Source organism: bacterium, assembly GCA_021372615.1.
In the GTDB taxonomy this organism is placed as follows: Bacteria; Armatimonadota; Zipacnadia; order Zipacnadales; family UBA11051; genus JAJFUB01.
The window spans coordinates 1-44,701 of the sequence record JAJFUB010000141.1; the positions used below are offsets into that span (position 1 = coordinate 1).

The 44,701-nt window shown below is 67.6% G+C and carries 41 protein-coding genes; 24 read left to right on the forward strand and 17 right to left on the reverse strand.

The genetic code is table 11. From position 1 onward, the window contains the following. The 5 genes from LLH23_20370 to LLH23_20390 form a co-directional block, all read left to right on the forward strand. A partial coding sequence (locus LLH23_20370) for a tetratricopeptide repeat protein (GenBank protein MCE5240825.1) occupies positions 1 to 748 on the forward strand: 748 nt, incomplete at its 5' end. A 23-nt stretch (positions 749 to 771) separates the two neighbouring features. Beyond that, positions 772 to 1,392 carry an MBL fold metallo-hydrolase gene (locus LLH23_20375; GenBank protein MCE5240826.1) on the forward strand — a complete coding sequence of 207 codons (621 nt, stop codon included), beginning with the start codon at positions 772 to 774 and terminating at the stop codon, positions 1,390 to 1,392. Positions 1,393 to 1,578: 186 nt separating this feature from the next. Then, a complete protein-coding gene (locus LLH23_20380) occupies positions 1,579 to 2,697 on the forward strand; it encodes a glycosyltransferase family 4 protein (GenBank protein MCE5240827.1) in 1,119 nt (372 codons plus the stop codon). 67 nt (positions 2,698 to 2,764) lie between these two features. After that, positions 2,765 to 4,096, forward strand: a complete 1,332-nt coding sequence (locus tag LLH23_20385; GenBank protein MCE5240828.1) for a PDZ domain-containing protein — start codon at positions 2,765 to 2,767, stop codon at positions 4,094 to 4,096. Between the two features lie 423 nt (positions 4,097 to 4,519). Then, positions 4,520 to 6,778 (forward strand): PDZ domain-containing protein, encoded by a 2,259-nt coding sequence (locus LLH23_20390; protein ID MCE5240829.1) that lies wholly within the window; start codon positions 4,520 to 4,522, stop codon positions 6,776 to 6,778. 98 nt (positions 6,779 to 6,876) lie between these two features. On the opposite strand, the gene LLH23_20395 is transcribed toward LLH23_20390, so the two are convergent. From LLH23_20395 to LLH23_20405, 3 genes are all read right to left on the reverse strand, one after another. Then, positions 6,877 to 7,914, reverse strand: a complete 1,038-nt coding sequence (locus LLH23_20395) for a tetratricopeptide repeat protein (GenBank protein MCE5240830.1) — start codon at positions 7,912 to 7,914, stop codon at positions 6,877 to 6,879. Positions 7,915 to 7,995: 81 nt separating this feature from the next. Continuing rightward, on the reverse strand, positions 7,996 to 8,805 hold the full coding sequence (locus tag LLH23_20400; protein ID MCE5240831.1) for an ABC transporter permease: 810 nt from the start codon (positions 8,803 to 8,805) through the stop codon (positions 7,996 to 7,998). Then, positions 8,805 to 9,656 carry an ABC transporter ATP-binding protein gene (locus tag LLH23_20405; protein MCE5240832.1) on the reverse strand — a complete coding sequence of 284 codons (852 nt, stop codon included), beginning with the start codon at positions 9,654 to 9,656 and terminating at the stop codon, positions 8,805 to 8,807. Before LLH23_20405 ends, LLH23_20400 begins: the two co-directional genes overlap by 1 nt. Before the next feature lie 410 nt (positions 9,657 to 10,066). Here LLH23_20405 and LLH23_20410 point away from each other — a divergent pair, with 410 nt between their 5' ends. The 11 genes from LLH23_20410 (at position 10,067) to ilvC (ending at position 19,175) form a co-directional block, all read left to right on the forward strand. Continuing rightward, the gene (locus LLH23_20410) at positions 10,067 to 10,636 is read left to right on the forward strand and encodes a 4Fe-4S dicluster domain-containing protein (GenBank protein ID MCE5240833.1); all 570 of its coding nucleotides are present in this window, start codon (positions 10,067 to 10,069) and stop codon (positions 10,634 to 10,636) included. Between the two features lie 85 nt (positions 10,637 to 10,721). Beyond that, positions 10,722 to 11,588 (forward strand): CoB--CoM heterodisulfide reductase iron-sulfur subunit B family protein, encoded by an 867-nt coding sequence (locus tag LLH23_20415; protein MCE5240834.1) that lies wholly within the window; start codon positions 10,722 to 10,724, stop codon positions 11,586 to 11,588. Between the two features lie 15 nt (positions 11,589 to 11,603). Next, on the forward strand, positions 11,604 to 11,894 hold the full coding sequence (locus LLH23_20420) for a nucleotidyltransferase family protein (protein ID MCE5240835.1): 291 nt from the start codon (positions 11,604 to 11,606) through the stop codon (positions 11,892 to 11,894). Beyond that, complete coding sequence (locus LLH23_20425) at positions 11,891 to 12,283, forward strand: DUF86 domain-containing protein (GenBank protein MCE5240836.1); 393 nt, start codon at positions 11,891 to 11,893, stop codon at positions 12,281 to 12,283. The genes LLH23_20420 and LLH23_20425 overlap by 4 nt, the downstream gene beginning before the upstream one ends. A gap of 3 nt (positions 12,284 to 12,286) precedes the next feature. Beyond that, a complete protein-coding gene (locus LLH23_20430; protein ID MCE5240837.1) occupies positions 12,287 to 14,263 on the forward strand; it encodes a CoB--CoM heterodisulfide reductase iron-sulfur subunit A family protein in 1,977 nt (658 codons plus the stop codon). A gap of 89 nt (positions 14,264 to 14,352) precedes the next feature. Further along, the gene (locus LLH23_20435; GenBank protein ID MCE5240838.1) at positions 14,353 to 14,883 is read left to right on the forward strand and encodes a hydrogenase iron-sulfur subunit; all 531 of its coding nucleotides are present in this window, start codon (positions 14,353 to 14,355) and stop codon (positions 14,881 to 14,883) included. Positions 14,884 to 14,961: 78 nt separating this feature from the next. Next, positions 14,962 to 15,924, forward strand: coding sequence for a 4Fe-4S dicluster domain-containing protein (locus tag LLH23_20440; GenBank protein MCE5240839.1), 963 nt, complete (start codon positions 14,962 to 14,964; stop codon positions 15,922 to 15,924). 69 nt (positions 15,925 to 15,993) lie between these two features. Beyond that, positions 15,994 to 16,608 carry a hypothetical protein gene (locus LLH23_20445; GenBank protein MCE5240840.1) on the forward strand — a complete coding sequence of 205 codons (615 nt, stop codon included), beginning with the start codon at positions 15,994 to 15,996 and terminating at the stop codon, positions 16,606 to 16,608. 36 nt (positions 16,609 to 16,644) lie between these two features. Continuing rightward, a complete protein-coding gene (locus LLH23_20450) occupies positions 16,645 to 17,688 on the forward strand; it encodes a 4Fe-4S dicluster domain-containing protein (protein ID MCE5240841.1) in 1,044 nt (347 codons plus the stop codon). A gap of 13 nt (positions 17,689 to 17,701) precedes the next feature. Then, positions 17,702 to 18,082 (forward strand): hypothetical protein, encoded by a 381-nt coding sequence (locus LLH23_20455; protein MCE5240842.1) that lies wholly within the window; start codon positions 17,702 to 17,704, stop codon positions 18,080 to 18,082. An 88-nt stretch (positions 18,083 to 18,170) separates the two neighbouring features. Continuing rightward, a complete protein-coding gene (ilvC, locus tag LLH23_20460; GenBank protein MCE5240843.1) occupies positions 18,171 to 19,175 on the forward strand; it encodes a ketol-acid reductoisomerase in 1,005 nt (334 codons plus the stop codon). A gap of 112 nt (positions 19,176 to 19,287) precedes the next feature. Here the strand turns inward: ilvC and LLH23_20465 are convergent, their stop codons facing one another. The 12 genes from LLH23_20465 to ilvD all read right to left on the reverse strand — a co-directional run bounded on the left by LLH23_20465 (position 19,288) and on the right by ilvD (position 30,808). Continuing rightward, positions 19,288 to 19,908, reverse strand: a complete 621-nt coding sequence (locus LLH23_20465; GenBank protein ID MCE5240844.1) for a prepilin-type N-terminal cleavage/methylation domain-containing protein — start codon at positions 19,906 to 19,908, stop codon at positions 19,288 to 19,290. 1 nt (position 19,909) lies between these two features. Then, entirely contained in the window at positions 19,910 to 20,941 is a 1,032-nt protein-coding gene (locus LLH23_20470) for a LacI family transcriptional regulator (GenBank protein ID MCE5240845.1), read from the reverse strand. A gap of 169 nt (positions 20,942 to 21,110) precedes the next feature. Then, a complete protein-coding gene (locus LLH23_20475; GenBank protein ID MCE5240846.1) occupies positions 21,111 to 21,755 on the reverse strand; it encodes a DUF1559 domain-containing protein in 645 nt (214 codons plus the stop codon). A gap of 133 nt (positions 21,756 to 21,888) precedes the next feature. Further along, positions 21,889 to 22,470 (reverse strand): signal peptidase I, encoded by a 582-nt coding sequence (gene lepB, locus LLH23_20480; protein MCE5240847.1) that lies wholly within the window; start codon positions 22,468 to 22,470, stop codon positions 21,889 to 21,891. Positions 22,471 to 22,485: 15 nt separating this feature from the next. Next, entirely contained in the window at positions 22,486 to 23,802 is a 1,317-nt protein-coding gene (locus tag LLH23_20485; protein ID MCE5240848.1) for a neutral/alkaline non-lysosomal ceramidase N-terminal domain-containing protein, read from the reverse strand. 33 nt (positions 23,803 to 23,835) lie between these two features. Then, entirely contained in the window at positions 23,836 to 24,426 is a 591-nt protein-coding gene (locus LLH23_20490; GenBank protein ID MCE5240849.1) for an HAD family hydrolase, read from the reverse strand. Positions 24,427 to 24,458: 32 nt separating this feature from the next. Further along, positions 24,459 to 25,316 (reverse strand): FAD/NAD(P)-binding protein, encoded by an 858-nt coding sequence (locus LLH23_20495; GenBank protein MCE5240850.1) that lies wholly within the window; start codon positions 25,314 to 25,316, stop codon positions 24,459 to 24,461. Between the two features lie 24 nt (positions 25,317 to 25,340). Beyond that, positions 25,341 to 26,000, reverse strand: coding sequence for a pentapeptide repeat-containing protein (locus LLH23_20500; protein MCE5240851.1), 660 nt, complete (start codon positions 25,998 to 26,000; stop codon positions 25,341 to 25,343). Between the two features lie 51 nt (positions 26,001 to 26,051). Continuing rightward, complete coding sequence (gene ilvN, locus LLH23_20505) at positions 26,052 to 26,537, reverse strand: acetolactate synthase small subunit (GenBank protein ID MCE5240852.1); 486 nt, start codon at positions 26,535 to 26,537, stop codon at positions 26,052 to 26,054. Between the two features lie 82 nt (positions 26,538 to 26,619). After that, complete coding sequence (locus tag LLH23_20510; GenBank protein ID MCE5240853.1) at positions 26,620 to 27,330, reverse strand: hypothetical protein; 711 nt, start codon at positions 27,328 to 27,330, stop codon at positions 26,620 to 26,622. A gap of 22 nt (positions 27,331 to 27,352) precedes the next feature. Then, entirely contained in the window at positions 27,353 to 29,050 is a 1,698-nt protein-coding gene (gene ilvB, locus LLH23_20515; GenBank protein MCE5240854.1) for a biosynthetic-type acetolactate synthase large subunit, read from the reverse strand. Positions 29,051 to 29,146: 96 nt separating this feature from the next. Beyond that, entirely contained in the window at positions 29,147 to 30,808 is a 1,662-nt protein-coding gene (gene ilvD / locus LLH23_20520; GenBank protein ID MCE5240855.1) for a dihydroxy-acid dehydratase, read from the reverse strand. Positions 30,809 to 31,421: 613 nt separating this feature from the next. Between ilvD and LLH23_20525 the strand changes: the two genes are divergently transcribed. The 8 genes from LLH23_20525 (at position 31,422) to LLH23_20560 (ending at position 42,442) form a co-directional block, all read left to right on the forward strand. Further along, on the forward strand, positions 31,422 to 32,564 hold the full coding sequence (locus LLH23_20525; protein ID MCE5240856.1) for a hypothetical protein: 1,143 nt from the start codon (positions 31,422 to 31,424) through the stop codon (positions 32,562 to 32,564). A 73-nt stretch (positions 32,565 to 32,637) separates the two neighbouring features. Beyond that, a complete protein-coding gene (locus LLH23_20530) occupies positions 32,638 to 34,128 on the forward strand; it encodes a hypothetical protein (GenBank protein MCE5240857.1) in 1,491 nt (496 codons plus the stop codon). 81 nt (positions 34,129 to 34,209) lie between these two features. Beyond that, positions 34,210 to 34,944 (forward strand): SDR family oxidoreductase, encoded by a 735-nt coding sequence (locus tag LLH23_20535; protein MCE5240858.1) that lies wholly within the window; start codon positions 34,210 to 34,212, stop codon positions 34,942 to 34,944. A 164-nt stretch (positions 34,945 to 35,108) separates the two neighbouring features. After that, positions 35,109 to 36,392, forward strand: coding sequence for an FAD-dependent oxidoreductase (locus LLH23_20540; protein MCE5240859.1), 1,284 nt, complete (start codon positions 35,109 to 35,111; stop codon positions 36,390 to 36,392). Positions 36,393 to 36,531: 139 nt separating this feature from the next. Further along, positions 36,532 to 37,959 (forward strand): Asp-tRNA(Asn)/Glu-tRNA(Gln) amidotransferase subunit GatB, encoded by a 1,428-nt coding sequence (gene gatB / locus LLH23_20545; GenBank protein ID MCE5240860.1) that lies wholly within the window; start codon positions 36,532 to 36,534, stop codon positions 37,957 to 37,959. 28 nt (positions 37,960 to 37,987) lie between these two features. Continuing rightward, the gene (locus LLH23_20550) at positions 37,988 to 38,773 is read left to right on the forward strand and encodes a tetratricopeptide repeat protein (GenBank protein MCE5240861.1); all 786 of its coding nucleotides are present in this window, start codon (positions 37,988 to 37,990) and stop codon (positions 38,771 to 38,773) included. A 159-nt stretch (positions 38,774 to 38,932) separates the two neighbouring features. Beyond that, positions 38,933 to 40,309: an FAD-dependent oxidoreductase gene (locus LLH23_20555; GenBank protein MCE5240862.1), complete on the forward strand. Its 1,377-nt coding sequence runs from the start codon at positions 38,933 to 38,935 to the stop codon at positions 40,307 to 40,309. A gap of 129 nt (positions 40,310 to 40,438) precedes the next feature. After that, on the forward strand, positions 40,439 to 42,442 hold the full coding sequence (locus LLH23_20560; GenBank protein MCE5240863.1) for a cation:proton antiporter: 2,004 nt from the start codon (positions 40,439 to 40,441) through the stop codon (positions 42,440 to 42,442). On the opposite strand, the gene LLH23_20565 is transcribed toward LLH23_20560, so the two are convergent. Beyond that, a complete protein-coding gene (locus LLH23_20565) occupies positions 42,432 to 43,151 on the reverse strand; it encodes an SDR family oxidoreductase (protein MCE5240864.1) in 720 nt (239 codons plus the stop codon). The genes LLH23_20560 and LLH23_20565 overlap by 11 nt on opposite strands. A 1-nt stretch (position 43,152) precedes the next feature. Continuing rightward, positions 43,153 to 44,634, reverse strand: a complete 1,482-nt coding sequence (locus LLH23_20570; protein MCE5240865.1) for a tagaturonate epimerase family protein — start codon at positions 44,632 to 44,634, stop codon at positions 43,153 to 43,155. Positions 44,635 to 44,701 lie beyond the last annotated feature (67 nt).

The window sequence follows — 44,701 nt, forward strand, 5'->3', positions numbered from 1 at the left end:
CCACAACCCCGATGCGCGCGTGAAGCTCGGCGATGCGTACTTCGAGGCCGAGATGCCGCGCAAGGCCTACCAGGCGTACCGCAAGGCCCTCAAGATCCACCCCCGCCACGCTGAAGCGCATTTCTGCCTGGGCGAGTTCTATTACACCATCGGTCGCGTCCGCGCTGCCGTGCAGGCCATGGAGAAGGCGCTGGCCTGTGACCCGTCGCGCCACTGGTATGCCTGCCGGCTGGGCGACGTGCACTGGCTGGTCGGCAATGTGGAGAAGGCCCGCGGCCACTACCAGCGGGCCGCCGACCTGGCCCCCAACGAGGGCTACTACCACTACAAGCTCGCCGAGTTCCACATGCGGACCCGTGACTTCGACGCCGCGGTGACCGAATACGAGCACGCGGTCCGGTGCGCGCCCGTGGATGACTTCTACTCTGCCCGTCTCGGGGCCGCCTACATCCGCAAGAACCGCCTCGACCGGGCCCAGGCGGGCCTGGTGCGCGCGACCATGCTGGCGCCGGATAACCCTGTCTACCGCTATGCACTCGCGGACATCATGCTGCTGCAACAGGACGATGAGGCCGCCGGGCGCATCGTGGACTCGACCGGCCCCCTGGACGAGTACTACAGCGACGGTCTGCGCCGCTGGCGGGGGCGGGCCGGTCTCGGGGCGCTCAGCGACATCGGGATGCTCCCGGCCTCGGAGCTAATGGAGCCGGACCCCGATGACGGCCACCACGAACTTGAACCCGAATAGCCCCACCCACCGAAGGATCGCGCATGCCCCTGGAACTACTCACCATCCCTGTCGGTCCGCTGCAAGCCAACTGCTATGTGCTCCACGATCCCGCCGGTCCGGCCGTCGTCATTGACCCGGGCGGTGAGCCGGAGCGGATCATCGCGCAGTGCGAGGGGATGCAGCCGCAACTCGTGCTGCTCACGCACGGCCACGCCGATCACGTCGCCGCCGCCCGCGTGCTGCAGGGCGAGCTGGCCATCCCCGTGCTCGCCCACCCCGAGGACTGGCACTTCGTCGCCACCCCCCACCCGTACTTCGTGCAGATGGTCGGTGGCATGGAGCCCTGCGCGCCGGATGAGGCGCTCGACGACGGTCAGCAGATCGAGGTCGGGGAGATCACCCTCCGCGTCCTGCACACACCGGGGCATTCGCTCGGCAGTGTCTGCTTCCTCGGGGACGGGGTCGTCTTCACAGGTGACACGCTGTTCGCCGGCAGTGTCGGCCGCACGGACCTGCCCGGCGGAGACTGGGGCACGCTGGAGGAGTCGCTGCGCAAGCTGATCGCCGCCACGACCCCGCAGACCGTCGCCTACCCCGGCCACGGCCCGGCGACGACCATCGGCGAGGAACTCCAGGAGAACCCCTTCCTGCAAGAGTTGTAGGCTCTCCGACCCCGGCGCGGGCACTGGCAGCGCCCCTGGCGGCGTTGAACAGCGATGGTGGCGTGAGTAGCGCCGTTGCCGTTGGAGCGCGGCTCTCCAGAGCCGCAGGCGTTGCCGTTGGAGCCCGGGCTTTCCAGCCCGCCACCGTTGGCGTGCACATCTGCGGCCCCGGAGACCGGCAATCCCATGCGCATCGCCATAGATACCCGCACCCTGGGCTCGCCCAAGACCGGCGACCGAACGGTCACGCTCGGGCTCGTGAAGGCCCTGGCCCCCCTGGCGGAGGGAGACGGCCACAGGCTGCTGCTCATCGGCCAGGAGCCGCCGCCGGAGGGGCTGCTGCCCGGGTCGCCTGCCTACGAGGTGCATGTCGCTCCCCGGCCGCGTGGCTACCGCTGGATGCTATCGGCCTTCCCGAAGGTGTGCCGTGAGGCCCGTGCGGATGTCGCCCTGATTCACTACATGGGCCCCTTCTCCTCGCCGTGCCCTTTCGCCACGATCATCCACGACACCGTCTGGCGGAGCCTCCCCGCCACCTTCCCGTGGCGCGACCGCCTGCTGCTGAACACCTTCATCCCCGGCACCATCCGACGCGCCGCGGCCGTCATCGCCGTCAGCGACTTCACGCGCAGTGAGATCGCGCGGCACTACCGGCAGGCGGCAGGCAAGCTGCACGTTGTGCCCAATGCCATTGACCCGGCCTACCGTCCTGTAACCGACGAGGCCGAGCGGCAGCGCGTGCGCGCACAGTACGACCTGCCCGAGGGCTACATCCTGTCGGTGGGGGTCCTGCAGCCACGCAAGAATGTGCAGGGCCTGCTGGAGGCGCACGGGCAGATGCGGCCGGACCTGCGGAGGCGACACCCGCTGGTCATCGCCGGCAAGCGTGGCTGGATGGTCGAGGCGCTGCTGGCCGCGGCACAGGGCATGGAGCAGTCGGTGCAGTTCATCGGCTATGTGGCCGATGCGGACCTGCCCGGCCTGTACTCGATGGCGTCGTGCTTCGTCTACCCGTCGCTCTACGAGGGATTCGGGCTGCCGCCGCTGGAGGCGATGGCCTGTGGCACACCGGCCATCACCTCGAACGTGGCATCTCTGCCGGAGGTGTGCGGGGAGGCAGCCCTGCTCGTGGACCCGAGCCGTGCCAGTGAGATCACGGCGGCAATGGAGCGGGTGCTTACCGATGAGACGCTGCGGGGGCAGATGATCGAGCGGGGGCGGCGGCAGGCCGCGCGCTTCGACTGGACGGACTCGGCGCGGCGGTTGCTGGAGGTGCTGGGGCAGGTTGCCTCTCCCAGCCGCTGATTGACACCGCCCCTGCGGACAGCTATCCTGCAGATGGTACGTTTCCATTGCGCGCAGGAGGCCCCCCATGCGCACTACCCTCCCCCTGACGGTGTTGCTGCTGCTTGCAGTCGTGCCTCCGGGAATGGCACAACCGGCCGCCGGCACCACTGAGGCCGCCGGCCTCGTCTTCCGCACCCTCAGCGCCGATGACCTCGATAGCATCCAGCGCGCCACCGGCTACCGCCTCGGCGTGGGGATTGCCGAGGTGAAGCCTGGAACGCCCGGGGCCGCGGCGGGCTACAAGGCGGGGGATGTCATCCTGGCAGTCGGCAAGACCGGGGTGGACAGCGCCGAGAAGGCGGTTGCTGCGATCCGGGCCGCCACCGGCGAAGTGGACTGCGCTTCCGTGATCAAGGCCGGCGACACGTTCGAGGCGCAGGTGGTGAAGCTGAGATTGGGCGGCCCGGCACCAGCCGCCCAGGCAGGGCTACCCCAGGGCGCCACCGCGGGTGAGCCGAACCCCAATGCCGACCCGATCGGTGCCTACTTCGACATGCTGGACTTCATCCGCAGCCAGGCGTGGGCGCGGTCCGTCGTGACCACGCCGGAGGAGCGTCAGCGGGTGTCGGCGCTGGTGCAGCAGACCTGGGGCACGATGGACGCCACGGCGCAGGCACAGATCATGGCCCTGCCGCAGGCCTGGGCGCAGTTGCAGGCCAACTGGAAGGCCGCGAGCGACGCGGACAAGCAGCGGCAGAAGACGCTGTGGGCGGACGCGCTGCTACTGCCCGGCAACCTCTATCCCCCGCCCGCCAACCCGCAGAAGTTCGCAGCGCCAGGCAACATCGCGTCCGTCGAGTACCCCGGTGACTGGACCGGCGGCATGACCGAGATCGAGGGCACGCCGTTCGCCTTCCTCGGCCCCAACGGCGCGCAGGCCAACTGGCAACAGGTCTTCGATACCCCCAACAGCCCTGCCGGGGCGCTCTTTGCCGTCGCCGAAGTGCCGGCCGGGATGCAGAACGCCACCTACGTAGACGGGGCGCGGGCGCTGGCGCAGATGCTCATCCCCAACGGCCTCGCCAACCTGCGCGAGATCCAGGCGCTGCCCATCGGCGAGATCGGGGCGATCATCACCGTGGTCGGCAAGTTCCCCGGGCAGAATGAGGAGAAGTTCTACTGGATCGGTGTGACACAGTTCGGGCAGGGGAAGATCTTCGCGGGCCGGATGGGCGGCAAGGTCGCTGAGGCCGACAAGCTGATCCCGGCCTTCGCGTACATGCTGGGAACGCTGCAGCTCAACCCGCCCGCACCGGCCGGCGGCGGGGGTGGCGGTGTCTCCGGAGCGTGGGAGGCGGCGTGGAGCCGGGTAGGGACGGCGGCGGTCGCCAATATCTGGGCACCGAGCGGCAACTAGCTCGGGCGCCAACCAGCAGCCCTCGTCGTCGGCGAACACACACAGGCCCGACAGTGATCTCGGGCCTGTGGCATCTTCCTCAAGGCGGCACCACGCGTTCCCCTGCCGCACTGCCGCTATCTGCACGTGTGGACTCGACTCTCGCCCGCGGTACGCGTACAATAGTCCGGAACTGGCGGAGACACCCCCGGAGGCACGCATCATGCGCAGACTTTCGGTTCTCCTGGTTCTGGCCCACATGCTGTTCGCCCCCCTGCGCTCTCTGTCTTGCGTCGCACAACCCGCTACCCCCTTGGATATGCCCAGATGGTTCACAGCGGCACAGTCACCCAGGGGGGTCAGTCAAGCCCCGGAGTGCCTGGGTCTGCCCTGGATTGAAAGGCGATGGGAACGATGAAGCGAAAGAGTGTTCTCTGCTTGACCATGATGCTCCTGGTTTGCGGGCATGCGTATGCGTACTGGCAGATGTACTATGACGAGGAAGCATGCAGGCAGTTCGACAGGGACATGGAAGCAGGCGGGCAGTTCGACAGGCCGGACTACGGCAGGCCTCAGGGGCACTGGGCGACGCGGGAAGAGGCTCTTGCGTACTTGAGGGGGGCGGGGCTGAACGCGTACTGTCTGCAGCATATCCGGTTGATTGAGCGAGTCGAAGCCAGTACCGCCGCCAGGGGCAGCGGCAGTTCCGGCGGAACCAGCAATCCCGGAGGTCAGCGCGGCGGTCGTGGTGGCGGGCAGTTGGTCTCGCTCGGCGCTGTCCTCGTCGAGACCCCGACCGACGCAACCACCAAAGGCCTCCTGGCGCAGCAGGTTGTTCCCGGAGGCCTAGCCGATGCCGTGGGGCTCAAGCCCGGCGACGTTATCGTGAAATGGGGCATGATGACGCTCGCCGAGTTGCCCAACGTCGCAAGGAAACGTGTGCTGCCGGTTCTCACGCGAGGCACGCTGCCAGCTGGACTGAGTGTGGATATCGTGGTCGCTCGAGATGGGCAGACCATTAACCTGACTATCAACACCAGCAATCCCGGTGCACAGCCGGCAGGTGGTGGCGACGGTTCTGGTGGACCAGGCGGCGCGGTAACCCCAGGCGTCGCCGCAACCCCGGCCGACTCCCCCACCGGCAGGCAGCGGTTCTCGCTCGGCGTGGGTGAAGCCCCGTCCGAGTCACCCACCGGCGGGCCGCATTTCTCGCTCGGCTTCGGCGGCGGCGGAACCCCGCCCGACTCACCGGCCAACGGTATCCTGGTGCAGCGGGTCGTGCCCGGGGGCATCGCCGATGCCGCGGGGATCATGCCCGGCGACGTTATCGTGAAGTGGGGCTCGGAGACGTTCAGTGCCTCGCCCGACAACATCGGGCGGGTTCTGCCCTTGTCTGCTGAGGAAGACGGACTGAGTGCAGATATCGTGGTCGTCCGGAATGGCCAGACCATCCCCCTGACCGTCAGGTGCGCCGATCCTGCTGCACAGTCCGCCAACTCAGTGGTCACCCCGAGCGCCGCCAGGCAGCTTGTCGTGAGTGCCGCTCTCGCCCAGCAAGCCGCGGACGCCGCCGTCGGAGGCAACCTGGAGGCGGCGCGCGATCTGGCGCAAAAGAGCGCTCGCGCGATGACGGGTGAGATTGATCTCACCCAGCTTCCTTCCCTCGGCGATCTGTCCAAGCCCGGCGATTCCACGCCGTCGGCGGCCCTGTCCACCGAGGCGCTCTCGGCCGTAGACGAGAACCTCAGACGGATGGACAGCGCCCGAGTCGCCCAGGAACGGGTGCCCACCCCATGCGCCTCGCCGGAGCAAGCCGCCCTCCGCATGCACGCCAGCCTCGAGGAGGCCCGGGCCGTGGCCAACCTGCTGAAGTTGAGCGAGGTGTTGGCCACGGCGCGCCGGGACCCGAGCACGACGAACGAGGCCGTGGTGGCGATCCGCAGTCTGGGCAAGGTGACCGCAGTGTCGGGGCCAGTCGCGACTCCCGGCGGCGCAGGCGGACTCGGCGGTCAGACGACGCCGGCCGGTCCGCAGCCCGCCGTCAAGGACGATATCACCCCGGAGCAGCGCCGGAAGTTGCTGGCGGAATTGACCTCGCTGCAGGGCGAACTAGAGGCGACCAAAGCGCAGCTCGGCAAGCTGACCGGGGCGATCCAGCAGGATCAGAGGCAGTTCGAGGACTGGGAGCTGGTCGCGCGTGCCGGCATGGACAAGTGCAGTGGCGTCCTGTACAACCTGCTGATGGATTGGACCGTGGCGCCGCTCTCGGAGCGCTGCGAGGTGATGCACGGTCTGGCCCAGAAGTTGCCCGACAAACCCCAGGGCTTGATTGACCGGCTGGGGCGCATCAGTGCCTGGTTCAAGGCGATGGGCGCCACTCAGACATTGAAGGACGTAGCGGACGTCGCCGGCAGGGAAGGCAAGACGCGTACGGAACTACTGGAGGAAGTCCGCGATGATCTGAGTATCATCGCCAGCCAGCCGGGATTCGACAAGTTCGTCGTGAGCGTGGCGTGGAAGCAGGGAATCAACATGGTGGACATGGCCTGGAGTTACGCGCAGTTCTCCGCCGCCTACGATGGCATCGAGCAGATGACCAAGAACAGCGAGGGCTACCGGCAGGCGGTGGCCGCCCTGACGACCCGCATGCAGGCGATCGTGAAGCGGACCCATGAGGTCAAGCAAGAGCTGAGCGGGGAGTAGCCCGGGCGGTGAGACGGCGGGGCGCATACGGCACAAACAGCAGGGCCCGGCTACTCTTCGCCGGGCCCGTTCCTTTGCCTTGGCCTGCCGTCGTGGCGTCACTCCTTGGGCATCTCGAACTTCATCTGACGGCGCGCCTGCTGCATGAAGAGGGCCTGCGCCACTGGCGGCACGGGCTTGCCCAGCTTCTGGGACAGCTCGACCACCTTGGTCTGTGCGTGGGCGTTCAGCGCGCTGCTGGCCGCAGCCAGCTTCCACACCTCAAGTGCCTCATCGGTGCGCTTGGCCTGCTCGAGGATGTGCGCCTTCATGTGCAGGCCGAGGGTGTTGTTGGGCTCCACGAGCAGCCACTTGTCAATGTGGGCGACAGCCGCGTCATACTTGCCCTCTTCCATCAGGCGCCAGGCGGGCAGGTAGCGCTCGCGGATCGTCATGGTGGCCCCGGCCGCCGTGCCATCGGTGGGGTTGCGCTTGAGGCAGTAGTCGTACCAGTCCAGGGCACGCGGCATGTCCGGCTGGCGCTCCAGCGCGTGGGCGATGAGGCGGTCAATGTACTCCGGATGCGGGAACTCGATGGAGGCCTGCAGCCACTTCACCGCGTTCTCATAGTCGCGGACCTTGTCGAAGTAGGTCCAGCCCAACTCGAAGTACAGGTCGTAGCGGTCCGGGTTCCACGAGACACCCTCTTTGAGGCTGTCCACACCCATCTGCAGGAACTTGGCCTTCTCCTCGGGCTTGTCGGTCTCGACGAACATGTTGTAGGCCAGGTGCCAGCCGGTAATGCGCCAGGGCTCCAGCCAGTGCGGATCGAGCAGCGTGGTCAGACGCATGGTCCACAGGGCCTGCACGTGCGTCCCCTCACCCTTGTCCCACAGCGCGTCGGTCTTCATCCACAGCATCGAGGCGGCCACTTCGCGGAAGCCGCCCAGAATGGCGCCGACGATCACGCCGGTGACGCCGGTGACGGCCAACTCAGGGTCCTGGCTGCTGCGGGCGAGGATGCGTGTCCAGGGCGTCGGGGGGTTGACGCCCAGGATCAGGCGATCCACCGCTACGCTGCGGCTAAGCGGCTGGAGGGCGATGATTCCGGCCACGACGATGGCCCAGCCGATGTACTTCCTGGTCTTTGAGGGCATGTCTGTCACCGTTAGGGTTGTACGGATGGGACTGCCACGGCGGGTCGCGGTCGGTGACCGCTCCGACACCGTGCGCTCCGCCTACACTTCGCGCTCATTGAACGTCAGGTACCCGATCAGAATGACGATCAGGATGTAGGCCAGGCCCTGGGCCACAATCTTGCCCATCACATCCCAGGGCATGAACTGGTCCTTCATGATGGCTTCGCGGATGTCGAAGATCTCAAAGTGCGGCAGCAGCTTGTAGATCACACCCAGGAAGGCCTTCGCGATGTACGGGATGTCGCGCTCGGGGTTAGCGAGCTGGTTGAAGAACTCGGACATCTGGCCCACGAAGTAGACGAAGAACGTGAAGATCGTCGCCACGATCCACGAGAAGACCGTGGAGGCGGTGACGGCGATGGCCATGACGACGGACACCTCGAAGAAGGACAGGATGATGGACTTGATGATGTTGCCGAAGATGAACTCCATGCCCATGGCGCCTTCGGCCAGGTTCTTGAACTGCGGGGCCTTGATGGCGAACACGATGACGAAGGCGGCGCCCATCAGCAGCACGTTGACGAGGATGGTTGCGATGCCGCCGAGGAACTTCCCGAAGAGGAACTGGGCGCGGCTGACCGGCTTGGTCAGGATCGTGTGGATGGTACGCTTCTCGATCTCATCAGGGATCAGGCGGGTGCCCATGAACACCGCGATGAGCATGCCGAAGAAGCGGATGGAGCCGAGCGACACGTCAATGATCATCTTGAGCTCGGCGCCGGGCTGCAGGTAGGCGAAGACCCACGAGCAGCCGATGATGAGGATGGCGAAGACCAGAATGGTATTCAGGAACTTGCGGCGCCAGGCCTCGTGGAAGGTTGCTTTGGCGACACGGAAGATCGGGCGCATTACCGGGTCTCCTCCCCGACTTTTTCGATGAACACTTCTTCGAGGCTGCGGCGCTGGGGGCCCAGGAAGGTGATGGTGCCGCCCGCGCTCCGCACGACTTCCCCGCCCTGCAGTGCCTTGGCCTGATCGGCGAAGTAGGCGGTGAGGGCCCGGCCCTCCAGGTGGGCGCGGTCGGTCAGGCTCTGGAGCTGCGCAGTGATGGTCGGAGGCACATCCTGAGCGGTGACCATGAACTGGTCGCCGCCGGCCAGCAGCTCACCCACATGCCCCATGGCCTTGAGCTGGCCGCGTGCCAGGATCGCCACGTTGTCACACAGCGGCTCCATCTCCTTGAGCAGGTGGGAGCACAGAAAGACGGTCTTGCCCTGCTCGCGGATCTTGATGATGACCTCGCGGATCTGCATGGCGCCGATGGGGTCGAGGCCGGAGGTGGGCTCATCCATGAACACCAGGTCGGGCTCGTTGATGAGTGCCTGGGCTACGCCGATGCGCTGGCGCATCCCGCGCGAGTAGTTGCGCACGCGGATGTACCGCCGGTCCCACATGCCCACCAGGTCCAGCAGCTCCTTGATGCGCTCTTCGAGGGGCGCCCCACCCATGCCGAACAGCCCGCCATAGAAGCGCAGCAGCTCGATGGCGTTGAGGTGATCGTAGTAGTAGGGCTCCTCGGGCAGGAAGCCGATGCGCTCGCGGCTCGCCGGGTCGCCGACCTTGAGGCCCAGGATCTCCCCGCTGCCGCTGTCGGGGAAGATCAGCCCGAGCAGGAGCTTGAGGGTCGTCGTCTTGCCCGAACCGTTCGGCCCCACAAGCCCGAAGATCTGGCCCTCCTCCACTTCCAGGGACAGGTCCAACAGCCCGACGTCCCGGCCTTCGGCATCGTGGCCGTAGACCTTGCGCAGATTGTCGGTGCGGATAGCAAAGGCGATGTTCTGAACACCTCCCGGCGGCGCCTGTCCTGTCCGGCGAACAGACACAGCCTGTGAGAATGCAATCGGTGAGGTCAGCACGAACGACCGGCCCGGCGCTGGCCGCTCCGGTTCTCTGTCCCAAACGCCCCGTCCTCGGGGAATGGTTCCCTATCGTAGGCGATTCTCAGTATCTAGCATGGAGACCTCCTGGCTGAACCGGGTGCCGGGGAGGCGAGCGGGAGAAGCCACGGCGTTACTAGAGCAGGGGGACGAGGGGCAGTGCGGGGCCGGAACTTGACCCATCTGCCATGGAAAGTGTAGACTCGCCGGGTATCTCTCCCCAAGGAACCCCGATGCGAATCGTTGGCGAAGACAAACCCCTGGAGGCCACGGAAGGCTTCTGTGACGCGATAGCGCAGGCCAGTGGCCAGGAGATCGAGGCCTGCTACCAGTGCGGCAAGTGCACCGCCGGCTGCCCCATGGCGCGGGCCATGGACCTGATGCCCAACCAGGTCATCCGCGCGGTGCAACTGGGGCTCAAAGACCTGGCTCTGGACGCGAACGCCATCTGGTATTGCGCCGGCTGCGAGACGTGCGCCAGCCGCTGCCCACGCGACATTGACATGGCGCGGGTGAACAAGGCGCTGGCGCGGGTATGCGTGCGCGAGCACCGCCGCCCCAAGGACCCCGGCGTCGCCGCCTTCCACCGGGCCTTCATGGAGTCCATGGGCCGTTGGGGGCGCGCACACGAGGTCGAGGTGATGAGCCTGACCAAGCTGCGCAACTCCGCCCAGCGCTTCCGCGACATTCTCCTGGGCGGCATGCTCTTTGGCAAGGGGCGCCTGGGGCTCCTGCCGCACTGGGTGGAGCGCAGCGCGCGCAAGGTGCGGGCCATCCTGAAGCGCGATGCCGAGGCAGCGTAGGGAGGGTCGCGGTCGGTGACCGCTCCCACAGACATACGACACACTCGGTGACCGTTCCCACAGACACACGACACACAAGGCGATCATGATACAGGTTAGTTACTATCCCGGATGCTCGCTGGCCTCGACCGGCAAGGAATACGCCGAGTCCATCGCGGCCATGTGCCGGCTGCTGGGTGTCGAGCTGGTGGAGTTGAAGGGCTGGACGTGCTGCGGGGCCAGCTCGGCGGGTGTCATGCTCGGCCACGAGGCGGCCACGGCGCTGTCAGCGCTGACACTGAAGCTGGCGGCGGAGTTCGACCGCCCGCTGTTCGCCCCGTGCGCGGCCTGCTACAACCGCGTCAAGGTGGCGCTGCGCGACCTCAAGCGCGAGCCGAAGCTGGCGGAGGAGTTGGGGATCGGCGAGCGCGAGCTGGCCGTGCGGGTCGTCAACACCGTGGAGCTGCTCCGCGATGTGGTGGGCCTGGACGCGCTGCGCGAGCAGGTGAAGCAGCCCCTCACCGGCCTGAAGCTCGCGGCGTATTACGGCTGCCTGCTGCTGCGCCCGGCGGACATGGACACGTTTGACGACCCGGAACAACCGACGTCCATGGAAGCGGTCATGGAGGCGATTGGCGCCGAGCCGGTCGAGTGGTACGGCAAGATGGACTGCTGCAGCGGGGGCCTGGCCGGGACCATGCAGCCGGTGGCCGAGACACTCGTGACCCGCATTGTGAAGATGGCGAAGCACGCCGGGGCGGAGGCCATTGTGACGGCGTGTCAGCTCTGCAGCATGAACCTGGAGAGCCGCCAGGGCGACACCTCGCCTGCGGCTCAGCCGCTGCCGGTGCTTTACATCAGCGACGTGGTGGGACTGGCGCTGGGAGCCTCGGCCGGCGAACTGGGGCTGGGGCGCCACCTGGTAGACGTGCGCCCGGCGCTGGCGGTGAAGGAGACGGCGGCGGAGCACTAGCCGGAGCGACAGCAGATGACAACCCGTGAGCTGTTGCACGAGAAGCGGGAGGAGATCCTGGCCCTGGCCGCCAAGCACAAGGCCCATAACGTGCGCGTGTTCGGGTCGGCGGTGCGAGGGGAGGACGGGCCGGAGAGCGATGTGGACTTCCTGGTGGAGTTTGAGCCGGGAGTGCGGCTCATGGAGCGACTGACCTTCATGGTCGAGCTCGAGGAGTTGCTGGGACGCCAGGTGGACGTCTGTTCAGACAGGAGTCTCGAGCCCCTGATACAGGAGCAGGTACGAAGGGAAGCTGCCGCCCTGTGAAGGATGAGCGCGTCTACCTGAGCCACATACTCAAGTGCATCGCCCGACTCGAAGAGGAAGTGGCGAGGGGCGAGGCGGAGTTCCGCGCCAGCGAGACCGTGCGAGACGCAGTGCTGATGAACCTCGCCACCATGGGCGAGGCAATCAAGCGCCTGTCTGCCGAGACGCGTGGTCTTGGGCCGGGATTGCCGTGGAGCCAGATCACCAAGCTCCGTGATGTGATCATCCATCGCTACGACCGTCTCGACCTGCACGAGATCTGGGACATCGCGCGGCTGGATGTGCCGCCCTTCAAGGCCCAGGTAGAGGAGTTGCTCCAGCAGATGTCGGCGCGCCCAATGCAGGCTGAAGGTCCCGAGACCGGCGGGCCGGGCAACACTGAAGGATAACCTATGCCACGCACCGGTGTTTTCATCTGCCACTGTGGCAGCAACATAGCCAAGACCGTGGACGTCGCCAGCGTCGCCGAGCAGATCAAGGCGATGCCTGGCGTCGTGCACGCCCAGGACTACCAGTACATGTGCTCCGCGCCCGGCCAGGAGCTGGTGCGCAAGGCCATCGAGGAGCACAAGCTGGATAGCATCGTCGTGGCCTCGTGCTCGCCTCGGCTGCATGAGCCGACCTTCCGCCGCTGTGTCGCCGAAGCCGGCCTGAACCCCTACCTGATGGAGATGGCCAACATTCGCGAGCATTGCTCGTGGGTGCACAAGGACATGGCGAAGGCCACGCCCAAGGCCCTCGACCTGGTCCGGGCGGCGGTCGTGAAGGTGCAGCGTAATGTGCCGCTGCACAGCACGGAGCTGCCGATCACGCGCCGGGCGCTGGTCATCGGCGCAGGCATCGCGGGCATCCAGGCCGCGCTCGACATCGCCGACGCCGGCTATGAGGTCATCCTGGTCGAGAAGTCGCCCTCGGTCGGTGGGCGCATGTCGCAGTTCGACAAGACCTTCCCCACCCTGGACTGCGCGGCGTGCATCCTCACCCCCAAGATGGTCGAGGTCGCCCAGCACCCGAACATCAAGCTGATGACGTGGTCCGAAGTGGAGAAGGTCGAGGGGTATGTCGGCAACTTCCAGGTGACCATCCGGCAGAAGGCGCGCTATGTGGACCTGGAGGCCTGCGTCGGCTGTGGGCAGTGCGTGGAGAAGTGCCCGGTCAAGAAGATCCCCAGCGACTTCCAGGCCCACCTGGGCAACCGCACCGCCATCTACACGCCCTTCCCGCAGGCCGTGCCCAACGTGCCGGTCATTGACAAAGACAACTGCATCATGCTGACCAAGGGCAAGTGCGGCAACTGCGCCAAGGTCTGCCCCAAGCAGTGCATCAACTACCAGGACGAGGACAAGCTGGTCACCGAGGAAGTCGGGGCCATCGTGGTCGCCACGGGCTTCGACGTCGAGCCGGGCAAGCTGTACGGTGAGTACATGTACGGCAACCATCCCGACATCGTCACCAGCCTGCAGTTCGAGCGGCTGCTGAATGTGTGCGGCCCGACCGGCGGGCACCTGGAGCGCCCCTCGGACGGCCAGGAACCCAGGACCATCGTCTTCATCCAGTGCGCGGGTTCGCGCGACGAGACGCGTGGCGTACCGTACTGCTCCAAGGTGTGCTGCATGTACACCGCCAAGCACGCGCTACTGCTCAAGGAGAAGTACCCGGACATCCAGGTGTACATCTCCTACATCGACATCCGGGCCACCGGGAAGGGCTACGAGGAGTTCATCGAGCGCACCCAGCAGGAGTTCAAGGCCGAGTACGTGCGGGGGCGCGTGTCGCGCATCTATCCGATGGATGGCCACCTCGTGGTGGCCGGCGTGGACAGCCTCCTGGGCAAGCAAGTCGAGGTGGACGCCGACCTGGTCGTGCTGGCGACACCCGTCCTGGCCCGCCCCGAAGCGCGCGACCTGGCGCGGATGCTGAACATCAACACCGATGCCCACGGCTTCTTCACCGAGGCCCACCCCAAGCTGCGCCCGGCTGAGACGCTGACGGCGGGCATCTTCCTCGCCGGGGCCTGCCTCTTCCCGCGCGACATCCCCGACTCGGTCGCTTCCGGCGGAGCAGCGGCGGCGAAGGTGGCCGCCATGTTCGCTCGGGAGACGCTGCAGTCCGAGCCTATCGTCTCCGAAGTGGACGAGAGGAGCTGCGTGGGCTGTCTGAACTGCGTGCGCGTGTGCCCGTTCAAGGCCATCGAGGAGAAGACGCTCGAGAACCCGAAGACCGGCGAGAAGCGCATCGTGGCGTCGGTGAACGAGGGCGTGTGCGAGGGCTGCGGCACCTGCGCCGCCGCCTGCCCGTCCGGCAGCATCAGCCTCAAGGGCTTCACCGATGACCAGATCCTCGCGGAGCTGGATGTGCTGAGCGTGTAGAGACAACCGCGGGGCAGTGCGGGCTTACAGCCCGCGCTCTCCGCTGCTGCCGGGCTGGAAGCCCGCACTACAGACGTGATTGAGACCGCATGGCCACTGAGACCGCAACCGAAGTCGAGGAGCAGCCTGGCGCCGCCGAGGAATGGCAGCCGCGCATCGTGGGCATTCTGTGCTACTGGTGCAGCTATGCGGGCGCGGACCTGGCCGGCTCGTCGCGCCTGAACTACCCACCCAACATCCGCGTGGTGCGCGTACCGTGCTCGGGACGGGCCGACCCCCTGTTCGTGCTGCGCGCCTTTGCGCGCGGCGCCGACGGTGTCATCGTCCTGGGCTGCCACCCGGGCGACTGCCACTACGCCGAGGGCAACTACTATGCCCGCCGGCGCATGTCGCTGCTCAAGCGGCTCGTCGAGTACGTCGGCATCCCCAAAGAGCGCTTCAAGGCGCTGTGGGTCTCGGCGTCCGAGGGCAAGGAGTTCGCCCAGGTCATCAACGAGATGGTCGAGGAGATCCGGCCGCTGGGGCCCTTCCGGCCCGAACTGGCGGAGCGCTTCGAGGCCATGCCAGAATGCGAGGACGTAGGCGGCGAATGCTGCCCGGAACATGAACCTGAGCGATGATTCGGTGTGGGAGCGGTCACCGACCGCGACGGGTCGCGGTCGGGGACCGCTCCCACACCCCCAATGCAAGATAGAAACATGAACCCCAAGACCGAGAGAATCCGCGAACGCGCCAGGGAGCTGCTGCAGTCCGAGCAGGTCGCCAGCGTCATCGGCTACAAGCGCGGCACTGAAGCCCACCGCTCCACGCCCGCCTTCGTCACCCAGCCGGACGAGTGCGATGACCTCATCTTCGACTGTACCTGCGCCCAGAATCTCGCCAACTACCTGCGCAAGCGCCCGGGCAAGACCGCTGTGGTCGTGAAGGGCTGCGATGCGCGGGCAGTCGCGGTCCTGTGCAATGAGAACCAGCTCAAGCGGGAGGACCTCCACCTGATCGGCGTGCCGTGCGAGGGCCTCGTGGACACCGACAAGCTGGCCGCCACCGAGGGTGTGCGCCTGGCGGACGTGACGGAACTGGCCGTGGAGGGCGACGCGGTGGTCGTGCAGATGGGCGAGGAGGAAGTGCGCCTGCCCGCGAGCGACCTGCTCCGCGACGAATGCCTCGGCTGCCTCTCCCCCACCCCGGTCCTGCATGACGAGCTGATCGGCGAGGAGATCCCGCCGCGCGACGAGGCGAAGTTCCGCGAGCTGGCCGACCGCATCGAGGCGATGAGCCCCGAGGAGCGCGAGGCGTTCTTCACGGAGCAGTTTGGCCGCTGCATCCGCTGCTTCGCCTGCGTGCGCGGCTGCCCGATGTGCTATTGCACGACCTGCTTTGCCATCCAGGACACGCCGCAGTACGTGACGCGGATGGTCGGGCTCGATGAGAACCGCATGTTCCACATGGGCCGGGCGATGCACCTGGCCGGCCGCTGTGTGGGCTGCGGCGCCTGCGACCGGGCCTGTCCCGTGGGCATCCCGCTGCGGGCCCTGAACACGAAGCTGGCCGCCGAGACCAGGGACCTCTTCAGCGTCGTCGCCGGCATGGATTGCGACCAGAAGCCGCCGCTGGTGGAGTTCCTGCCCGGCGACACGGAAGAGGCGCTGGACACGCACTAGGGATTGGGGACTGCGGGTCAGGGAAGGGCGTGACGGCGGACCACCGGCGCGAGGGGGAGGATGATGCGTATGCACAGGGATGCGGAGCGGCTGTTTGCACTCGATGAGGGGTTGCGCCGCGAGGCCGATGAGATGCTGCAGGCTTCGGGCATCGGAGCGATTCTCAAGCGGCGTGGGTTCGGGCCGGTCGGTAGCTACGCCATGCACACGATGGTGTGGCGCGATCTGGACTTCGAGCGGTACGCCGAGCCCGACTGGGACACGTACTGGCAGACCTGCACGCGCTTCGCACAGACCGGGTGGTGCACGCGGCTGCAGTGCGTGAACCACTACCGCGAACAAGCTTTCAAGGACTACGGCCTGTACTGCGGGCTACGGGTGGCGCCACCGGATCGTGTGGAGGCAACGCCGAAGGACGATCCGGAGGTCTGGAAGCTCGACATCTGGACCGCGCGCGCCGAGGAGTTTGAAGCGCAGGCCGGCGCCAAGCGCCGACTATGGCAGAGCCGCCTGAATGACGAGACGCGCAGCTATATCCTGGCGCTCAAAGAGGCGTGCTGCCGCGACGAGAGATACCGCAAGACACTGCTGTCTGTGCATGTCTACGAGGCCGTGCTGGAGCAGAGCATCCGCGACGAGGAGAGCTTCTTCCACTGGTGGAGGACCAGGTACGGGGACGGCTAGGTCCGGTGAAGTGCTGAGAACGAGGCAGTATTGACCATGGCATACACCCTCGCCCGAGAGCAACTCGGCGAATGGCTGACCAAACTGGCCGCAGGCAAGCACCTGATCGCGCCCGTGCGCGATACGCAGGGCCGTGTCGGCTTTGGCGAGGTCGACGACCTGGCGCAGATCGTGCTGCAGCCCGGCGTCGTGGATGAGGGCCTCAAGCGCTGGTTCTACCCCGCCTCCGAGGAGATGCTGCGCTACCAGGGCGCGGGCGCGAAGGTCCGCGTCCATGAGAAGCCGCTGGACGAGCGCGACCTCGTCATCTTCGGCGCGCGGCTGTGCGACACCGCGGCCCTCGCGCTGGCCGATGAGTTCTGGGCCTGCGACCAGGGCGACCCGTACTACGCCCGCCGCCGCGAGCGCGCGCTCGTGGTCGCAATGAATTGCGACGCTACAGTGCCGGAGTGTTTCTGCGAGTCCATCGCCGGGGCGCTGTCGAACCCGCGCGGGATGGATGTGCTGCTCACGCCGATCAGGGGTGACCTGTACCTCGTCGAGGGCATGACGAAGCAGGGCGAGGCGGCGCTGGCGGCGACGGTGGGGGTGTTGCAGTCATTCGACGGCGACGCGGGGGCGGTGCGTGCCGAGCTGGCCGAGAAGGTCGGCTCCATGCAGAAGCGGCGGATCGAGCCCGAGGGCGTCACCGAGGCCATCCGGGGCGTGTTCAAGGACGCGGCCCTCTGGCAGAAGCATACAGAGGCGTGCATCGGCTGCGGCGTGTGCACGTTCCTGTGCCCCACCTGCACCTGTTTCGATGTGATGGATGACGCGGTGGCCGGGACCGGCTATCGCTATCGGTGCTGGGACACGTGCCAGTTCCGCCAGTTCTGCGAGGAAGCCAGCGGTCACGACCGCCGCCCCCAGCAGTGGGAACGCCAGCGCCAGCGCGTGTCACACAAGCTGTGGTACTCGGTGGAGCGCTTCGGCAAGCTCAGTTGCGTAGGCTGCGGCCGCTGCGTGAAGCTGTGCCCGGTGAACATAGACATTACGGCGGTGGCGTGCGACGCCAAGGCCGCACCGGTCGAGCAGGGATAGCGTCTCGGACGCCATGAACGACTACCACGAGATCGTTGACCTCCAGCAGTTCGCCGGCGCCGTTCGGGTGCTGGCGATGGCCGTGCCTGTGGTCGCGGTCCTGGTCGGGCTGATCGCCGGGGCGGCGCGCAAGCGCCTGGCCGCCGGATTGCTCAAGGGCGCGGCGGTCGGCCTCCTCGGCCCCCTCGTCTACGGCCTGTGGCTGATGTACAGCGCCCTGATCCGCTACGACCCCCAGACCGGCACTGTCGGACTGCATCGGGTGTCGGTGCTGCTGCTCAATGTTGCAGTGTTTGCCGTGGTTGGTGTACTATTAGGTCTCACATATAGCCGGGTCTTCCGCGCCGCCTCTGTTACCGACGCACCCCCAGACCCAACTACTCACGCCGAATGACCGCGCAGGACTTGCTGCTCGCCTGGCGAACAGACACGCTCCGGCGGTGAATCAGTCGGCAACTTGTGCCCTTAGGGAGGCTTTTCCGATGAGTGACGGACCCGTGATGTACTTCGACAATGACGCAGACTTGAGCGCCCTGGCCGGCAAGAAGATCGCCATCATCGGCTACGGCATCCAGGGCGAGGCGCAGGCACTGTGCCTGCGCGACAGCGGCCTGGAAGTCATCGTCTCCGAGCTGCCCGGCACGGCCAACTACGAGAAGGCCGTCAAGGACGGCTGGGAAGTCAAGGACGCCGCCGCCGCCGCCAAGGCAGCGGACCTGATCCAGATCCTGACCGAGGATCACGCCCAGGCTTCCGTGTACAAGAGGTTCATCGAGCCGAACCTGGTCGAGGGCAATGCCCTGATCTTCTCCCACGGCTTCAACATCCACTTCGGCCAGATTGTCCCGCCCAAGAACGTGGATGTCTTCATGATCGCCCCGAAGGGCCCCGGCGCGCTGGTCCGCCAGTGCTACATCGCCGACACCGGCGTGCCCTCGCTGGTCGCCATCTACCAGGACTACACCGGCAACGCCCTCAAGCTCGCCCTGGCCTACGGCAAGGGCCTGAAGGCCTCCAAGGCCGGCATCCTGCAGACCACCTTCGCCGAAGAGACCGAGACCGACCTGTTCGGTGAGCAGGCCGTGCTGTGCGGCGGCGTGTCCGAGCTCATCATCGCCGGTTTCGACACCCTCGTCGAGGCGGGCTACCAGCCGGAGATCGCCTACTACGAAGTGTGCCACGAACTCGGCCTGATCCTGGACCTGATTCACAACTTCGGCATTGACGGGATGCGCCGGCGCGTGTCCGACACCGCCGAGTACGGCGACCTGTCGCGCGGCCCGCGCATCATCACCGAGGACACCCGCGACGAGATGGCCCTGATGTTGCGCGAGATCCAGGACGGCTCGTTCGCCAAGGAGTGGATCCTCGAGAACATGACCGGCCGGCCGTGCTTCAACGCGCTGCTGCGCGAGGGCGACGACCACCCGATCATGGAAGTCGGCAAGCGCCTGCGCGCCATGATGTCGTGGTTGAAGAAGGGCTAACGGCGGGGACGGAAGAACAGAAGAACGGAAGAACGGGAAACAGCAACGATACAACGCCACCCTCGGTTGAGGGTGGCGTTGTTGTTTGCGTGTGTGCGGGAGAGCGTGCGGACTACAGGTCCCAGGGGGCGCCGCTCATCGGCTGCCAGCGGGGCCGCATGTAGTTCTTGTTCTGCCACTTGGCGTGGCCGTCCACGTACACCATGTTCCCGCCGTCATTGTGCGGGCAGGCGGTCATGTAGTAGGTGTTGTCCTGCAGGTGCGTCAACGAGGGTTGGCAGTCTGCCCACATGCCGATCTCGCTGGGCGACTGCACCGCTCCGAGCCTGACGATGCCCGAACCCGTGCCGATGCCCACGCTGCCGAGCCGCAGGTTCCAGCCATACGAGCCCACGATGCCGGTCACCGGGCCGGTGCCGGTGGGGTTGTCCCAGTAGTAGAAGTAGTTGGCCGACTGCGAGGGGCAGACCCAGATCTGCAGGTTCTTCAGGTACGGCTGGATCTGCGACTGCACGGTGATGCTGCAACCAACGCGCTGATGATGCGGCATCGTCTCGTCGTAGTCCTGGACGTACTGCAGCGTCGCCAGGCCGATCTGCTTGAGGTTCGACAGGCAGCTTGACTGCCGCGCCTTCTCCCGCGCCTTGGCGAACACCGGGAAGAGGATCGCTGCCAGAATCGCGATGATCGCGATCACGACCAGTAGCTCGATGAGTGTGAAGCCACGTCTCACGTCAATCACCCTTTCTATGTATGGCTGGCCCCCCAGGGGGGCTAGTGCTGCCACGGATGATGAGCTGGGTCTCCAGGTGGAGACAGGTGGGGGCGGCCCGCTCGTCCGGGTCGCGCTCGAGGGCGGCCAACGCCGACGGCATCAGCGTCGCCACCCCTTGCAGCTCCGGGGTGCGCAGGCTGGTGAGCGTCGGTCGAGCGTGGGCAGCCCCGGGGGTGTCGTGGTAGCCCACGACGGACATGGCGTCAGGAACGGCGAGGCCGGCTTCCTGGAGCGCACCGATGGCACCGAAGGCGAAGTCGTCCACGCGCGCCACCAAGGCGGTGGGACGCTGAGGCCGGCGCAGCACGCACTCGGCCATCGCGATCCCGGCCGCCACGCGGTCGCTCTCGTCGTCACACCGCACGCTGTCGTGGGGAAGGCCCAGTTCGGCGCAGGCCCGGGCGAAGGCATGGACCTTGCAGTTGCGCTCGTCCGCGACGCCCTGCAAGAAGGTCACATGCCGGTGCCCCAGGGCGGTCAGGTGTCGAAGAGCCTGCCGCATGCCGGAGAGGTCGTCCCAGACGACCGAGAAGACCTGTTCGGGGACCCGATCGCTCTGTGTCTCACCGATGGCGATGACAACCTGGTGGGGCGCGCCGCGACTCTGCATCAGCGCGTCGGCCTCGTGTACCGGGTAGCGCACCCAGATGACTGCATCCACGCGCTCTTCGATCAGCAGGCGACCGACCTCGTCGGTCGTCTCCGGGTGTACCAGCAGCAGGTGGTAGCCTGCGTCGGTGGCCAGGCTGTGAACTGCACGCAGCAGACGGCTCATCCCGCTGTCATAGGCGTGGTAGCAGCAGAAGGCGACCGTACCTGCTCGCCCTGTCGCCAACGCGCGAGCAGCAGCCGAGGGGCGGTAGCCCAGGCGCTCCGCGGCCTCGTGGACGCGCGTCCGTGTCGCATCGGACACCAGCGCGATGCCCTTCCCGCTCAGAACCCGCGACACCGTGGAGGGCGACACGCCCGCCAGGGCCGCCACTTCGGCCACCGTGCTCAAGGGCTGCTCCCTATGGCAGCGCTTACTGCAAGCGCTTTCATGGGCGCTATGTACCATACCCGCAGGCCGATGTCAAGCGGGACTGCGACTGGCAGGGGGGGCCGACAACGACAGGCGCCCCCCTCTGACGAGGGGAGCGCCGGGGGGCCGACAGTGATCTTCAGTTCAGGTCCCACATCGTGTCGTCTTTGCGCCAGGCACCGTTCGTGGGCATGAACTTGGCGTGGCTGTCGAGGAAGAGGAAGTTCGCGCCGTTGTTGTGGCGGCCATCTACGTTGCATGAGGGGTTGGCCCCGGCGCCGCCCTGCGCTACCGGTGCGTAGATGCGCACCGTGTTGAGGCCGGCGCGCTCACTCAGACTGATGGTGGACGCCGGGTCGCCGACCTGTGAGAGCGACACGACGCTGTAGCCGACGCCGGGGAAAACGTAGGCGTCATTGACGCCATAGCCACATGGCGCCCAGACCGTGTCGCTATCGCTCTCAAACAGCCACCCGTTGGTCTTCTTGCTCGGGCAGACATAAAGCTGGTTGTTCTTCACATAGGGCTTGATGACCCGGGCCCAGGTCTGGTTCTGCGGCGATCCGCCAACCATGATCGCCCCGAAGTTGAAGCGCGGCAAGGTCTCGTCGTAGTCGTCCGTATACATCTGCAGGGCTGTGCCCAACTGCCTGACGTTGGCCACGCAGTTGGTCTGACGGGCCTTCTCCCGCGCGCGGGCGAACACCGGGAACAGAATCGCCGCCAGAATCGCGATGATCGCGATCACGACCAGCAACTCAATCAGCGTAAAGCCCTTCCGCATGGCAGTACCTCCACGTGGTGTTCCGGATCACTCATTGTATGGTTGTATTCGTCTCCGGGGCGGCGCTTCCTTCACGACGAGGGGGGAAAACGTGGTGTCGAGCGCAGGGCCTGAGGTCGTGGCGCTGGTCGCGTCATCCGGACGTACGGGTGCGGCTGCGGCCCGACTCGCTCTCGTCGCGCGTCGCCTCCAGGCGCCCCCGCCGGTCGGCCGGCCAGACGATGGCCGTGGCATGGCCCACCAGTTGCGACGTCTTCACCGGACCGTAGTCGCGGCTGTCGTCGCTGAAGTCGCGGTTGTCGCCCATGACCCAGACCTCGTCGTCCTGCAGCGTCACTTCCTCGGGACGCTCCAGGACCTGCCTCCCGATGGCGTAGGGCTCCTCGAGGCGCCGGCCGTTCACCCACACGCGGCCCGACCACACGGCGACGCGCTCACCGGGCACCCCGACCACACGCTTGATGAGCAGTTCGCCGTTCTGCCTGTCGTGGAAGACGACGATCTCGCCGCGCCTGGGCAGTCGCTTCCGGTAGGCGTCCACACGGTTGGTCACGATGTCCCCGGGCTTGAGCGTCGGGGCCATGGACTTGGAGGGGACCTTCACCAGGCGGAGGGAGTGGCTCACCCAGAGGGTCAGGCCGAGAAGCAGCAGTAGCGTGACCGCTGAGCCCCAACCATAGGTGGCAGTTGACTTGGGTCTGAACGTGCGGGCCATGGCGATTCCATCACTTCAGCACAATTCGCTCAGCAGTTCCAGACCGGTGGCGATGAGCGTGTCGCCTGCCGTCGGGCCGAGCTTGCTCCAGCTCATCGGCTGCGCCTCGTACCCGCCCTGCTGCAGGGCCTCCGGCGTGGGCACATAGCCCAGGTAGTCGTTCGCGTAGCCGATGAGCAGACTGTGGGGCAGGGGGCTCTCGCGCTTGAAGCGCAGTTGGTAGTCCACGAACAACTCGACGGGCAGGGCGATGACGGCCGCCTGCCCCAGGCGCACGGCCTGCACCTCAACCCGCTCGGCGAACTCGCCCCGCGCCGCCAGCTTCAGCGCTTCGGAGGCGAAGAGCGCGTCGGAGGCCCCGTCGGTGGCCGCCTCCACCAGCGGCCCGGTGTGGGCGGCCATGATCGCCTCGGCGGCAGCGACCTGCTCGGGGCTGACCCGCCGACCGGCGACGGTCAGGACGCGGCTGCGGCTGCCGAGGGCGATGTCGTCATGCAGCCGCTCGATCTGGAGCAGGCCCTGCACCGCCGCCGCGCCCACGATCGTCCCCAGGCGCCGCGCCTCATAGAAGCCGCGCTGCTGCTCGGGGCGGCGATGGTTGATGTGATTGACGTTGCCGGTGGCGCCGTTGAAGAACAGGGCCGTGCCGCCGTGAAGCTGCTCGACGACGCGCCGGGCGTAGCTGGGCCAGTCGGCCGAGATGAGCCAGTTGTCACCCGCGAGGATGGCCGGGTGCAGGGCGTAGTTCAGTAGCGTGGCGAGCCGGCGGCCGTCGGCAGTGTCCACGCGCACCAGGCCGATCTCGGGGTCAGTCGGCCCCAGGACCTGCACCACGTCCGCGGGGTCGAGCCCCTCCCAGTTCATGTGCAGCCTGCCGTCGCGCGCGATCAACCGCCGGTTGTTGACGGGCTCCTCGGCACGCCCCCGACCCCAGCCGATCCGCGCCGGGACCTGGTTGCGGAAGGCCTCCGCGACGGCCCCGGCGGCGAGGGCGGCTACCTGGCGCAGGAGCGTCTCGTCCGGCGCCTCGCCGAAGATGCCGACGGTGATCGGCCCGGCGTGGGTGTGGATGGCGGCGGTCAGGACCTGGTGCGGCTGCAGGCCCGTCTGCTGCGCCACCAACTCCCGGATGCGGGTCGCCATCCAGCCGGGCAGCATGCAGATATCGAGGACGACCAGCGCGACGGTGTCCTGCCCGTTGGAGAGCACGAGCGCGCGGGCAGTGAGGTCGTCATGGACGCCGCGACTGCCCTCTTCGCGGGCATTGCCTTCCATGCCGATGCCCACGTAGGGGGTGATGATGTGACTGGCGACGCCGGCGGTGAGAGACATGGGGCCATTACTCCTGATCTGGGACGCGGCGACTCACCCGGAGCGTGAGGTATCGCCGCGCGTGGCGAACTGTGGCAGGCTCAGAATGATCTCGACGGCTTCGAGCAGGCTGCGGCACTGGTGGTCGGGCGGCTGGTTGCAGCACTCGAGGTGCTCCCGGGCCGTGTCCGGCGGGCGGGTGTGGATGAAGATCGTCCGGCAGCCGGCCGCGCGCCCGGCGATCATGTCCTTGCCGCTATCCCCCACCATCACCGACCGCGTCGGGTCCAGCCCGTACTTGAAGGCCAGCCTCCGCAGCATCCCGGTCCTGGGTTTGCGGCACTCGCAGCCGGCGCCCGAGGGGTGCGGGCAGAAGGCGATGCCATGGATCAACCCGCCGCGCCGCTGCACGGTCACGCGCAGGCGCAGCAAGATGTCCAGCAGCGTGCGGCGGGGCATGATGCCCTTCCCCACCCCGGCCTGGTTGGTGATGAGATACACCTCACAGCCCGCCGCATGCAGGCGCCGCAGCGCCTCCAGCGCGCCGGGATAGAAGGTGTACTCGGCCCACGACTTCACGTAGTCATCGCGGTCCTCGTTGATGACTCCGTCGCGGTCGAGGAAGACGGCGGGGTGATGACGCATGGTGGTTAGGTGGCTAGATGGCGGCCCCAGGCTCACTCGGCCAGCTTCGCCAGTTCCGCCTGGCTGAACACCGGGCCGTCCTGGCAGACGAACTTGGGGCCCACGTTGCAGCGGCCGCACTTGCCGAAGCCGCACTTCATCTTGGCCTCGAGGCTGGCGAAGACCTGCTCGGGCGGCCAGCCCAGCTTGCTCAGCGCCACCAGTACGAAGTGGATCATGATCGGCGGCCCGACGGTGTAGAGCACGGCGTCCTCGTGCGCCGGGGCCAGCTCCTCCAGATACGCCGGCACGAAGCCCTCGTGGCCGGTCCAGGTCTCGTCGCCCTTGTCCACGGTGAGCTTCAGGTCCACGTCCGGTGAGGCTTCCCACTCGCTCAGCTTATCCTTGTAGGTCAGCATCCCCGGGTTGCGCGCCCCGTAGATGACCATCATGTTGCCATAGTCGCCGCGGTGCTCCAGCACGTACTCGACCACCGAGCGCAGGGGTGGCAGGCCGATGCCGCCGGCGACGATGACGAGGTTCTTGCCGACATGCTCGCGCATGGGGAAGCCGTTGCCGAAGGGACCGCGCAGGCCGATGGTATCGCCCTCGGACAGGCCATGGAGGGCGGTCGTGACGCGGCCCATCTTCTGCACCGAGAACCGCACCGGACGGTTGGGGCCGGCGGCGCTGGCAATGCCGAAGGGCGCCTCGCCCGCACCGAAGATCGAGCACTCGATGAACTGGCCCGGCATGTAGTCGAAGGTGGCGGCGCTGTCCGGGTCCTGGAAGACAGCCTCGAAGGTCATCAGCCCCGGCCCCTCACTCCGGATGGAGACGAGGGTGCACAGGTGCGGCAGGTAGGGGTTGCGGGTACCGTCCATCGCGTCTCTCACAGTGGCTTGAACCATGCAGCTCTCCGTCCGGTGGCGCGGCTACCGCCCGGCCCGGCGCAGTAGCTCCTCAATGTCCACCCCGTTGATCTTCAGCCCGCGAATGTCGCAGTTCTCCAGGGACACGTCCGAGAAGTCCGTGCCATAGAAGCTGGCGTCGCGGAAGGAGCCGCGCTCAAAGCGCGCATCGTCGAACTCGCAACCGCTCAGTCGCCCCGCGGAGAAGTCAACGTACTCAAACCGGCCATTACTGGCGTTGACGTTCTCAAAGCGGGCATCGCGCATCTCGGCACGCTCGAAGACCACTTCGCGCAGATCGCAGTAGGTCCACACCTGGCGCCGGGCGTCGCAGCGGTCGAACTTCATCTCCTCGAGGCCGACGTACGACAGGACCGAGCCCTTGAGCGTACCGTGCTCGAGCCGCGCGTCACGGATCTCGGCGTTGTACCACGTCAGCGAGGGGAGCTTCGCCTCGCGCAGGCTCAGGCGCGCCCACTCGCCACCCTCGATCTTGATGTCAGCACCGGTACAGCGCTGGAACTGCGCGCGCTCAAAGATGCACGCCGCGAACGAGGCGCCGGTGAAGTCACAGCGGCTGAAGTCGGCCTCCTTGAAGGTGCGCTGGTCGAAGGTGGGGGCGGTCTGGGCACCCGCCGCTGCGCCGATGATCATGGCAAGCAGGACAACGGTGGCTGTCCTCATCGTGGCACCTCCGCAGGAAGGCAACTCGCGTTGCGGTCGGCGAGCCGGGCGCTATGTCTTCTGTGCTCCCCGCGCCAGCACGACCTTGCCGGTCCGCACCATCTCGGTGATCCCGTAATCGCCCAGGTTCTTGATGAAGGCGTCTACCTTGCCGGAGTCGCCCACGACCTGCAGGATCAGCGTGCCGTTGCCGATGTCCACGACGTCGGCACGGAAGATCTGGCAGAGCTGCAGCACTTCCGAGCGCCGCTCGCGCCCGGCCTCGACCTTCACCAGGCACAGTTCCCGCTCCACTACCGCCTGACCTGTGTGGTCGAACACGGTCTGCACGTCGTGCAGCTTGTCCAGTTGCTTGACGATCTGCTGCAACGTGGCGTCGTCGGCATCCACCACGAGCGTGATGCGCGAGATGGCGGGATCCTGGGTGGTGCCCACGGCCAGGCTGTCAATGTTGAAGCCGCGCCGGGCGAATAGCCCGGCCACACGTGTCAACACGCGCGGCCGGTTCTTCACGAGTGCGGAGATGGTGTGTTTCATGTCGGGAACCTTTCCTGGTCGTCGGGGTGTGTCCCCACGCGGCCGGCCGGACCGGGCGCGGCGGGGACGGACCCCTCACCCTCTACTCGTACGGTGCAACGCTCAGCCGGTGACCGGCCCAGGCGCCCTGCCCGCGGGCCGAGATGATCCGCAGCGCTACCGGGCCATCGGCCTGCACGGCATAGCGGTCGTCGCCTGCGCGCAGCAGCACCTTCATGCCCGCCTTCACGCCCTGGATCACGTCGTCGTGGAAGGTCATCGAGACCTGTGCCTGCTCCAGGGCCGTCGCGGCATCCTCTTCGCTGCCGGTGTAGCGCGTGGTCCCGGGGCCGCAGTCGAAGCTCAGGGCCTCATCCAGCGGCATCCGGTCGGTGAAGACCGCGAGAACCTCGGCGGGGAAGCCCTCCTGCTTGTCGACCAGGTAGCAGTGGGCGTAGCGCCAGCCACCGCTCCTCTGCGGCACGAGCGCATGGTAGTCGAACCCGTCCCATACCCGCTCGTGAGCCTGCAGGCTGGCATCGCGCATGCTTTGCTCGCCCGCCAGCACCACTGACACCACGTATGGCCCCGGCTTGAGCTTCACGGCCACGGGGACGGTGCCCCGCAGGTACTTCTTGGCGAAGGCGCCAGGCCCCACGTCCGAGCCGGGATCCTTGGTGGCAGCAGCCTTGAGAGGCGTGACGTAGACGGCGGCGCCGGCGGCGCCGTAGGCGTACACGCGCAGGGGCTCATCGGCGGCCCAGCCGAGGCCCAGGCCGAACAGCACAAGCACTCCCAGCGTCGCTGCTCTCATGTGCCGCCTCCCTTCCCCGATGCTAGTCGCTCAGCGTCTCCTTGAGCATCATGTCATGAATGCTCTTGCCGGCGGGGATCATCGGGAACACGTTCTCTTCCCGGGCCACGTGGAAGTTCATCAGCACGGGCCGGTCGTTGATCTCCATGGCCTGCTCGATGATGCCGCTCACGGCGTCGGGATTGGCCGTCTCAAAGCCCACGCTGTCGTAGGCTTCGGCCAGCTTCACGAAGTCCGGCAGGGCGCACAACTCGACGGCCGAGTAGCGCTTGTCATAGAACAGGTCCTGCCACTGGCGCACCATGCCCAGGAAGCAGTTGTTGAGGATCACGACCTTCACGGGCAGTTGGTGGTGGCGCGCGGTGGCCATCTCCTGGATGTTCATCTGGATCGAGCCGTCGCCGGAGATGTCCACCACCAGGCGGTCGGGATTGCCAAACTGCGCGCCGATGGCGGCGGGATAGCCGTAGCCCATCGTGCCCAGGCCGCCCGAGGACAGCCAGTGCCGCGGCTTGTCCACCTTCATGTAGTGGGCCGACCACATCTGGTGCTGGCCCACGTCGGTCACCACGATGGCCTCCGGGCCGACGATCTCGTTCAGCTTCTCCAGCACGAACTGCGGCGGCATCCCCGCGTCGGTCCAGCGGTATGACAGCGCCATCTCCTGCTTTTTTTGCAGCAGCGCCTCTTCCCAGGCCGTGCGCTCCCGCGGCTTACACAGCGGTACCAAGGCCTCCAGGGCCGCGCGGGCATCGGCCACCAACGCCACGTCGGCATGACGGATCTTGTTGATCTCAGCCGCGTCGGCGTCAATGTGAATGACCTTGGTGCCCGGTGAGAAGAGCTTGGGGTTGCCGGTGACACGGTCATCGAAGCGCGCCCCGACCACGATCATCAGGTCGGCCTCGTGCAGGGCCCAGTTGGCATAACCCATGCCGTGCATGCCGGGCATGCCCATGGACAGATCGCGACTCTCGGGGTACCCGCCCTTGCCCAGCAGGGTGTGCACCACGCCGATGTTGCACGTGTCAGCAAGCTGGGTCACCAGATCGGCCGCCCCGGAGGCGATCACACCGCCGCCGATGTACAGCAGGGGGCGCTCGGCGCTGTTGATCAGGTCGGCCGCCTGCTGGACATCCGCGCTGTCGGGCAACTCGGGCGCGTGGTAGCCGTCCAGACCCTCGATGTTGCGCTCCGGATACGGCACGGGCCCGCGCTGGATGTCGGAGGGCAGGTCAATGAGCACCGGGCCGGGGCGGCCGGTGCGGGCGATATAGAACGCCTCGCGCACCGTGTTCACCAGATCGGCCTCGTTGGTGACCAGGTAGTTGTGCTTGGTCACCGGAATCGTGATCCCGGTGGTGTCGGCTTCCTGGAAGGAGTCCCGGCCGATGGCGGTGCGGGGGACCTGCCCGGTGAAGGCGACCATCGGGATCGAGTCCATGTAGGCGGTCGCCAGGGCGGTGACGAGGTTGGTGGCCCCGGGGCCGCTGGTCACCACGCATACGCCGACCTTGCCGGTAGAGCGGGAGTAGCCGTCCGCCATGTGACCGGCGCCCTGCTCGTGCCGTGGCAGGACGAGGCTGATCCCCTCGAAGTCGTACAGCGCGTCGAAGAAGGGGATGACCTGTCCGCCCGGGTAGCCGAACAGGGTGTCCACGCCCTCTTCACGGAGCGCCTTGAGCACCGCCAGGGCGCCTGGCATCATTTCCTGTGACATGAGTACCTCCAACTTGTCCGTCGTTCGTCGCTGCGGCAACGGCACCCGCTTCCTGCCCCATCGTTCCCGCGTTCCCGCCTTACCGTTCCCGCCGCCCTACTCCATCACCGCACCCTTGGCGGCGCTGGAGACGTTGCGGGCGTAACGGGCCAGCCAGCCCGTCTTGATGTTCGGCTCCGGCGCTACCCAACTCGCGCGGCGCTTGGCCAGCTCGGCTTCGTCTACCTGCAAGTCCAGCGTGCGGGCATCCAGATCAACAGCGATGGTGTCGCCGTCCTGGACCAGGCCCAGCGGGCCGCCCGAGGCGGCTTCCGGCGAGATGTGGCCCACCGACAGACCCTGCGTGCCGCCCGAGAAGCGCCCGTCAGTCAGCAGCCCGACAGTCTCGCCCTTGCCGATGCCAGCCAGGGCCGCGGTCGGGTTCAGGCCCTCGCGCATCCCGGGGCCGCCCTTGGGGCCCTCGTACCGCAGGACAATCCACGAACCATCCTCTATCTTGTTCTCCAGGATGGCGGCCATGGCGTCCTCTTCGCGATTGAAGCAGATCGCCGGGCCCGAGAACTTGCGCATGCTGTCCTTGACGGCCGACTGCTTGACGACCGCGCCCTCGGGGCAGAGACTGCCGCGCAGGATGGCGACGCCACCCTCGGTGTGGTACGGGTTGTCAAGCGGTCGGATGACTTCCGGGTTGGTGTTGCAGCCGCCGGCGGCAATCTCGCTGATCATCTTGCCGCTGCAGGTGACCGTGTCATCGAGCATGTCCCCGATGACGTTCAGCACCGCGGGGATGCCGCCGGCCCACTCCAGGTCCTCCATGAAGTGGTCGCCGGAGGGGCGCAGGTGCAGCAGCTGCGGCGTCACGCGCGACAGCTCGTCAAAGGCCTCGAGCGCCATGTTGACGCCGGCCTCATGGGCGATCGCCGGGATGTGCAGCGTCGTGTTGGTCGAGCCGCCCAGCACCATGTCCATGCGGATGGCGTTGCGAATGGCCTTCTCGGTCATGATCTGGCGCGCGGTCAGGTCCTCGTTGACCATGCCCACGATGCGCTCGCCGGACTCGAACGCGATCCGCTGCTTCCGGGACATGCCGGCCAGCGCCGTGGCGCAGCCGGGGAGGCTCATGCCCATGGCCTCGGTGAGGCACTGCATGGTGTTGGCCGTATAGAGGCCCTGGCACGAGCCGCAGCCGGGGCAGGCCTCACGCTCCAGCGCGTGGAGTTCGTCCTCGCTGATCTGCCCGCCGCGATACCGGCCCACGGCCTCGAAGGTGTCCTTGACCAGGTCCAGGCGGCGGCCCTGGTAGCGCCCGGTGAGCATCGGTCCGGCGGTGACGACGATGGCGGGGATATCCAGGCGTCCGGCGGCCATCAGCATTCCCGGGGTGATCTTGTCGCAGTCGGTCAGCAGCACCAGCCCGTCGAAGCCGTGGGCATAGGCCATGCTCTCGACGCTGTCGGCGATCAGCTCGCGGCTGGGCAGCGAGTAGTACATGCCGATGTGGCCCATGGCGATGCCGTCGCAGATGGCCGGGATGCCGAAGTTCATCGGCACGCCCCCGCCGGCGCAGATGCCCTGCTCGACCGCGCGCGCCAGTTGCCCCAGGCCGATGTGACCGGGAACGACATCGCTCCAGGCGTTGGCGATGCCGATGAAGGGCCCGTTCATGAGCTGCTTCTCGGTGTAGCCGCACGCATAGAGCAGGGCGCGCGACGGCGCGCGGGTGAAGCCTTCGACGAGGGGACCACTGTGCTTCTTCATGTCAGACCTCCGGTCTGGGCGTTGGGGACTGGGGATTGGGCATTGGGGACGGCCACCTTCCCAATGCCCAGTGCCTAGTGCCCAGAAAGCAAAACGCCTCTCATCCCGCCGGCCACGCAGTGACCGCATCATGGGACGAGAGGCCAGTGTAGGCTCCCGCGGTACCACCCATCTTCCGCCGGCGGAACTGTGTTCCGCGCACATGGCGGCTCTCGGACGCCCTTGCCGGTGGTTCCGCGCGTGAGGACACGCGCGGCCACGCGGCGCAGGCGTCGGCGCGGTAACGGGCGCACCCGGCACGAGCTACACCCTCGGTCTCACTCGTGCGGCTCAGGGGCGACGTTCAGCGGGGCCCGGCGCCAGGCTCTCAGCCCGCGATCCCGAAGGACCACGTGCCCGGCTCTCTGTAGCTCGGAACGGCCCGCCTACTCCTCCCCATCTCAGCCAGAGACGTCCTGATTGTGAGGGCAGTATAGCCTGCACCCCCCGCATCGTCAAGGGCGCGGTCCGCACCAATGCGCATGTTACACTGTTACTGAGTGAAGCAATCGGGTACAATAGGACGCAGCAAGTGGCGGCGGGGGGAGCATCCCGACTGGACGGAGGACACCCGATGTGGATCTCCTGCTGGAGTTGTGGTCAGGATGTGTGGCTCGAGACGCAGAAGCAGTGCCGACACTGCGATGCGCCGGTGCACCGTTGTGTGGACTGCGAGTACTACGACGCCGTAGGTCCCCTCTGTACCGCCCTCAACCTCGACCTCGATGGCGACGAAGCCGAGCAGCCCACGCGCCTCTCACTCTCGTTCAACTGCGCGGAGTTCCGCATGACGGAGGAAGCGGCGCAGCGCACCGGTCGCGCCGTTTTGAAGTCCCCGCCGGCGGGGGCGGCAGCCCCGGCGACAGCTGCCCGGCCGTCCGCGGCGCCGGCGAAGCCTGCCACGCCCGCACCGACAGCCGCACCCGCGGCGGCACCGGGGGACTTCATCACCATCCGCCGCGAGCCGCCGGTCAAATGCCCGCCGCTGCCCCTGGTGATTGCTCACCGCGGTGACTCCTCATCCGCCCCCGAGAACACCATCACCGCCTTCAAGGCCGCCCTCGCCGCCGGGGCGCACGCGGTTGAGTATGACGTGCACCTCACCCGTGACAGCCATCCGGTGGTCATCCACGACGCCACCGTGGACCGCTGCACCAACGGCAAGGGCCCGGTGGGGAGCATGACGCTGGCGGAGGTCAGGGAGCTGGATGCCGGCAGTTGGTTCGCGGGCCCCTTTGAGGGCGAGCAGGTCCCGACGCTCGACGAGGCCATCGAGGCTCTGCCCGGGCCGACGGTGCAGATCATCCACCTGCGCGATCACGAGAACGAGAGCGACCGCTGCGAGCGCGCCATCGCCGAGGCCATCGACCGACACAATTGCCGCAAGCGCGTGGCCATCACCCACCACACGCGCCATGGGCTGCAGCGCCTACGGGAGCTGGACCCGCTGCTACGGCTGTGCTGGATCCCGTACGGCGGCCAGCCCGGCGAGGAGTACGTGGACGATGCGTACTACCTGGGCTGCCGGGTCATTCAGCCCCGCATCTCGGAGGTGGATGAGCACCTCGTGAAGTACGCCCATGACAAGGAGATGTGGGTCAGCGTCTTCTGGGCCGACGAGCTCGCGGACATGGAGCGGATGATCGGCCTCGGCGTGGACGCGATCATCACGAACTACCCGCGCCGTCTGAAGGACACGCTGAAGGCGTTCGCGTAGCGCCTCCGTACAGGTCCTTCGGGCCTGCAGGTCGAACCCTCGGCCAACACCTCATGTGACCGGGGGTTTCTTCGTGCCTTCAGACCGCTACGCCAACGCCAAGTGGGGCGGCAGCCTCGCCGAGGACGCCGCCCGTGACCCGCGCGTGGACGACCCCTCCCTCGAGCAGATGGCGGCCCACCTCCACGACCTGGCGGCGCGCTATCCGGAATGCGTCACCCAGGAGGCCATCGGCCAGTCGGTCGCCGGCCATGACCTGCACCTGGTCGAGGTGACTGACCGCAAAGTGCCGGACGAGGACAAGCAGGTCGCGGTGTTCGTCGGCGCCGAGCACGGCGACGAGCACAGCGCCACGACCTCGCTCCTGACGCTGCTGGACTGGCTGGTGACGCCGGAGGCCCAGGCCATCCGCGAGCGCCAGCGCGTGCTGGTGATCCCCTGCGCCAACCCCGACGGCTACGACACCTTCCACTTCCAGAACATGAACGGTGCGAACCTGTACGCCGACTACACGCTGGACGGCGAGCCGACCCAGCCGGAGTCGCAGGCGGTGTGGGCAGTCATCGCCCGCGAGCAGCCGGAGGTCATCGGGTCCTGCCACGGCGCCTGGCGGGTCGTGCGCTACGCCACTTTCGAGAACTGCCAGGGCTCGTACGGCACCAGCCGCTACGACCGCACCCACAGCCGGCTCTTCGCCGAGGAGGTGCTACGGGCTTGCGAGGAGGCGGGCTACCCGCAAGACCGCATGGAGGAGGATGCCGAGCGCATCCTCTCCCCTCTCCCCGGCTGTGAGCACCACTCGTTCCGGACCGCCGGGGGCGTCACCGGCGGCGTCTGCGCCTACCATCGCTTCCACACGATGCTCTTCTCGATGGAGATCATGTACGAGGCGAGCGGCCTCATCAAGCTGCGCAAGATCCTGGAGCTGGGGAACCAGCCGTGGCGCTACGAGAAGGACCGCGGCTACCCGGTGCGCGTGGTGCTGCCCCCGGAGCCGTTCGCGGTGGCCGCCTACGGCCAGACGGCCGCCCAGCGCCGCCGCAGCCGCGTGGAGCTGTGGCAGAACAACTGCTGCCTGTCCCGCTACCAGCTCCCCCAGCCACAGGCGCCACACCTGTTCGGGCTGGCGCTCAGCATCGCGCCCGAGGACCGGGCGTGCGGCGCAGTGACGGTGGACGAGGCGCTGACACACTTCGGCCAGGATCCGAACATCGAGGCCGAGCCGCTGCGGCAAGCGTTCGGGTCGCTCCTGACACACTGGTGGGCGCGGTATGACGAGCCGGGCGCGGTCCAGGATGTCCCGCGCCACGCGTTTGACGAGATCAAACACGGGGCCTGCCTACGGGTGCGCATGCTGCCGGGCTCGCGGGTCCGGCGCGTGCTGGTCAATGGCCGCGAGGCGCCTGTCTCCCCCGTGGACGGCTACGAGACGTGGACGCCACACCAGCACTACCCGATCGTGCAGATCAACCTGCCGCCGGGCAAGAGCCTGGCGGCGCCGAATGGGCGCCTGCGCCGGGTCGTCTGCACGGTTGAGATGGAGCCGGGGCGCGTGGGGCGGTAGGGCAAGTCGGCCACATTGTCCCGCCCCCGGGCCTGTGATAGACTACGCAGGTCTTTCCAATCCAGAAGGGGAGAGCGCACCATGTCACAGACTTCGCTCAACGGCGCCGTCGCCATCGTCACAGGTGGTTCGGTCGGCTATGGCTACGGCATCGCCAACGTACTCAAGCAGCGCGGGGCGCAGGTGTGGATCACCGCCCGCCGCCCCGACCGTCTGCAGGCCGCGGCCGAGCAGCTCGGCGTGCAGGCGGTACCGGCTGATGTCACCGTGCCGTCGGACTGGGATCGGGTCGTGCAGACCGTCCTGGACAAGTCGGGCCGCGTGGATGTGCTCATCAACAACGCGGGGGCCGGGATCAACATCGCCCCGCTGGTGGACCTGAGCGACGACGACATCGCCAGTTGCATCGCGACGAATCTGACCGGCGTGATGTACGGCTGCCGGCGCGTCGCGCCCTTGCTCAAGGCGCAGGGCTCCGGCACCATCATCAACATCTCCAGCATCTGCGACCAGCAGGCCTGGCCGGGCTTCAGCATCTACGGCGCCGCCAAAGCCGGACTGCTCTCGTTCTCCAACCACCTGTACGTCGAGATGCGCGAGTTCGGCGTGCGCGTCACGTGCCTGACCCCCTCCTGGGGCAACACCGACTTCACCGCCGCCCTGGGCTGGGAGGCCAAGCCGGACGACATCCGGCGCAAGATGACCCAGCCCGATGAGCTGGGTGAGATCGTGGCCCAGGTGTGCGAACTCCCGGCGCATCTCGTCATGCCGACGCTGATGGTCCTGCCCCTCGTGCAGGACATTGTGCCGTTCTGACGTTCCGTTCCAGAAGCAGCCGACCCATCCCGGACGGGCAGGCGGCCTCGCCTGCCCGTCTCCAGTGCGCGTGGGCGAGGCCGACCGCGCTACTGCAGGATGGGACCAGCTGCGGAGACACGCAGTAAGCCCTGTCTTGCCTTGCCCGGTTTCGAGGTGTACGCGTGACACAGTACGACCTGATAGTCATTGGCGGCGGGGCGGGTGGGACGGGCGCGGCCCTCACGGCCGCGCGCCTGGGCCTACGGACGCTCTGGGTGGAGAAGGAGCGGACGCTCGGCGGCACCGGGGTGCACAGCCTGGTCAGCACCTGGCAGCCGGCGGTGAGTCGGGGGGCGCTCGCCCGCGAGTTGGCCGAGACGCTCGTGAGCCGGGGCCAGGCCCACTACATCGGCCCGGACCTGAACACCCCCACGGGCCGGCCGCTGTACCGCCATGTCGAGGGCGCCAGCTATGATGACACGCTGCGGCGCTGGGGGGACCGCGAACGCCGCCTGATCTCCCCCCATCCGGCCTACACACCCGAGGCGATGAGCGCCCTCCTGGCCGAACTGGCTGCGAGCCTGCCCACGCTGGAGGTCTGGACCGAGACGGTGTTCCTGCAGGCCCACACCGAGCCCGGCAGGGACGGCCTGCGGCGCATGACGGGGCTCACTGTGGAGCGCGGGGGCAAGCCCGAGCGCGTGGAGGGCGGCGCGTTCATTGACGCCACCGGGGATGTGCTCGTGGCCCGTGACGCCGGCTGCGAGACAGCCTGCGGCCGCGAGAGCCAGGATGTCTACGGAGAGTCCCTGGCTCCCCCGGAGCATGAGTTCCGCCTCAACGGCTGGACGCTGTGCTTCGAGGTGCGGCTCGGGCCGGATCGCGTGGCCCTGCCGGATGAGGGCTGGGGACATGACGGCACCTGGGCCCATATCAGCCAACTGCCCGACGGCGCCTACAACATCAACATGGTCTACCAGCTTTCGGGCGAGGCGGGATGGCGGATGGGCCCCGAGCAGGCGCGCGAGGTGCTGCTGACCAACGTGGCTCGGCGCTGGCCGGGCGTACGGGCGGCCTATGGGCTCCAGGAATACGGCATCAGCCGCCTGGCCGCGCGGGTGGGCGTGCGGGAGGGCCCGCGCCTGGTCGGGCGCTATGTCCTGACCGAGCACGACGTGCGGCGCGGCGACTGGGGGCGGCACCATCCGGACTGCATTGCCTGGACCGATCATGCCATGGACCGGCACTCGCCCGACGGCGGCTGCATCGAGGATAACAACGGCCCGCTGGGGATCCCCCTCCGGTGCGCGCAGACGCGGGAGTTCGACAATCTCCTGGTAGCATGCCGGGGCGCCAGCTTCTCGAGCCTGGCCGCCTCGGCGGTGCGCCTGCAGCGCACAGTAATGGAGCTGGGCGAGGCGGCCGCGCGGCTCGTGGCCGGGGCCGAGCAGGACCGCTGCGAGTAGCCGTTGAGCGACGGGACGGGGCGGGATCCCCGTCGGCTGCGCCGACACCCCGCCTTGGAACGGCTGTTCCCCGCGCTCCTTGCCTCCCACCTGCCCAAACTGCTACAATCAGTTCACCCCAAACAGGCGGAAGTGATCCGTGATGTACGAACCCCTGGTGGGCGTGGAAGTCCATGCCCAACTGACGACTGACTCGAAGATGTTCTGCCCGTGCAAAGCCGAGTTCGGGGCCGACCCCAACAGCAACGTCTGCCCCGTCTGCCTGGGTCTACCCGGCTCGCTGCCTGTGACCAACCGCAAGGCCGTCGAACTGGTCATCCGCACCGGGCTGGCTCTGGGCTGCGAAGTTGGCACCCTCTGCCGCTTCTATCGCAAGAATTACTTCTACCCCGACCTGCCCAAGAACTACCAGATCAGCCAGTACGACGAGCCGTTGACCTTTGGCGGCCACATGGACCTGACCGTGGAGGGCCGGCCGGTGCACATCCGCATCCGCCGCGCGCACCTGGAAGAGGACACCGGCAAGAACATCCACCTGCCCAACGGCCAGAGCCTCGTGGAGTACAACCGGGGCGGCCTGCCCTTGATGGAGATCGTCACCGAACCGGACTTCACCTCCGCTGCACAGGTGCGTGAGTACCTGCTGCAACTACGGCGGCTGCTGCGCTACCTGGGCGTCTCAACCGGCAACATGGAAGAGGGCGCCATGCGCGCCGAGCCCACGGTCAACCTCAAGAACCACGAAACCGGCCAGGCCACGCCCAAGGTCGAGATCAAGAACCTCGCCTCGATCAAGGCCGTGCACGATGCCGTGGCCTATGAGATCGCCCGGCAACGGCGCGCGCTGGAAGACGACGAGCCCATGCAGCAGGAGACGCGCCGCTGGAACGAGGCCCTGCAGGCGACGACCGTCATGCGGACCAAGGAGTCGGCGGCCGACTACATGTACTTCCCCGAGCCGGACCTGCCCCCCATGCAGCCGTCAGCCGAGTGGGTGGCGGAGATCCGCGCCAGCCTGCCGGAAGTCCCCATGGCCCGGCAGCAGCGCTTCATGAGTGAGTATGGCCTGCCCGAGTACGACGCGGGCGTGTTGACCGAGAGCCGCGAGGTGGCGGACTACTACGAAGCCGCTGTCGCGGCCTGCGGCGACGCCAAGGCGTGCAGCAACTGGGTCATGGGCGACCTGATGCACCAGCTCAACGAGACCAATCTGGGCATTGCCGACTGCCCGGTCTCGCCGGAGCGGCTGGGCGAACTCGTCGCGGTGATCCATAAGGGCACGATCAGCCACAACATCGCCCAGCAGGTCTTCCCGAAGATGTGGGAGACGGGCCGGTCGCCGCGCGAGATCATCGCCGCGGAGAACCTGGCGCTGATCAGCGACACCTCCGCCATCGAGCAGCTTGTGGATGAGGCCATCGCGGCCAACCCCAAGGCTGTGGCTGACTATCGCGGTGGCAAGGAGAAGGCCATCGGCGCCATCCAGGGGCACGTCATGCGCGCGACCAAGGGGCAGGCCAATGCTCAGGTGGTCAATGCGCTGATCCTGGAGAAACTGAAGTCCTAGCGTCTCGCCCGCTCGAGGAACCGCCACCGTGGACCCGGGTGCTGCCGGCACTGTTGGTTTCGCGATGTTCAAGGGGGCGGCCATCGTCTTTGCGATGATGGTCATGGCCTACCCGATCTATCGCGTGGTCAGCCTCTACTTCGACCGTGCGCTCAACGGCAGCGAGACTGCGCTGTACCTCGTCGCCCTGCTCTTCCTCTTCCTGGGCATCATCGTCGGCTGGGGCACGCCGCTGGGCTGGCTGCTGCTGCTGGCGCTCCTGGTCGGCTGCATGGGCCTGCCGGTCATCAACCACATGGCTGACCGCATGGCCCTGCGCAGCATGGAGGACGGGGACATTAAGCAGTTCTCCGAGGCCCTCCGCCGGCAGCCCCGCAACACCTACCTCCACGACCGCCTGGCCCGCATCTTCCTCAGCCGCCGCGAGTATGAACTGGCGCTCTCGCACGCCAAGCAGGCCCACGAAATCAGCCCCGACGACCCGGCCTTCAAGCGCCTGGTCGAGCGCATCCAGACCGAGCAGCGCCGCGTGGAGCAGCACCTGAAGATCTGCCCCAAGTGCTTCTCTGAAACCCCCGCCGAGGCCGGGGCGTGCCTGCAGTGTGGCTTCATGTTCACTGACCCGGCCGATCTGTTGCGGACGCTGTGGTCGCGGCCCGCACTGGAGGCGGTCAAGTGGTCCGGCCTGGGGATGCTCCTGGTCGGGCTGGTGCTGCTTATCTTCCACACCAGCCTGCTCGCCGCCAGCTTCCTGATGATGGTCGGGATCGCGAGCCTCTTCTGGATGATGTACGCCACCTTCAGCCGACGCTAATGGACCGTGGGCTTCCCAGCCCGCGCGTTTGCGGCCCCAGCAAGGCGCGGGCTGGAAAGCCCGCGCTCCAACGCCAGCCACGCAGGTCCCCCAGTCGTCCATCACGAAATCGCCCACGCATCCCACCACCCACATCCGACTGGAGAGAAGGAAGAGTCCATGCGAACTATCGCTGAACCCGCGCGCGAGATACCTGTCATCCGCGAGGTGGATGTCTGCGTGGTCGGCGGCGGGCCCGGCGGCCTGCCCGCTGCCTGGCAGGCTGCCAAGCACGGGGCCAAGACGCTGCTCATCGAGAGCTTCGGCTTCCTCGGCGGCCAAGCGACGGCCGGCTACGTCGGCCCGATGCTGGGCCTGCAGGAGGTGGGCAGCAACAAGCCCACGGCAGAGGGTGTCACGCGCGAGTTCGCGGACCTGATGCACGACATGGGTGCCGGACGGCCGTGGGAAGAGCACGTCAAGAGCGGCTGCATCGCGTTCGACGCCGAGACGATGAAGCTCGCGGCCGACCGCATGTGCGCCCAGACGGGCGTCGAGCTGCTGCTGCACGCCAACTTCGCGGCGTCAGTGGTCGAGGGCAACGCGCTCAAGGCGATCATCATCGAGAGCAAGTCCGGCCGGCAGGCCATCGTCGCCAAGTGCTTCGTGGACGCCACCGGCGACGCCGACGTGGCCTTCCGCGCCGGGGCCGAGTGCACCAAGGGCCGCCCGGCCGACGGCTTGATGATGGCGATGGGCAGCTCGTTCATTGTCGGCGGCGTAGACCGGATGAAGCCCGAGCAGCGCGAGGAGGCCGTGCGCCTGGTCAACGAGGCCCGCGACGCCGGCCTCTTCCATGTGTACGGCATCGGCTTTGGCGGACACGGTTCGGTGCTGCGGCAGGGCTACGGCTGCTGCAACATGACGCGCTTCATGGGCGACGCCACCGATGTGGAGGACCTGACGCGGGGCGAGGTCTACACCCGCGACCAGATCAGCCGCATCGTCAGCTTCTGGCGCGACAAGGTGCCGGGCATGGAGGAGGCACACCTAGTGGCGACGCCGCCGATGATCGGCATCCGCGAGACGCGGCAGCTCGTGGGCCTGGAGCGCGTCACGGGCGCGGACGTCGTCGAGGGCAAGAAGCTGACGGACGCGGTGGCGCGCTGCTCGTACTGGATTGACATCCACTGCCCGCGCGGGCTGGCCAACAGCAGGGGCCTACACCTGTGCCGCAAGGCCTGCCCGAACACGGACTGCTACATGATCCAAGAGCACATGGACGAGTTGCCCGACGAGCTGTACCCGCCTGACTACTTCGACATCCCCTACGGAGCGCTGGTGCCGACGCAGATTGACAACCTGCTGGTCAGCGGGCGCTGCTGCTCGCTGGATGTTCAGGCCATGTCGGCCGTGCGCGTGATGATCCCCGTGATGGCCATCGGTGAGGCATGCGGCGTGGCGGCGGCGATGGCGGCCGACAAGACCGTGGCGCCGCGCCGCGTGGACGTGCAGGAGCTGCGGGGGAAGCTGCAGGCGGCACACTGCGTGTGCTGAGTTGCGCGACGAGCGCCGGCGGGTGGCACGTCGCCTGACCGCCCGCCGGCGCTCGTCCGGGGCGTCCTCGTTTCCCCTCCTGCGGAGGCCTCACGGCCGCCGTCGTCGAACCCCCTCCACATGCACGACATGTCTCTGTTGCGTGACCTGCTGGTGGTCATCGCGGCCTCGCTGGTCGTGGTTGTGGTACTGCGGCGTCTGCGCGTGCCGCCCGTCGTCGGCTTCCTCGTCTCGGGCATCCTAATCGGTCCCGGGGGACTGAAGCTCGTCGGCGACCGCGAGGCTGTGGAGATGCTGGCCGAGGTGGGCGTCGCCCTGCTGCTCTTCACCATCGGGCTCAAGTTCTCGCTGCGCGAGATGCTGCGGCTGCGCCACTGGGTCTTCGGGGCAGGCCTGCTACAGGTCGTGCTGACGATCGGCGCGACGCTGGGCGCATGCCGGTTGTTTGGTCTACCGCCTCGTCTCGGCGTGTTCGTGGGTTTCGTCGTCGCCCTGTCCTCAACGGCGATCGTCCTCAAGCTGCAGGAGGAGCGCGGTGAGAGCGACACACCCTCCGGGCGCCTGTGCCTGAGCGTCCTCATCTTCCAGGACCTGGCGGTCGTGCCACTCCTGCTGCTGGTGCCCATGCTGGAGACGGGGCTCGCGGACTGGGCGGGCGCGCTGCTGGGATTGCTCCGCTCACTGGCCCTGGTCGCACTGCTGCTAGTCGTCGCGCGGCTGCTCATTCCGCTGGTGCTGGAGACCGTCGTCCGTGTCCGCAGCCCCGAGGTGTTCGTCCTCACGATCATCGCCCTGGCGATGGGGACGGCCTATGTGTCGGCGCAGGCTGGCCTGTCGTTGGCTCTCGGGGCGTTCCTGGCGGGCATCGTCATCTCCGAGACCGACTACTCCCATCACGTCATCGCCCAGATCATGCCGGTGCGCGACGCCCTCAGCAGCCTCTTCTTCATCTCCATCGGTATGCTCGTGTCCCCATCGGCGTGGTTGGGCGCCGCGGGTACGCTGGCGGTGCTCATTCCGGGCCTCGTCGTGCTCAAAGCGTTGGTCGTCGTCCTGGTGGGGCTCTGCTTCGGCCTGGGACTGCGCAACGGCCTCCTGGCTGGCCTGGCGCTCGCGCAGGTCGGGGAGTTCTCGTTCGTACTGCTGCGCGCGGCGGGGCCCGGTCTCCTCGACGAGACCACCGGGCAACTGCTCCTGTCTTCCTCGGTTGCCACGATGCTGCTGACCCCGTTGCTCATGGCCCTGGCGCCGGCGGCGGCGGTGCGCCTGCAGGCTGCCGCCCATCGCCTGGTGTCTCTCCCCCCTCCGTCGTCCCGCCAGGACGAGGCTGCGGGGGAGGGCCCGCCACCGCTGAGCGACCATGTGGTCATCGTCGGCTACGGCGTGAACGGCCGCAATGTGGCGCGGGTGCTGGCCCGGCTGGAGACCCCGTTTGTCGTGGTGGAGCTGAACCCCTACACGGCGCGGGAGGTGACGGAGGCAGGAACACCGCTGGTCTACGGGGACGCCTGTCAGGAGCCGCTGCTGCGCCAGGCCGGGGTCGAGCGGGCCCGCGTGCTCGTCGTCGCTGTCGCCGACCCTCTGGCCGTACGCTGCATCACGGCCATCGCGCGGGGCCTGCACCCGACGCTGCGGATCATCGTGCGTACGCGTTTCGTGGCGGAAGTGGAGGAACTGACGCGCCTGGGAGCAGATGAGGTCGTGCCCGAGGAGTTCGAGACCTCGCTCGAGCTGGTTGGGCGCGTGATGGCTGCCTACGGCGCGCCGGCCTGGCGAGTCGAGCGCGCCCAGGCAGCGCTGCGGCGTCAGGGCTATCTGGCCCTGCGCGACCCGGCGTGCGGACAGGCCCCGCGAGCCACCATGGCTCTACTCCTGGCCGACGCTGACGTCGAAGTCGTGGAACTGGAGGATGGGGCGCGTGGGGTGGGCGCCACCTTGCGGCAGTTGGACCTGCGCGCCCGCACCGGCGCAGCCGTGGTGGCCCTTGTGCGCCGCGCTGAGCCCATCGCCAACCCCTCGGCCGATGAGGCGCTGGAGGCCGGTGATCGGGTCGTGCTCATGGGGGATGCAGCGGCCTTGACGCGCGCTGAGACACTGCTGACTGCCCGGCCGGAAGCCGAAGTCAGTCAATGAGGAACCCGCCGTTGATGTCCATGACCTCACCGGTGATGTAGCCCGCGAAGTCTGACGCCAGGAAGGCCACGGCGGCGGCGACCTCCTGCGGCGTGCCCAGCCGGCCGACGGGAATCTGCGCGGCTAGCTCGGCGCGGATCGCCGGGTCGGTCATCTCTGTCTCAATGAACGCCGGGGCCAGCGCGTTGGCCGTGACGTGCGGCGCGCCCTCGCGCGCCAGCGACTTCGTCAGGCCCATCAGCCCGGCCTTGGAGGCCGTGTAGGCCGCCCCCGTGGTCAGGCCCCCCGCCTTGCCGGCCATGCTCCCCATGTTGATGATCCGCCCCCACCCCCGCTCCTTCATCTGCGGCAGCACCATCCGGCTGAGCATGAACGCCCCGGTCAGGTTGACCTTGAGCACATGCTCGAACAGCTCTGTATCCAGCTCCGGCAGGCGCTCCTTGCTCTGCACCCCGGCGTTGTTGACGAGGATGTCCACGCCACCGAAGGCCTCGGTCATCTGCGCCACGGCGGCCTGCAGTTCCGTCTCCACCGTCACGTCCGCGGCCAGCGGCAGCACCATGTCGGGCAGGTTCGCCAGCGCGCAGGTGTTCATGTCCAACGCAGCGACCAGGCAGCCTTCGTCGCGCAGACGCAAAGCGATGGCGCGTCCGAGGCCTTGCGCCGCGCCTGTCACCAGTGCCGTCTTCCCGGACAGTCCCAGGTCCATGTCAGTCCTCCCTGGCCTCGGCCAGATGCAGCCCGTCAATCATCCGCAGCGTCAGCTCCTCGACCGCCTGGTCGAACCGTCGCCGGAAGGTCGCGTCGCTGCGCACGTAGCGCAGCAGCGCCTCCCGCCAGGGGCGGCCACCCGTCTCGTCCCGCATGTTGAGCGACAGGTACTCGTTGAAGCGGAAGAAGTCGGCACGCGGATCGCGGCGCAGGCTCGGGGCGCGCTTCACCTGCTCATCGTAGGCGGCAACCTGCTGCCGCAATGACGGCGTCACCAGCGGGCCACCAGTGGCCAACTCGTGGCGCAGGTACGTCTCGACCGCATCGAAGAGGCCCTCATACAGCACCCGTCCCGTGCTGCCCGGCGGCAGGGCCGCCAGGTGTTCGAGGAGCAGTTCGTAGTACTGGTCGCTGACCTTGAACTTGCAGTTCCCGCCGCAGCCGGCCACGATCGCGGCCCACGTCCCGGCGCCCCTGTTGGTGTCGGGGTTGGTCCCGTCGCCCGAGTGGATCGAGAGCAGCCCGCCGGCGATGCCACGCACGATGGCATCCTGCTGCCGCACCCGTCGCGTGAGCAGCGCAAGATCGCCCGTGTAGTCCAGCCGCTTGGCGAAACCGACGTTGGGCCCCAGGTAGTGGCAGGGCAAGCCGAGCGACTGCCACTCGACGAGGGTGAAGAGCGCCTCGCGCGGCGTCGTGGGACCGGCGGTCTCGTCCAGCGCGATCTCCCAGCTGAACGGCTGGTCGCCCAGCTTCTCCCGGCAGTACCGGTACAGCTCCGCGCTGGCCTGCAGGCTGTCGTGGAACTTCAGCGCCAGCCGCATGGCCTGTGATGCGGAGATACTGACCGAGACGCGACCCCCGCCGTACGCGGGGAGGCGCCACGCGCGCCCGTAGCGGTCGAGCAGGTCGCGCCCCGGCTGGCCGGGAAAGCGCCGCCGGAACTCGCGCTCGACTGCTGCCCCGGTCAGCCGGTCGGCCCCGAGCCAGTACAGGTCGGAGGCGTCAATGGTGAAGCAGCCGACGAGACCCGTGGCGGCAGCCTCGTCAATGCACAGCCGGTAGTAGGCCAGGGAGCGCTGCAACTGCTCGGGGCTGACGTGCCCGTGCGCATGGTCACCGGAGATGCGCCGCAGTGACGCGGCCTGCGACCCGATCAGGATCATGTGGTCGCCCTCGATCTCTACGGCCACACCGAGGCGCCGGGCCTCGCGGTCGCCGAGGGTCATGTACTCACGGATCGAGGTGCCGGTGTGGCCGCGGGTGATCTCCCACGTGCCGGGCGGGGCGGTGATGACGCTCTCGGGCGCGGTCTCACGGCCGAAGGAGAGCGTCAACTCGCCGGGCACCCCGCGCGCCCGGTAGGCCGCAAGGATGCCCGGCAGGAACAGCTCCGGCAGGCGGATGCCCGTCGAGGAATGGCGCACGACGCCGAGCCAGGTGGCGCCGGCGTCGCCCTGATGCCGCAATGATTGAGTCATGCACGTTCACGCGCTTAGGGCGCGGGTGCCGCGTCGTGTGCGGCGGGCCCCGCGTCGGTCCGTGGGG

Coding starts and splice junctions, on each gene's coding strand:
- ilvD (MCE5240855.1), bottom strand. CDS start 30,808: ATGAAGAAGCACAGTGGTCCCCTCGTCGAAGGCTTCACCCGCGCGCCG.
- LLH23_20500 (MCE5240851.1), bottom strand. CDS start 26,000: ATGAGGACAGCCACCGTTGTCCTGCTTGCCATGATCATCGGCGCAGCG.
- LLH23_20570 (MCE5240865.1), bottom strand. CDS start 44,634: ATGACTCAATCATTGCGGCATCAGGGCGACGCCGGCGCCACCTGGCTC.
- LLH23_20490 (MCE5240849.1), bottom strand. CDS start 24,426: ATGCGTCATCACCCCGCCGTCTTCCTCGACCGCGACGGAGTCATCAAC.
- LLH23_20510 (MCE5240853.1), bottom strand. CDS start 27,330: ATGAGAGCAGCGACGCTGGGAGTGCTTGTGCTGTTCGGCCTGGGCCTC.
- ilvN (MCE5240852.1), bottom strand. CDS start 26,537: ATGAAACACACCATCTCCGCACTCGTGAAGAACCGGCCGCGCGTGTTG.
- LLH23_20495 (MCE5240850.1), bottom strand. CDS start 25,316: ATGGTTCAAGCCACTGTGAGAGACGCGATGGACGGTACCCGCAACCCC.
- LLH23_20535 (MCE5240858.1), top strand. CDS start 34,210: ATGTCACAGACTTCGCTCAACGGCGCCGTCGCCATCGTCACAGGTGGT.
- LLH23_20555 (MCE5240862.1), top strand. CDS start 38,933: ATGCGAACTATCGCTGAACCCGCGCGCGAGATACCTGTCATCCGCGAG.
- LLH23_20525 (MCE5240856.1), top strand. CDS start 31,422: ATGTGGATCTCCTGCTGGAGTTGTGGTCAGGATGTGTGGCTCGAGACG.
- ilvC (MCE5240843.1), top strand. CDS start 18,171: ATGAGTGACGGACCCGTGATGTACTTCGACAATGACGCAGACTTGAGC.
- LLH23_20415 (MCE5240834.1), top strand. CDS start 10,722: ATGATACAGGTTAGTTACTATCCCGGATGCTCGCTGGCCTCGACCGGC.
- LLH23_20485 (MCE5240848.1), bottom strand. CDS start 23,802: ATGTCTCTCACCGCCGGCGTCGCCAGTCACATCATCACCCCCTACGTG.
- LLH23_20400 (MCE5240831.1), bottom strand. CDS start 8,805: ATGCGCCCGATCTTCCGTGTCGCCAAAGCAACCTTCCACGAGGCCTGG.
- LLH23_20395 (MCE5240830.1), bottom strand. CDS start 7,914: ATGCCCTCAAAGACCAGGAAGTACATCGGCTGGGCCATCGTCGTGGCC.
- LLH23_20565 (MCE5240864.1), bottom strand. CDS start 43,151: ATGGACCTGGGACTGTCCGGGAAGACGGCACTGGTGACAGGCGCGGCG.
- LLH23_20445 (MCE5240840.1), top strand. CDS start 15,994: ATGCACAGGGATGCGGAGCGGCTGTTTGCACTCGATGAGGGGTTGCGC.
- ilvB (MCE5240854.1), bottom strand. CDS start 29,050: ATGTCACAGGAAATGATGCCAGGCGCCCTGGCGGTGCTCAAGGCGCTC.
- LLH23_20390 (MCE5240829.1), top strand. CDS start 4,520: ATGATGCTCCTGGTTTGCGGGCATGCGTATGCGTACTGGCAGATGTAC.
- LLH23_20450 (MCE5240841.1), top strand. CDS start 16,645: ATGGCATACACCCTCGCCCGAGAGCAACTCGGCGAATGGCTGACCAAA.
- LLH23_20380 (MCE5240827.1), top strand. CDS start 1,579: ATGCGCATCGCCATAGATACCCGCACCCTGGGCTCGCCCAAGACCGGC.
- LLH23_20385 (MCE5240828.1), top strand. CDS start 2,765: ATGCGCACTACCCTCCCCCTGACGGTGTTGCTGCTGCTTGCAGTCGTG.
- LLH23_20560 (MCE5240863.1), top strand. CDS start 40,439: ATGTCTCTGTTGCGTGACCTGCTGGTGGTCATCGCGGCCTCGCTGGTC.
- lepB (MCE5240847.1), bottom strand. CDS start 22,470: ATGGCCCGCACGTTCAGACCCAAGTCAACTGCCACCTATGGTTGGGGC.
- LLH23_20440 (MCE5240839.1), top strand. CDS start 14,962: ATGAACCCCAAGACCGAGAGAATCCGCGAACGCGCCAGGGAGCTGCTG.
- LLH23_20420 (MCE5240835.1), top strand. CDS start 11,604: ATGACAACCCGTGAGCTGTTGCACGAGAAGCGGGAGGAGATCCTGGCC.
- LLH23_20430 (MCE5240837.1), top strand. CDS start 12,287: ATGCCACGCACCGGTGTTTTCATCTGCCACTGTGGCAGCAACATAGCC.
- LLH23_20410 (MCE5240833.1), top strand. CDS start 10,067: ATGCGAATCGTTGGCGAAGACAAACCCCTGGAGGCCACGGAAGGCTTC.
- LLH23_20475 (MCE5240846.1), bottom strand. CDS start 21,755: ATGCGGAAGGGCTTTACGCTGATTGAGTTGCTGGTCGTGATCGCGATC.
- LLH23_20435 (MCE5240838.1), top strand. CDS start 14,353: ATGGCCACTGAGACCGCAACCGAAGTCGAGGAGCAGCCTGGCGCCGCC.
- LLH23_20375 (MCE5240826.1), top strand. CDS start 772: ATGCCCCTGGAACTACTCACCATCCCTGTCGGTCCGCTGCAAGCCAAC.
- LLH23_20455 (MCE5240842.1), top strand. CDS start 17,702: ATGAACGACTACCACGAGATCGTTGACCTCCAGCAGTTCGCCGGCGCC.